Source organism: Shimwellia pseudoproteus (assembly GCF_016415625.1).
In the GTDB taxonomy this organism is placed as follows: domain Bacteria; phylum Pseudomonadota; class Gammaproteobacteria; order Enterobacterales; family Enterobacteriaceae; genus Shimwellia; species Shimwellia pseudoproteus.
In genome coordinates this window covers 1-57671 of the sequence record NZ_WBXP01000020.1, presented here as the reverse complement: position 1 = coordinate 57671, position 57671 = coordinate 1, and the positions used below count along the sequence as shown (strand labels likewise).

Sequence of the window (57671 nt, the reverse complement as noted above, 5' to 3'; positions counted from 1 at the left end):
GCGCTGGGCAAGGCGCAGAGAAAGGATAGAGATCATATCGCTGCTTTGCAGCATATTCACTGTGACATTCATCGAGGCGGATTCAATGGTGTTTTCCGGCATCATCACCCCGTTATCCACCAGGGCACTGTCGATACTGATACGAATTGGGGTACTGGCGGGCCAGACAATCCAGCGCCAGGGGGCGAGGGCTTCCCAGTTGATTTGCGGCTGGTGGGTGAGGGGGTGGTCATTACGGGCCACAAAGCACACCGGTTCGGTATACAGCACCCGGTAGTTCAGCGGCAAATTCAGGGCCTTACCGCCCACCCGGCCCACCACCACATCCAGATTGCCGGTTAGCAGATCCTGCAACAGCGGTGTCATGACCATTTCGGCGATGTGCAAATGCAAACCGGGCAGCTCGTCCAGCAGGCTGAGGATAGCCTGGGCGACACAGTCGGTGGCCACCGGCGAACAGCCCACTTTCAGGCTGCCGACCATACCGCCCCGCCGGAAACGCTCCAGCTCATTGCGGGAACGCTCGACATCATTAATCACCCGCCGGGCGTGCTCCAGCAGTAATTTGCCGCCGTCCGTTGGCCGTAAGCCTTTACGGTGGCGCTCGAACAGGGCAAAGCCGACGTCTTCTTCCAGCGAGAGTAACCACTTGGATAGCGCTGGCTGGGTGATATTCATCATCCGCGCCACCTGGGTCAGGTTGCCCTGTTCGGCAATCGCCACCAGCATTTGCCAGTGGTGTAAGCGTAATTTCTGCGTCCAGTCTGCCATCCATAACCTCCAGATTATGCCTCTGCCCGAAATACCATTGTACTTTGCATTCCTTAAGTTACAACATCGCAACATAAGTAAAACAAACACAACATCTACCCTATATTATCGAGGCACATATTATGACCCTGCGACGCGATCTCCAGACGCTGATCGACAGCGCCCCGGTTAGCGCCATCCAGTGGCGTGTCATCATCTGCTGTTTTCTGGTGGTGATGATGGATGGTTTTGATACTGCCGCCATTGGCTTTATTGCCCCTGATATTCGCCAGCAGTGGCAGTTGACCACGGCCGATCTGGCCCCGCTGTTCGGTGCGGGGTTGTTAGGGCTTACCGCTGGCGCCCTGTTATGTGGCCCGTTATCTGACCGTTTCGGCCGCAAACGGGTCATTGAATGGTGTGTCATTTTCTTTGGGGTACTGAGTTTAGCCTCTGCATTCTCCCCTGACCTGCACACCCTGATTGTGCTGCGTTTCCTGACGGGCCTGGGGCTGGGAGGAGCAATGCCGAACACCATCACCATGACCTCTGAATATTTACCGGCCCGCCGTCGCGGCGCGCTGGTCACCCTGATGTTTTGCGGCTTCACCCTTGGCTCGGCGGCGGGGGGCTTATTCAGTGCCCTGCTGGTGTCGGTGATTGGCTGGCACGGCATCCTGATTGTGGGCGGTGTATTGCCGATAGCCCTCGCCATCGCGCTGTTTTTTGTCCTGCCGGAATCCCCGCGCTGGCAGGTCCGCCGCCAGGTAGACCCACAGATTATCGCCCGCACCATGCGCCGCATCACCGGGGAAGACTACCCGGGGGTGACGTTCTACCTCGATGAGCCGGTACAAACCAAAAGCAGCGCCGCCGCGCTGTTCCAGGGCAAATCCGCAGTGATAACCCTGATGTTATGGGCCGCCTTTTTTATGAGCCTGCTGATAATCTATCTGCTGAGTAGCTGGATGCCAACACTGCTAAACCAGCGGGGCATTGATTTGCAGCACGCCTCGTGGATCACCGCCGCGTTCCAGGTGGGGGGCACCCTGGGTGCCGTACTGATCGGCGTATTGATGGATCGCTACAACCCCTATTGGGTGCTGGCAAGCAGCTATCTGCTCGGGGCGTTGTGTATCGTGATGATTGGTCTGTCGGAAAATGCCCTGTGGCTGATGGCGCTGGCGATTTTCGGTACCGGCGTCGGGGTGAGCGGTTCCCAGGTGGGGATCAATGCCCTGAGCGCCATGCTCTATCCCACCCAGTGCCGGGCCACCGGAGTGAGCTGGGCCAATGCCGCAGGCCGCTGTGGGGCGATTGTCGGCTCCCTGAGCGGTGGCCTGATGATGGCGATGAATTTAGCCTTTGACACGCTGTTCTTAGTGATTGCTGTCCCCGCGCTGATTGCTGCCGCGATGCTGATGTTACTGACCCTGGTAAAACGCCAGCGCCTGGCCGGAACCCCGGCAGGTGTAGCGATTACCCGGCCCAGCTCCGTGAGCGAATAAGTCAGCCAACAATGAGGAAAATAATAATGTCTGAAACCACTACATTTACCCCTGACACCCTACAAGATCGCCGCCAGCAGTATTATCAGCGCATCTCGGACATGAATCTGACCCCGCTGTGGGAGTCCCTGCACAGCCTGGTACCCAAGACCCCGAATGCCAACTGCGCTCCGGCTCTGTGGCACTACGACGCTATCCGCCCGCTGTTAATGGAAAGCGGCAAACTGATCGGCGCCAAAGAAGCGGTACGCCGGGTGCTGGTGCTGGAAAACCCGCAATTGCGCGGTGAGTCATCGATTACCAAATCCCTGTATGCCGGGCTGCAACTGATCCTGCCCGGGGAGGTGGCCCCCAGCCATCGCCATAACCAGTCGGCACTGCGCTTTATTATTGAAGGGAGCGGGGCGTTTACCGCGGTTGATGGCGAACGCACCCAAATGCACCCGGGGGATTTTATTCTCACTCCGCAGTGGCGCTGGCATGATCACGGAAACCCCGGCAATGAACCGGTGGTCTGGCTGGATGGCCTTGATCTGCCGCTGGTGAACTATCTGGGCTGCGGGTTTGAAGAGGACTACCCGGAAGATCAACAGCCGGTTACCCGCCAGGAAGGGGACTATGTTCCGCGCTATACCGCCAATATGCTGCCGCTGCGCCACCAGAAAGGGAACTCGTCGCCAATCTTTAATTACCGCTACGAGCGCAGCCGCGAAGCGTTACAAGATCTGAGCCGCTTTGGTGAGCCGGACCCCTGGGAAGGCTACAAACTGCGCTATGTGAACCCGGAAAACGGCGGTTACCCGATGCCGTCCATTGGCGCCTTCCTGCAACTGTTACCGAAAGGCTTCCGTTCCCAGGCGGCCCGCAGCACCGACAGCACCATCTACCACGTGGTGGAAGGGTGCGGTGAGGTGCGGGTTGGCAATCAGACCTTCCACTACCGGGCAAAAGATATTTTTGTCGTGCCGACCTGGCACGCCGTCTCTTTCGACAGCACCGAAGAGACCGTTCTGTTCAGCTTCTCTGACCGTCCGGTCCAGGAAGCACTTGGTTTATTTCGCGAATCACGTAACTAATTTTGGGAGCCCAAACAATGACTAACTATGTATTCCAGCCACAGCCTGCGGTTACCGTCCCCGTTATTGACAGTGATGCCCAGTTCCCGGTTCACCGTATTTATTGTGTCGGCCGTAACTATGCGGCTCACGCCCGCGAGATGGGTTTTGACCCGGATCGCGAGCCACCATTCTTTTTCTGTAAACCGGCAGATGCCATTGTCCCGGTGCCCGCGGGCACCACGCTGGAGCTGCCGTACCCGGCCCAGACCGACAACTACCACTATGAAATTGAGCTGGTGGTGGCTATCGGTAAACAGGGGCGCGATATTCCCCCGGAACAGGCCCATGAATATGTCTGGGGCTACGCCACCGGGCTGGATATGACCCGCCGGGATCGCCAGATGGAAATGCGCCAGATGGGCCGCCCGTGGGAGATTGGTAAAGCCTTTGATTTGTCTGCCCCGATTGCGCCGCTGCACCCGGCCAGCCAGAGCGCCAGCATTGATAACGCGCCTATCTGGTTACAGGTCAACGGCGACGATCACCAGCGCAGCGATATCCGCCATCTGATCTGGTCGGTAAACGAGACCATCAGCTACCTGTCCGGCTTCTTTGAGCTGCAACCGGGGGACCTGATTTTCACCGGCACCCCGGAAGGTGTGGGTCCGGTGGTGAAAGGGGATGTGATAACCGGGAATGTCGACGGTCTGACGCCGATAGCAGTAAAAGTGGTGTAACGGCGGAGGCAATCATGAAGCTATTAAGTTTTTTTAACAGTTCGGCGTCGTACCGGGTGCGTATTGCCCTGGGGCTGAAAGGCATTACCTACCAGACCGAAGGGGTCAACATCCGCATTGGTGAGCAAAACCAGCTTGCCTACCGGCGGCTTAACCCGGTGGGCCTGGTGCCGACCCTGATTGGCGATCGCGGCGACGCGCACGGCCAGTCACTGGCGATTATTGACTGGCTGGATCGCGCATACCCGGATAGCGCGCTGATCCCCGCCAGCGGTGATGCCCGGGATCGGGTGCTGGAAATTGCCTGTGTGATTGCCTGCGATATTCACCCAATAAACAATATGCGAGTACTGCGTTACCTCACCGATGAGCTGAAAATCAGCGATGAGCAGAAAAACAACTGGTATGCCCACTGGGTCAAGCAGGGGATGAGTGCGGTAGAGCAGTTACTCAAACGTAATAGCGGGCGTTTTTGCGTGGGGGATTCCCCCACCCTGGCAGATTGCTGCCTGATCCCGCAAATGGCTAACGCTCTGCGCATGAACTGCAATCTGAGTGGCTACCCGCGCTGCCTGGCAGTATGGGAAGCCTGCCAGGGGCTACCGGCGTTTATCGCCGCCGCCCCGGAGAACCAGATTGACAAGATCTCTGCCTGAGAAAGGAGCATAAAAATGGCGAAAGTAAAAAGTGCAATCATTGTTGGCGGCGGCATTGGCGGGGCGGCGACGGCGCTCTCCCTGGCCCGTAAAGGCATTGATGTCATGCTGCTGGAAAAAGCCCACGAGATTGGCGAAATCGGTGCCGGGATCCAGCTTGGCCCGAACGCCTTCTCCGCCCTTGATAGCCTCGGAGTGGGGGATGTCGCCCGCCAGCGCGCGGTATTTACTGACCATATTTCGATGATGGATGCGGTCAATGCGGAGCAGGTGGTGCGCATTGAAACCGGGCAGGCGTTTCGCGACCATTTCGGCGGCCCTTATGCGGTTATTCACCGGGTGGATATTCACGCCACAGTGTGGGAAGCGGCATTACAGCACCCCCATGTTCAGTACCGCACCGCCACCCAGGTGGTGGATATCCGCCAGACCGATGACAACGTGACGGTCTGGGACGATAAAGGCAACAGCTGGACCGCGGATATTCTGTTGGGCTGCGACGGGGTGAAATCCGTGGTGCGCCAGTCCCTGATTGGCGATACCCCCCGGGTCACCGGCCACGTGGTCTACCGGGCGGTGATTGACTGTGCGGATATGCCGGACGATCTGCGTATCAACGCACCGGTGCTGTGGGCTGGCCCCCATTGCCACCTGGTGCACTACCCGCTGCGCGGCGGCAAACAGTACAACCTGGTGGTAACTTTCCACAGCCGCCAGCAGGAAGAGTGGGGCGTGCGCGACGGCAGCAAAGAAGAAGTGATGTCTTACTTCCAGGGGATCCACCCGCGCCCGCGTCAGATGCTGGACAAACCAACCAGCTGGCGGCGCTGGTCCACGGCGGATCGTGAACCGGTTGAAAAGTGGGGCAATGCGCGCATTACCCTGCTGGGTGACGCCGCGCACCCGGTGGCCCAGTACATGGCCCAGGGGGCCTGTATGGCGCTGGAAGATGCCGTGACCATTGGTAAGGCGCTGGAGCAGTGTGATTTCGACGCCGCCCGCGCCTTTGAACTGTACGAGTCAGTACGTATTCCGCGTACTGCGCGTATTGTCTGGTCCACCCGGGAGATGGGGCGGATTTACCATGCCGCCGGGGTTGAGCGCCAGGTGCGTAACCTGCTGTGGAAAGGTAAATCCCAGGCCGAGTTCTACCGCGGTATCGAATGGCTGTATGGCTGGAAAGAAGAGAATTGCCTGACCCCCCGTTAAGGCCATTTCGCAAACCACACAGAGGCGCTACTATAGCGCCTCTTTTTTTTACCACCGCTTTTACCACGGGCCGATCATGCGTGTATTACTGGCACCAATGGAAGGGGTTCTCGACCCTCTGGTGCGCCACCTCCTGACCGACATCAACGATTACGATCTGTGCATCACCGAATTTGTCCGGGTGGTGGACCAACTGCTGCCCGCCAAAGTGTTTACCCGGTTATGCCCGGAGCTGAATAACCAGAGCCGCACTGCTGCGGGCACGCCGGTGCGTATTCAGTTACTGGGCCAGCATCCCCAGTGGCTGGCAGAAAACGCCTTCCGGGCGGTGACGCTGGGCTCCTGGGGGGTGGATCTTAATTGTGGTTGTCCGTCAAAACTGGTTAACGGCAGCGGCGGCGGGGCGATGTTGCTCAAAGACCCTGAGCTTATTTACCGCGGGGCAAAAGCCATGCGTGAGGCGGTGCCGGGACATTTGCCGGTGACCGTCAAAGTCCGGCTTGGCTGGGACAGCGGGGCGCGCAAGTTTGAAATTGCCGATGCGGTCCAGCAGGCCGGGGCAACGGAGCTGGTGGTCCACGGGCGTACCAAAGAGGATGGCTACAGCGCCGAGGCCATCGACTGGCCGGCCATCGGCGAGATCCGCCAGCGGCTGACCATTCCGGTGATTGCCAACGGCGAAATCCGCGACTGGCAGTCAGCCCGGGATTGTATGGCGCTAACCGGCTGCGACGCGGTGATGGTGGGCCGCTGGGCCCTGAACGTGCCGAACCTCAGCCGGGTGATTAAATATAACCATGCGCCGATGCCCTGGCCAGACGTGGTGGCACTGCTGCAACGGTACAGCCAGCTGGAAAAGGCCGGGGATACCGGCCTGTATCACGTGGCGCGTATTAAGCAGTGGCTCGGCTATTTGCGTAAATCCTACCCGGACGCCACGGCACTGTTCAGCGAGGTGCGGGCGTTAAAAACCGCCGGGGAGATTGCCCGGGTGATCCTCGCCCGGTAAGCGCCGGCGACGGCCGGGTTATTGATTATCCGGCGTGTTGTCGGTGTCGTTATCGGTGGCCGCGTCCCGGCGTTTGCGGCGCTGGCGCAGCCACAGGCGCAGGGCGATAACCAGGGCCACCGCCACCACCAGCCAGATCCAGTGTTTAATATGCTGGTCCAGATCATGCAGCCACGGGGCAATTAACTCGCCCCCCAGGTAGCCCACCGAGGTAAAAATCAGCCCCCACAGCAGGGCGCCGAGGATATTCAGCGGCAGAAATACCTTAGGCGGCAAATGGCTGGCGCCAATCAGGATAGGCCCGACAATACGGAAGCCATACATAAACCGGGTGCCAATCACAAACAGCCGGGGATGGCCATTAATCAGGCGCTGGGCCTGGCCTATTTTTTTTTGATAGCGGGTGAAGCGATTAAGTATCCGGGCGCCAAATTTCCGGCCAATCAAATACAGCACCTGATCACCAATCATGCCCCCCAGGGCCACGGACAGCGCCACCAGAAAGAAGTGTAATAGCCCCTGGTGTGCCGCAACGCCACCCAGAATTGCTACCGTTTCCCCTTCTGCCATACAGCCAAAAATCAGGGCCGCATATCCCCAGTGTTCAATTAACGAATTGAAATCCATAAGAAATAAAACCAATTTGTGGTGAACGTTATCACGTTAAAGCATACACCGGAATAACGCCGGGCGGGGAATAAACCCTGCTGGACGAGATTATTGCGCACAAGTGGTAAGAAATTATGTGCGCAAAAAGTAAACGAAAGGGGATGCGTTATACTTGCTGATGATGCTTTTTATTGGCGAGACCACCAGGAGGCTTGTATGAACCATGTCTGGGGACTTATCTCTCATCCCACCCGTGAGATACAGGATATTAAGCGTGAAAATGAAAGCGTCAGCCACCACTATATGCACCATGTGCTGGTGATGGCGGCAATCCCGGTTATTTGTGCGTTTATTGGTACAACACAATTGGGCTGGAGTTTTGGCGGCGGTGCCACGGTGCGGTTGTCAATCACCACCGGATTTGTGCTGGGGGTTGTCTTCTATGCCTTAATGCTGGCCGGGGTGGCGGTCATGGGGCGGGTTATCTGGTGGATGGCCAGGGATTATCCGCGTCGGCCCTCGCTGGGGCGCTGTATGGTGTTTGCCGGTTATGTGGCAACGCCGTTATTCCTGAGCGGGATTGTGGCGCTGTATCCGCTGGTCTGGCTGTGCGCGCTGGTGGGTGCCCTGGCGCTGGTCTATACCGGCTACCTGCTGTATGTGGGGATTCCAACATTCCTGAATATCAGTCGTGAAGAGAGTATTAACTTCTCCAGCTCCACCCTCGCCATTGGGGTACTGGTGCTGGAATGTCTGCTGGCCATCACGGTGATTTTGTGGGGCTACGGCTACCGGTTGTTCTGAATGTGATGCAAAGCCGTGCGATTGTACGGCTTTGCCGCATTTTGCAAAGATTCTGATCTGGCGACGATTATCGCTGGCAGAGTATGATAGGCCGCCAGCTTCGTGGACCTGTCCGGCCCGGGGCGGTGTACGTGAACGTACAACAATAAACATCACTAATAAAAAGTCGCCATGCCGAGAAAAATCCGCCATTCCCTATTCAGCCTTATGCTGGTGGCCGCCGTTCCATTTGCGCCACATACCGCCATTGCCCAAACGACCGCCGCGACAGCACTGACCAGCCAGCCGCAAATTGCTTCAGGTAGCGCGATGGTGGTCGATTTACAAACCAATAAAGTGCTCTATGCCAGCCACCCGGATCGGGTGCGCCCGATGGCGTCAATTACCAAACTGATGACGGCGATGGTCACCCTCGATGCCGGGTTGCCGCTTAACGAAATGCTGAAAGTAGATATCAGCCATACGCCGGAAATGAAAGGGGTCTACTCCCGGGTGCGGTTAAACAGCCAGATCAGCCGCCGTAATATGATCCTGCTGGCGCTGATGTCGTCAGAAAACCGCGCGGCAGCCAGCCTGGCCCACCACTATCCCGGCGGGTACGATGCCTTTATTCGCGCGATGAATGCCAAAGCAAAAGCGCTGGGCATGGCCCACACCCACTATGTGGAGCCTACCGGGTTATCTATCAAGAACGTTTCTACCGCCCGGGACCTGACTAAACTGCTGATGGCCACCCGCAACTACCCGCTGATAGGCCAGTTGAGTACCACCCGCGAGGATATGGCGACGTTTGCCAACCCGGCCTACACGCTGCCGTTTCGCAATACCAACCATCTGGTCTACCGGGATAACTGGAATATCCAGTTGACCAAAACCGGGTTTACCAATGCCGCCGGCCATTGCCTGGTGATGCGCACGACCATCAATAACCGCCCGGTCTCCCTGGTGGTGATGGATGCCTTCGGTAAATACACCCACTTCGCCGATGCCAGCCGCCTGCGGACCTGGCTGGAAACCGGCAAAGCCTCAAAAGTGCCGATGGAAGCGTTACAGTATAAAAACCAGAAGTCTGCCCAGATCGCCAAAAACGGCGACTAACCGGCCAATAATAAACAGGCCCGGCAGTGCGCCGGGCCTGGAATACTGCCGAAAGCCGATGACGATTACGAATGCGGCTGGCCGTCGCAGCAGCCCGCGTAATGTTTTTGCTTACTGGTTTTACCGATCCCCGGGTTCATGCTGTTGGTCGGATCGTTCTGATGGTAAAAATTCACCAGGGTTTCCGGGGCCTCATATAAGTGCCCAACATTATGCTCCGCCGGATATTGAGCCCCGCGCTCCCGCAGTAACGCCAGCATTTGCTCCTTCACCTCATGGGGATCAACCCCTTTTTTGACAATGTAATCCTGGTGGAAGACATGGCACAGGAAGTGACCATAATAGAGTTTGTACACCAGTTTGCTGTCGATCTCGGGGGGCAACTGCTCAAACCAGTCCTCATCGTTACGCCGCAGGGCGATATCCAGCGCTAAAATATCTTCGACTTCATCGGTATGCACCGCGTGGTAGCGGATGGCGGCCCCGGCGGCGGCGAAGCGGTGCAGGAACGCTTTGGCCCCTTCGGTGGCGGTACAGGCGAAGAAATCCCCCTCGGCCTGTTTAAAGAACTCGGTAAGCCAGCTTTGGGCTTCGCTTATCCCGTCACCGGACATTTTCAGCAGCAGGTGGTGTTCGTAGTTATCGCGCCAGGTTTTCATCCGCTCCGGCAAATGGCGGGGAAATAGCTTACCCACCCGCTGCATAAAACGGTCGGTAAAATAGGGCTTAAACAGCGGTACTTTAGCCAGTAATGCATCAGTACGGCCTTTCATGCTGAAGAAGAACGGCATTTTATCGGTGCCGAGTTTATCAATCATCAGGAAGGTGTCTTTACCGTAGGTTTCGGCGATATCGTAAATATCCCGGTGCATATATTCCCCGGCCACCGGCAGGTTTTTAAAATTGGCCAGAATATGGCGACGGATCTGGCTCAGTACTTCGGGCTGGTTGGTGCCGATGTAAAATACCTGCTGGCGTTTTTCCGCCGGGAAGGTGTCGAGGCGCACCGCAAAGACCGCCAGCTTCCCGGCACAGCCGGACGCTTCAAACAGATGGCTGGGATCGGCATTGAAACGGGCCGGGGTATCGGCGTCGACATCGCGCACCCGCGCTTCATAATGGCGATCTGATCCCTGGCGCTCATCGTGGATAACATCTTCCGGCTGAATTTGCCCGTCATCCAGCTTGCCGAGGATCTGTTCCGGCGTGCTGCCGAGGTTGATCCCCAGATGGTTAACCAGCTGCAATTTGCCGTTTTCGTCGATGCGGGCATAAAGGGCCATTTCGGTATAGGCCGGGCCACGGTGGACCAGCGCACCGCCGGAGTTATTACAGATCCCGCCAATCACCGAGGCACCAATACAGGAGGAGCCGATCACCGAGTGGGGCTCCCGGCCCAGTGGTTTCAGGGCTTTTCCCAGGGAGTAGAGGGTAGAGCCCGGCCAGGCAAGGATCTGCTCGCCTTGATCCAGTAGCTGTAAATGGTCGAGGCGCAGGGTACTGATAATCACAATATCCCGGTCATAGTCATTACCGTTCGGGGTGGACCCTTCGGTAAGGCCGGTATTGGCCGCCTGCATCAGGATAATTTTGTCTGCCCCGACACAGGCGCTGAGCACGCGCCACATCTCCAGCAGGCTGCCGGGGAAGACCACCGCAAGGGCATCCCCCTGGCCGGAACGAAAGCCTTTACGGTAGCGGGCGGTTTTTTCCGGATCGGTTAAAACATGGCTGCTTCCCACCAGGCGCGATAATTCAGAGATGAGCGTCTTGTTGTCTGTCGTTGTATTCGCTGTCATTGTCCACTCCTTGTGGTGATATTGGGCACGCCCCTAAGCATAGCCCTGCGAAATAAAATAATGCTATTAAATTGATTGGATCATCAGCAACTAAGCAGCATAACGTGCTTTTTGACATTATCAGGCTGTGGCACACTGCCCGGGTGTGTTTCAGTGTGCCCCTTTGCGCCCCGATAACAGGAGAATCAGTACATGAAATGGCGTTTAGCCGTCAGTGTGGCGGTCAGTATGGCCCTTAGCCCGGCCCTGGCAGAGACCCAAAGCCCGTTTGGCCACCACCCGCTGACCCCGCAAGCGCGGGACGCGTTTGTTTCCAGCCTGTTGACCAAAATGACCAACGACGAAAAGATTGGCCAGTTACGGCTGATAAGCGTTGGCCCGGATAACCCGAAAGAAGCAATCCGCGAGATGATCAAAGAGGGCCAGGTGGGGGCTATCTTTAATACCGTTACCCGGAAAGATATCCGGGCGATGCAGGATCAGGTGATGGCGCTCAGCCGCCTGAAAATTCCGCTGTTTTTTGCCTACGATGTAGTACACGGCCAGCGGACCATTTTCCCAATAAACCTGGGGCTGGCCTCAACCTTTAACCTCGATAGCGCGCGAGTGGTTGGCGAAGTGTCCGCCCGGGAAGCCGCAGACGACGGCCTGAACATGACCTGGGCGCCGATGGTGGACGTCTCCCGTGATCCGCGCTGGGGCCGGGTTTCAGAAGGGTTTGGTGAAGATACCTACCTGACCGCTATTATGGGCCGCACCCTGGTGGAGTCCATGCAGGGCAAAAGCCCGGCAGACCGCTACTCGCTGATGACCAGCGTCAAGCATTTTGCCGCCTATGGCGCCGTCGAGGGCGGTAAAGAATACAACACCGTCGATATGAGCCCCCAGCGGCTATTTAATGACTATATGCCCCCGTACAAAGCCGCCCTGGATGCGGGCAGCGGCGGGGTGATGGTGGCGCTGAACTCCGTGAACGGCACGCCGTCTACCGCAGACAGTTGGCTGTTAAAAGATCTGCTGCGCGACCAGTGGGGCTTCAAAGGGATAACCATTTCCGACCACGGCGCCATTAAAGAGCTTATCAAGCACGGGGTCGCCAGTGACCCTAAAGACGCGGTGCGGGTGGCGATTAATGCCGGTATTAACATGAGCATGAGCGATGAGTATTACAGCAAATACTTACCGGAATTGCTGAAAAGCGGCGCGGTCAGCCAGCAGGAACTGGATGATGCCACCCGCCATGTCCTCAATGTGAAATACGATATGGGGCTGTTTAACGATCCCTACAGTCATCTGGGGCCAAAAGAGAGTGACCCGGCAGACACCAACGCCGAAAGCCGCCTGCACCGGGATGCCGCCCGCCAGGTCGCCCGGGAGAGTCTGGTGCTGTTGAAAAACCGTCTCAATACGCTGCCGCTCAGTAAATCTGGCACCATTGCGGTGGTAGGGCCGCTGGCGGACAGCAAGCGCGATATTATGGGCAGCTGGTCTGCCGCCGGGGTTGCTGACCAGTCGGTCACCGTGCTCCAGGGCATTAAAAACGTCGTCGGGGATAAGGCGACGGTCCATTATGCCAAAGGGGCTAACGTCACGGATGATAAAGGCGCCGTGGCTTTCCTCAATGAGTATGAACCGGCGGTCACCCTCGATAAACGTTCCCCTCAGGCAATGCTTGACGACGCGGTAAAAACCGCCAGCCAGTCGGACGTGATTGTGGCGGTAGTGGGAGAATCCCAGGGGATGGCTCATGAAGCCTCCAGCCGGACAGATATATCAATCCCGGCCAGCCAGCAGGCGCTGCTCGCCGCCCTGAAAAAAACCGGTAAACCGCTGGTGGTGGTGCTGATGAATGGCCGCCCGCTGACCCTGGTAAAAGAAGACCAACTGGCGGATGCGTTGCTGGAAACCTGGTTTGCCGGTACGGAAGGGGGGAACGCCATTGCCGATGTGCTGTTCGGGGATGATAACCCGTCCGGTAAACTGCCGATGTCGTTCCCGCGCTCAGTGGGGCAGATTCCGGTGTACTACAGCCACCTCAATACCGGCCGCCCCTACAATGCGGATAAACCGGATAAATACACCTCGCGCTACTTTGATGAGGTCAACGCGCCGCTCTATCCCTTTGGCTATGGGCTGAGCTATACCACCTTCAGCGTGTCGCCGGTGACCATGTCGGCCCCGACCATGGACAAAAAAGGGCAGGTGACCGCCAGCGTGACGGTCACCAATACCGGCAAACGCCAGGGGGCAACGGCGGTGCAGCTCTATTTACAGGATGTGACCGCCAGTATGAGCCGTCCGGTGAAAATGCTGCGCGGGTTCCGTAAAGTGAACCTTAAACCCGGCCAGAGCACCACGGTGAACTTCCCAATCGATGTCCATGCCCTGACATTCTGGAATGCCCGGATGCAGCAAGTGGCTGAGCCCGGTAAATTTAATGTCTTTATCGGTCTGGATTCCGCCCGGGTCCAGTAGGGGTCATTCGAACTGCGCTAACCCCGCCAGGGCCGGCAACGCTGGCCCTGTTTTCTTCCCGCCTGGTTGTGCCGCCCGGGATGACGGCTATCCCCGTGAACCTTGCCTGTTGCTGATGATTAACGGTCTGCCCGCTTTTCGGCTACGCTTTTATAACCGCATGAAAGCGGAGATAAAAAAGCGAGGGCAGGACAATGCAGCGGATAATTTCAGGTTTGGCAGGGTTGCTGGCGCTGGTTGCGGTAAACGCCCAGGCCGCAGAGCCGGTAAAAGTCGCCTCTAAGATCGATACCGAAGGCGCGCTGTTGGGGAATATGATAATCCAGGTGCTGGAAAGCCACGGGGTAAAAACCGTTAATCGCCTGCAGCTTGGGCCAACCACGGTGGTTCGCAGTGCGCTGATTTCCGGCAATATTGATATCTACCCGGAGTACACCGGTAATGGCGGGGTGTTTTTTAACGATCCCACCGATCAAGTATGGAAAGATCCGCGCATGGGGTATGAGCGGATCAAAGCCCGGGATCTCCAGGAGCACCAGCTGGTGTGGCTGACCCCGGCACCGGCCAATAATACCTGGACCATTGCGGTGCGCCAGGATGTGGCCCGCCAGAATAATCTGGTCTCCCTTGCGGATCTCAGCCGCTACCTGAAGCAGGGCGGCAAATTTAAACTGGCGGCCTCGGCGGAGTTTATCCAGCGCCCGGACACGCTACCGGCATTCCAGCAGGCTTATGACTTCGAACTTAAACCCGACCAGCTGTTGTCCCTCGCCGGTGGGGATACCTCAGTTACCCTGAAAGCGGCCGCCCAGCAGACCTCCGGGGTGAATGCGGCCATGGCCTATGGCACAGATGGCCCGGTGGCCGCACTGGGGTTACAAACCCTGACCGACCCGCGCCATGTGCAGCCCGCCTATGCCCCGGCCCCGGTTATCCGCCAGGCGACACTGAAAAACTACCCGCAGATTGAGACCTGGCTTAAACCGGTATTTGCCGCCCTTGATCAACAGACCCTGCAACAACTCAATGCGCGTATTGCTGTTGACGGGCAAGACGCCAAAAGTGTGGCAACGGCGTGGCTGAAAAGTCGCAAATTTATTCACTAGCGCCGGTGAAGCCTGAGCACACACGCCGGCGGGCTATCCCCGGTAACCGGGTCTTAGGGGTATTGCTGGCCCTGGGGGGCGGCGCCCTTGGCCTGTTGCCGTTTATCAGCGTGGCGCCTAACCGGCTGGTCTCCGGCCAGCCGGTGATGCTGGCGGCGCTGGCCGGGGAGGACGGGTGGCTGGCGGCCCCGTTACTGGTACCGCTGGTGGGGCTGCTGTGCTGCGCGCTGGTGGCTCCCCGCCGCCCGGTACTGGTGGCGACCCTGCTTGGCTGGCTGCTGCTGTTCAGCGGCGCACTGTGGGGGCTGGGCGAGGCGGCGACCCGCCAGGGGGCTATCAGTGGTTTAGTTGCCCGGATAGCCCCCGGCAGCGGACTGTGGCTGCTGCTGGCCTGTAGCCTGCTGGGGGCCACCGACACCGTGAACCGGCTCACCGGGCGGCCATTATGGCGCATCCTGCTTAATCTGCCTATCTGGCTCCTGCCGCTGGCGATGCTGGCCAGTGGGCACTTTGCTGCCACCTCTCTGCTGCGCGAGTATGACAACCGGGCGGACGTTTTTCATGATGCCCTGGTGCAGCATCTGCTCTTCCTGCCCGGTACGCTGCTTCCTGCGCTGGTGATTGCGCTGCCCCTGGGCTGGCTGTGCCACCGTTCGCCCCGGGCCCGCCGCGGGGTATTGCCGATACTGAATATTATCCAGACCGTGCCCTCCGTGGCGCTGTTTGGGCTGTTGATTGCCCCATTAACCAGCCTGGTCGGCTATTTCCCGTGGCTGGGGCGCTGGGGGGTCAGCGGTATCGGTACCGCCCCGGCATTGATTGCGCTGGTGCTGTATGCCCTGATGCCCCTGGTGCGGGGCGTGGTATCTGGCCTGGGATCCGTCCCCGGGGCCGTCAAAGAGAGCGCCCGGGGGATGGGAATGTCCACTGTACAACTGGCCTGGCAGGTGGAGATACCGCTGGCGCTGCCGGTGCTGTTGCGCAGCCTGCGGGTGGTGGCGGTACAAACCGTCGGCCTGGCGGTGGTGGCGGCACTGATCGGGGCCGGGGGGCTGGGGGCCCTGGTATTTCAGGGGCTGCTGAGCAGCGCACTGGATTTGGTGCTGCTGGGGGTGATCCCGACAGTGGCCCTGGCGGTGGTGGTCGACGCCGGATTTACGCTGTTGCTCGCGCTACTGGAGGAGCGCATATGATTGAATTTAATCAGGTGAGTAAATATTTCCACGGTCAGCCCGCGGTCGAGAATATCAGCTTTTGTTGCCGGGAAGGGGCGCTGACGGTGTTGGTGGGCACCTCGGGATCGGGGAAGTCCACCACCCTGAAAATGATTAACCGGCTGATCGAGTATGATCGGGGGTCTATCTATTTTGGCGGTGAACCGCTGCGCCAGCAGGATGCGCTATACCTGCGCCGCCATATTGGTTATGCCATCCAGTCTATTGGCCTGTTTCCGCACTGGACCGTGGCGCGCAATATTGCCACCGTTCCCCGGTTGCTTAACTGGCCCGGGGCGAAGATTGACCAGCGGGTCGATGAACTACTGGCCCTGCTCGGGCTTAACCCGGCGGTGTATCGCCAGCGTTACCCGCACCAGTTATCCGGGGGCCAGCAGCAGCGGGTGGGGGTCGCCAGAGCGCTGGCGGCAGATCCCCAGGTGCTGTTAATGGACGAGCCATTTGGCGCCCTGGACCCGGTAACCCGCAGTGCGCTACAGCAGGAGGTGCGGCGTATCCAGCGCCAGACCCGGCGCACCCTGGTGATGGTCACCCATGATATTGATGAGGCGCTAACCCTGGCGGACCATCTGGTGTTGATGGACAACGGCGCGATTATTCAGCAGGGCAGCGCCGGGCAGTTACTGACCCAGCCGGCCAGTGATTTTGTGCGCGATTTTTTTGCCGGTTCGGATTACGGCATCCGCCTGATGGGCCTGTGTCAGGTGGCCCATTATGTGCGCCCCGGGGAGTGGTGCGCCGGTGACCCTCTGGCCGGGGATCTGTCATTGCGTCAGGCGCTCTCTTGTTTTGTGGCGGCCCGGGCCCTGAAACTGCCGGTGGTCGACAGTGATGGTCAGCCCCTTGGGGTGCTGTGGTTTGAAGACGTGGTAACCAAAGCGGGGGCCGATGCGCTATCTTCGTGAACCCTTACTCTGGCTGGTGGCGCTATATATTGCGCTGCTGATCGGGCTGCCGCACAGCGGGCCGCTGTTCGGCTGGCTGTTTCCCGACCAGCCCAATCCACTATGGAACCAGCAAAGTTTTGCCAGCCTGACTCTTGATCATATGACCCTGGTACTGGTGTCCAGCCTGGTGGCGGTTGTGCTGGGGGGCGGGCTGGGGATCGTGATTACCCGCGGGGCAGGGCGTGAGTTTCGTGGCCTGGTTGAAACCCTGGTGGCTGCCGGGCAGACCTTTCCGCCGGTGGCGGTGCTGGCCATTGCGGTGCCGGTCATGGGGTTTGGCCGGGATCCGGCGATTGTGGCGCTGATCCTCTACGGGCTGTTGCCGGTATTACAGGGGACCCTGGCCGGGCTGTCATCGGTGCCGGAGGCAGTAAAAGAGGTGGCCCGCGGGGCCGGGATGAGTGCTTTTCAGCGCTTGTGGTGGGTCGAGCTGCCCCTGGCGATGCCGGTGGTGCTGGCGGGGATCCGTATTTCAGTAATGATCAATATCGGCACCGCATCCATTGCGTCTACCGTTGGGGCAAACACCCTCGGTTCACCAATTATTATCGGCCTGAGCGGTTTTAATACCCCGTGGGTATTGCAGGGGGCGATACTGGTGGCCCTGGCAGCGATTATTGTTGATCGCGGGTTTGAACGGCTCCAGCAGGCGCTTAGCCAGCGTGGAGAATAAAGGTGTATCCCACCAGCATGACACCGCCAATACCCCCGAGGGCCAGGAATGCCATACCGGCGATGATGGCTATTTTGCTTAAACGCATGTGTTGCTCCTTATGTTAACCGGGTGATTATACGGTGAAGCGATAGGGTTAATAAAACATTACGTGCGCGTGACGGGAAGAAAAACGGGCCGGGCGCAGGGCCAGACCCGTGGATGACATCAGAACTGGGTGTTAATGCTCATATACCAGGTACGGCCAGATTCGTTATAGGTATTGGCGCCGGCGCCATACATATAATTGGTAGTGCCGTTGCTGGTGGTCTGGGCGTTCCCTTCGCGCCAGTGGCGTTTGTCGAACAGGTTGTCGATACCCGCCGTCAGGCTGAGGTTTTTGGTGGCGTCCCAGGTGGCGCTGGCCCCGACGATGCTGTACGGGCTGACCTGGTCTTTTTCGCTGCCGGTGGTCGGCTCGCCTTTATAGTTGTATTTCTTCGGTTTCTGCTTGCCGTACCAGGTAAAGGTACTCTGGACCGAGAGATCTTCCCGCACCTGATAGCTCAGGATGGAGTTCAGGGTGTACTTCGGAATGATTGACAGGCGGTCACCGGTTTCTTTGTTTTTGCTCTTCAGCATATAGGTGATGTTGTTGGTCCACATCACCGCATCGGTCAGCGGCAGGTTCAGGGTGCCTTCCAGGCCCTCTACCACGGCCTTCGGTACGTTCTCCCACTTATAGATATTGGTGGTACCGTTGGAATATTCCGGGGAGTAACCGGCTTCAATCTTATCGCGGTAGTCGTTACGGAACCAGGTGGCGCCAGCCTGATAACCATCACGCTTCCACTCCAGACCAATTTCTTTATTGATGCTGGTTTCGGCCTTCAGGTCATCATTCCCCTGCAGGTAGCAGCCGTTGGTCCCGGCGGAGTAGCAGCCCTGGCCTTTACTGTACAGCAGGTAGTTGGAGTTGGTCTGGAACAGGCTCGGGGCTTTATAAGCCCGGGCGATGCCCATTTTCAGGGTGAGGTCGTCGGTCAACCCCTGGGAGAGGTTAAGTGACGGGCTCCAGTTGGTGCCGACCACGCTGTGGTGGTCAAAACGCAGGGCCGGGGTCAGCATGGTGCTGTCCGTCAGCTCAATATTATCCTCCGCAAACAGTGAGAATATCTGCGCCTGGCTGTACGGGCTGCGGTTAGTGCCGCTGATGCCGTTTACGTTACCGCCCATAAAGGTTTGGGTATTGGACGAGTTATCCTTCATTTTCTGCTGGTTCCACTCGGTACCGAGGGTCAGATTCTGGTTAAACAGCAGATCGAACGGCAGGCTTACTTCACTGTGCAGCATCACATCGCTGAGATCGATTTGGCTATAGCTGTCGCTGGAGAATATCCCCTCGGTGCCCCCGGCCAGACCTTCGTTCATCCGTGAGTTACGGGTGTGTTCGTACTGGCCCCAGGTGTTGGTAGAGATACCGTTATCCCAGGCGCCGGTCCAGGTCAGTGAGTAGGTCTGGCGGTACATCCGGTTGGTTTCGTCGCCGTATTTCTTTTTCACCAGATCGTTGGTGTTGGTGTTTTGGGTATCCCCGGCATACAGGTTGCCCTGGCGGCTGTAACCCGTCTCAAAGGCCAGGGACTGCATTGGCGCGAAGTCCCAGCGGATTTGGCCATTAATGTTTTTATTGATAACCCCTTCGCGGCCGGCGGGCATGGTATCGGCATAGATCCCGGTGCGTTCGGAACGATGATTGGCGTTAATGTCCCGGGCATCGGCCTGGGTTTTGTCCAGATCCCCCCACAGGCGGAAGCTGAAATCGCCGCCCAGCGGGCCAGTCAGGCTGAAGTTAGTCCGTTTGGTGGCGCCTTCAGACTTGTGCTCCGGGGCGTTGAAATAGGTATTCCAGGAGCCGTGCCACTGCTGGCTGCTGCGTTTGGTGATGATATTGACTACCCCACCTGCGGCACCGTTACCGTAGCGGGCGGCGGCCGGGCCGCGAATAACCTCAATACGTTCGATCATTTCCGGCGGTACCCAGTTAGAGTCCCCGCGGGTGTCGCGCTCGCCGCGCCAGCCCTGGCGCACAGAGTTGCGGCTGGTTACCGGTTTCCCGTCTACGAGGATCAGGGTGTTTTCCGGGCCCATCCCGCGAATATCTATCTGGCGGTTGTTACCGCGCTGGCCGGAGGTGGAGTTCCCGGTCAGGTTGACACCGGGCATGGTGCGGATAATTTCTGAAACGTCCCTCGCCGGCGGGCGTTTTTTAATTTCCTCAGCGGTGATGGTGGATACCCCCGGTGCCTGTAAGTTTTGCTGGGCAGCGGTTACTACCAGGGTGTCCTCGTGATGTTCTGTTTTTTTATCCTCAGGAGAGGCGGCTGCGGTGCTGGCGCTGGACTCTGCCGCGAAGGTGGGCAAAGCGGTGCCATAAAGCGCCAGTTGAATCAACATGGCGAGCGTATAGTGTTTTTTTTCATTATCGGTGTGCCCTGCTTTCGGCTGCGCCTCTGTAACTCCGTCCCACAGGGAAGAGGGCAGCGATGATAGTTATAACCAAAACGTCACCGGGTAACCGCCTGAGCTTGCGCAAAAGCCGCCCCGGAATGGCCAGATACTGAATTTTTCAGCGGTGGTTATTGGTGCGGGCCATACTCTATTGCAAATGCAAATTATTATCAATACTATTGCTGTTAATTTTTTACAATTATAATTATTATCACACTTTACATGGGGTTAGTTTGTGGCGTGTATTCCCGGAAGTGGTACCTGGTGGCAGAGCACTCTGGCGCAGGGGGTACCCTGTATTACCCGGCTTGATAATGACACCTGTCGGGTTGAATTTTTCTGGCGCGATCCCGCCGGGGATGCCAGCCATTCCGCCACCCGGCGGGTATGGGTGTGTATTACCGGGATAACCGACCATCACGCCCATAGCGGCCCGCAATCCATGCGCCGGGTTGGCGACAGCGCATATTGGCACTGGGCAACCACGCTCAACAGCCACTGGCGCGGCAGCTATTGTTTTATTCCCTCTGAACGGGAGGACGATTTCCCCCCGGCGGCTTTTGAGCCTGAGCCCGATCGTCAGGCGCTGCGCGAGGGCTGGCGCAAGCTGTTTCCCCGCGCCATAGCCGATCCGCTTAATCCGGACAGCTGGCGGGGAGGGCGGGGGCATCCTACCTCGGCGCTGCAACTGCCCGATGCCCCTATTCAGCCGGGCTGGGACAGGCCAGATACGCCGTTTCATCCCCCTCAGCATATTGAATGGCACAGCACGCGGCTGGGAAATTGCCGCCGGGTGTGGCTCTTTGCCACCGGTGATGACGCCCCGGCACAGCGGCCGCTGGCCATTCTGCTGGACGGTCAGTTCTGGGCGGAAAGCATGCCGGTGTGGCCGGCACTGCAACAGCAAACCAATAGCGGCGCGCTGCCGCAGGCAGTCTATTTGCTGATTGATAACATTGATTTAGCGCACCGCAGCACCGAGCTGCCCTGTAATCCAGAATTCTGGCTGGCGGTGCAGGAGGAGTTACTGCCCCTGGTGCGGCAGCACCAGGCGTGGTCCCCGGCCCCGCAAACGACCGTGGTAGCCGGGCAAAGTTTTGGCGGGTTGTCCGCGCTGTATGCGGCCCTGTTCTGGCCACAGGTCTTTGGCTGCGCCCTGAGCCAGTCAGGCTCGTTCTGGTGGCCGCACCGGCAACGCAATGGCGAGCCAGGCTGGCTGGTGGCGCAGTTGTCCGCAGGGCGGGTGAGCGCTGCCGGATTAGCGATTTATCTTGAAGCGGGCCTGCGAGAGCCGCTCATTCTCCAGGCCCATCAGCGCCTGGTTCCCTTATTACAACCTACTGGACGCGCGGTAATCTACCATCAGGTTGATGGTGGGCATGATGCGCTCTGCTGGCGCGGCGGACTGATGAATGGCCTGATGGCGCTCTGGTCAGTCCACCAGCAAGGGCTTTAATTTTTTCAGGAGCTTGGCATGGAATACAGTAACCCCTTTGACGATCCCCAGGGGCAGTTCTACATCCTTGAAAACGCGACCCGTGAATATAGCCTGTGGCCTGCCCATTGCCCGATCCCTGCCGGATGGCAGATGGTCCGGCCCCCGGAGGCCCAGGCCCAGTGTGTAGCCTGGCTGGCAGATAACTGGCAAACCCTCGCCCCCCAGGCATGGATCGCACGAGGAGAACATCACTGATGCAACAGATAACCGCATTTCCCCTCGTGGCTGCCCAGACCGGGATCTGGATGGCCGATAAACTCTCCCTGCTGCCGAATAGCTGGAGTGTGGCGCATTTTGTCGAGCTTAACGGTGAACTGGACGCGCCGCATTTTGCCCGGGCCATTGTGCTGGGCATGATGGAGGCCGACACGCTGCGTATGCGCTTTGAGGACAGGCAAGGTGAGGTCTGGCAGTGGTTTGACGCGAGTCTGGAGATAACGGCCCCGCAGGTGCTGGATCTGCGCCATGAGCAGCATCCTCAGGCCGCAGCCCGGGCCTGGATGGCGCGGGATATGGACCGCGATTTACGCCTCGACAGCGGTGAGCCGCTCTACCATCACAGCCTGATTCAGGTGGCGGACCAGCAGTGGTTCTGGTACCAGCGTTATCATCATTTGGTGGTCGATGGCTTTAGTTTCACCGCCATTACCCGGCGTATCGCCGAGATTTACACCGCGTTGTGCCGTAATACGCCGCTGGCTGACTCGCCGTTTACCGCCTTCGCCGAGGTCGCACAGGAGTACCGACAGTATCGTGCCTCCCCGGCCTGGGCGAAAGATGCGGCATTCTGGCGCGAGAAAGTGGCAACCATGGCCCCACCGGTAACGCTATCGGCGCTTTCACCGGCGGATCAGCCCTCTGCCTTGCCGATTATTCGCCAGAAAATAGCTTTGAATACTGCCGATTTCGCCGCAGTTACCGACACGATGCGGCAACATGGCCTATCGGCCGCCGATGGGTTACTGGCGCTTATCTCCCTGTGGCTGGGCCGCCTGAGCGGCCGCCAGGCATTTTCCGCAGGCTTTATTTTTATGCGCCGGATTGGCTCCGCGGCCTTGTGTGCCACCGGACCGGTGCTGAATGTGTTGCCCTATGATGTGCGGATTATGCCCGGGCAAACGCTGGCGGCGCTGGCCCATGCGCTGGCGGCCGAAATGAAAACGTGCCGTCGCCACCAGCGCTATGATGCCGAACAGGTCCAGCGCGATCGGGGTGCGGCTGCCCAGGGCTCGCCGCTGTACAGCACCGTAGTGAACCTGAAAATGTTTGACTACCGGCTGGATGTTGACGGTATTGACGGGATAACCCATCAACTGGCCTCGGGGCCGGTGCGGGACCTCGAAATCGCCCTGTATCTGGATGAACAGGGGCAGGGCATTGTCGAGTTGCTGGCTAACCCGGATCGCTACGCGGCTGACAGCCTGCGGCGCCATCTGGAACGCCTGCAATTGCTGGTGCGCCAGTTTGCTGAGCAGCCTGATTTAGCCTGCGATCGGGCCGGGATGTTGCACCCCGGCGAACAGCAGCGGCTGGCGAGGGTTAATGATACCGGGCGGCATATTGCGGCCCTGACCCTGAGTGAGATTATCCACCGCCAGGCGGGGCTGACCCCGGCGGCACCGGCGCTGGCGGATGCCGCCCACCAACTGAATTATCGCCAGATGCGCAGCCAGGTTGTGGCACTGGCCCGGCAGTTGCAGGCCAGGGGCGTACAGCCCGGGGATATTGTCGCGGTGGCCTTGCCCCGGTCGGTCTTTTTATCCCTCGCGCTACAGGCCATTGTGGAGTGCGGCGCCGCCTGGCTGCCGCTGGATACCGGTTATCCCGATGAACGGCTGCATATGATGCTGGAAGATGCCCGTCCCCGGTTACTGATTGCCGATGACACCCAACTGGCGCGCTTTGCGGATTTGCCGGCACTGGCCACCATGACGCTGACGGCGTTGCTGCCCGTGGAGGAAGCGGATGCCGCCCTCGGGGTCTCCCGCCCGGCGCATACGGCTTATGTGATCTTTACCTCCGGTTCCACCGGCCGCCCGAAAGGGGTGATGGTCGATCAGCGGGCGATTGTTAACCGCCTGCTGTGGATGCAGGACCACTACCCGCTGGGGGATCAGGATGTGGTGCTGCAGAAAACCCCCAGCAGTTTTGATGTCTCAGTATGGGAATTTTTCTGGCCGCTGATGGTGGGGGCGCGCCTGGTGATGGCGCCGCCGGATGCCCACCGGGATCCGCGCCTGCTGCGGGAGTTATTCAGCCAGTGGCAGGTTACTACCACCCACTTTGTTCCCTCGATGCTGGCGGCATTTGTCAGCGCCCTGGAGGGGGAGGCCTGTGCGGCCCAGTGCCGCAGCCTGCGCCGGGTGTTCTGTAGCGGCGAAGCATTACCCGTGACCCTGTGCCGGGAGTGGGAACAGCACACCGGGGTGCCGCTGCACAATCTGTATGGGCCGACAGAAGCGGCAGTGGATGTCAGCTGGTATCCGGCCTTTGGCCAGGCCCTGGCCCAGGTGAAGGGCAACAGTGTGCCCATCGGCTGGCCGGTATGGAATACCGGGTTACGCATTCTGGATGCCAGTATGCAGCCGGTGCCGCCCGGGGTGGCGGGGGACTTGTATTTGACCGGTATCCAGCTGGCCCAGGGTTATCTGGGCCGGGCGGATCTGACCGCCAGCCGCTTTGTGGCGGACCCGCAGCAACCGGGGCAGCGGATGTACCGCACCGGTGATGTGGCCCGCTGGCTGGATAACGGCGCCGTGGAATACCTCGGGCGTAGTGACGATCAGCTAAAAATTCGCGGCCAGCGTATTGAGTTGGGGGATATTGATCGGGCGCTGTTACAGTTGCCCGGTGTTGCCCAGGGGGTGGCGAACGCCTGTGTGCTCAATGATAACCTGTCCGGCAGCGGCGATGCCCGCCAGCTGGTGGGCTACCTGGTGGCTGAGGCCAATCAGCAAGGGCTGGATTGCACCGCGCTGCGGGAGCAACTGGCAGAGGCCCTGCCGCCGCATATGGTGCCGGTTATCCTTGTGGAGCTGGGGCAATTACCGCTCAGCGCTAACGGTAAACTGGATCGTAAAGCATTACCGCGGCCGGTACTGGCCCGGGCGGCGGGCCGGGCACCACTGCCGGGTCTGGAAACCAGTGTGGCGCAGGCGTTTGCGGCGCTGCTTGGCTGTGAGGTCGAACGCGCCAGCGATGATTTCTTCGCCCTCGGGGGCCATTCGCTGCTGGCGATGCGGCTCGCGGCGCAACTGCGGGAGCAACTGCACCAGCCGGTGAGCGTCGGGCAGGTGATTATCGCGTCCACGGTAGAAGCGCTGGCCGCGACCCTGGCACAGGGGCAGAGCGAGGACGATGCGCAGCAGGCCGGTTTTGATGCGATATTGCCGTTGCGCCGCGCCGCCGGGCCAACGTTGTTCTGCTTCCACCCGGCCTCTGGCCTCGCCTGGCAGTTCAGCGTGCTACAGCGCTATTTGCCGGGCAACTGGTCGGTTACCGGTATCCAGTCACCGCGCCCGGATGGCCCGATGCAGCAGTGCGCGACACTGGATGAGGTGGTGGATAGCCATCTGGTGACGCTGCGCCAGCAGCAGCCCCGGGGGCCGTATTATCTGCTGGGGTATTCCCTGGGGGGCACCCTGGCTCAGGCACTGGCGGCCAGGCTGGAACAGGCCGGTGAGTCGGTGGCGTTCCTCGGCCTGCTGGACACCTGGCCGCCGGAAAGCCAGAACTGGGCGGATAAAGCCGCCGGGGAGCTGGATCCGGCGGTGCTGGCGGAGATTGAGCGTGAGCGTGATGCCTTCCTCGCCGCCCAGCGCGGGCAGCCGTCGGCGCATCTGTTCAATACGATTTCCGGTAACTACCGGGATGCGGTGCGCTTGCTGACCACCGCCCATACCCACCGGTTTGGCGGTAAAACCACACTGTTCGTGGCCAGCCAGACCCAGGCGCTGGGGATGGACGCCCGCCACAACTGGGGGCCGTGGCTGGGAGAGATGGCTATCTACCCGGTGGACTGTGCCCACGTGGATATTATCTCCCCGGCGCAGTTGGCCCATATTGGCCCGCTGTTGTGTGAGTTGCTGGGTGAACGGCTGACTGAGGCGTAACGCCAGTGATTTACCCCCGAGGCACCCGGGTAGTGGGGTGCCTCTGCTGGGGGGCTGTTAACCTGGCGGCCCGGGGGGCGTGATGTTACCCCGGGCCACTACCGCCCATGGCGCCCCAGGGGCACCACCAGCGGCGTACCGGCCACCGGGTCGGTAATAATCAGGCACTGCATGCCGTAGATGGCTTCAATTAATTCGGCGGTGACGATGTCCCGCGGATCCCCCTCGGCAACAATCTTCCCGTCCCGCAAGGCAATCAAATGGCTGGCATAGCGGCAGGCCTGGTTCAGATCGTGCAGTACCGCCGCCAGGGTATAGCCCTTCTCCTGGTTCAGCTGGCTTAACAGCTCCATCAGATCGATCTGGTGGCTGATGTCCAGCCAGGTGGTGGGCTCATCAAGCAGCAGAATATCGGTTTGCTGGGCCAGCACCATGGCAATCCACACCCGCTGGCGCTGGCCACCGGAGAGATTATCCACCGGGCGATCCGCCAGATCACGGATTCCGGTCGCCTGCATGGCCTTCTGGACCTGCTGTTCATCTTCCGGGCGCCAGCGGCTAAACAGCGGCTGGTGCGGGTAACGCCCGCGCATCACCAGTTCCCGCACGCTGATATCTTCCGGGGTACGGGCATTCTGGGCCAGCAGGCCAATTTTGCGCGCCACACTTTTGGTGGGCAACCCGGCAATGGCTTCCCCGTCCAGCAATACCTCACCGGCCAGGGGCTTCATCAGACGGCTCAGGGTGCGCAGTAAGGTGGATTTCCCGCAGCCATTGGGGCCGATAATCGCGGTAAATTTGCCCTCCGGGATGGCGACAGTCAGCCCGTCTGCCACAATATGTTTCCCGTAGCCGAGGGTTAAGGCATTGCCGCTTAAGCGGGGCTCGACAATCTGGCTCATCGTTTACGGGACTCCTGAATCAGTAACACAATAAGGTAGATACCGCCGATGCTGACGGTAATCACGCCAACCGGCAGTTGGTAGGGTAAAAACAGGCGCTGGGCACACAGGTCCGCCCCCAGCAACAGCACCGCGCCACACAGCGCCGCCTGGGCCAGACCATAACGCACGCTGCCGGACAGGCGGCGGGCAATATGCGGGGCCACCAGGGCCACAAATGAAATGGGCCCGGCCAGCGCGGTGGCGGCGGCGGTCAGGATAACTGCCGCCAGCATCAGCAACAGGCGCGAGCGCTCAACAGGCACCCCGAGGGCGCAGGCGCTGTCATCCCCCATTTCCAGCATCCGCAGGCGGCGGGCCAGCAGCGCCACCGCCAGCAGTGCGATTAGCAACAGCGGGGCAGAGGGAAATGATTTACTCCAGGTCAGGCCATTCAGGGAGCCGGCATTCCACAGTCCGGCAGATATGGCGGTATCCAGTGAGGCGTGCAGTAACAACCAGGTATTGATCCCCAGCAGCATCGCCCGCACCCCAATACCGATAATAATCAGCCGGAAGGTATCAATACCGCCGCGCCAGGCGAATGACCAGACCACCAGGGCGCTGATAATCCCGCCCGCCATGGCCGCCATCGCCACTGCGGTACTCTGCTGGCCAAAAAAGACCATTGCCACCAGCACCCCGCTCCAGGCTCCGGCGTTAAAGCCCATCACATCCGGGCTGCCCAGCGGGTTGCGCAGTAACGACTGGAAAATTGCGCCGCTGACCCCTAACGCCGCGCCAATTAACAGGGCGAGGAGAATCCGCGGCAGGCGCCACTCCACCACGATCAGTTGCAGATTGCGCGGTGCGCTGCCGGTGAGCACGCTATACAGTTGTTGCCCGGACAGCGCAATGGTCCCCCCGGCCAGGCTCCACCAGACCAGCGCCAGCGCCCCAAGGCACAGGGCGGCCACGGCCACGGCGAGCCGGGATACAGGCATCTTCATGACCACCCCCCGCTGCGGCGACGGCGCACCAGATAGATCAACACCGGGGCGCCAATAAAGGCGCTGACAATGGCCACCCGCAGTTCACCGGGCACAATCACCCGGCCAATAACGTCTGCCAGTAATAGCAGTGATGGGGTCGCCAGCAGTGTGGTGGGTAAGATCCAGCGGTGGTCCGGCCCCACCAGCCAGCGGGCCAGATGCGGCATCATCAGGCCGATAAACGCAATCGGTCCGGTAATGGCGGTGGCACTGCCACACAGTAGAGTGACCGCTACCAGCCCCGCGACCTGGGTACCTACCACCCGGTTACCGAGGGCGGTGGCGGTATCGGTGCCCATACTCAGGCTGTTCAGGGCCCGGCTGGCCAGCAGGGCAATCCCACAGCCGGACAGCATCGGGATCAGGGCGGCTTTGAGGGTGATAAGGGTGCGGATATCCAGGGAGCCCGCCTGCCAGAAGCGCAGCTGATCGTAGACGTCGGGATTCAGCAGGGCGATACCGTTACTCAGCCCCTCCAGCACCGCCGCCAGGGCTACACCGGCCAGGGTCAGGCGTACCGGGCTGAGTTGCCCGCCCCCCTGGCTGCCGGTAAGGGCCACCGTGAGTGAGGCCACCAGTGCCCCGGCAAAGGCCATCGCCATCATTGACAGCGGTGACGTAAAGCCCCAGAACGCGGCCCCCAGCACAATGGCAAAACTGGCCCCCGAGTTAACCCCCAGCAGACCGGGGTCCGCCAGCGGGTTGCGGGTAAGGGTTTGCATTAATGCCCCCGCGAGGCCGAGGGCGGCACCGGCCACCATCCCCGCCAGGGTTCGGGGGACGCGGGCGTCCAGAACGATGGTGCATTCGGGTGTCTGGCAGGTAGTAAACAGGGCATCCCTGACGATGGCGGCGGGTATCGACTGGGCGCCGGTGGTCAGGCTGACCACCGACATCACCACCAGTAGTACCAGTAAGCCGGCCAGAATCGCTGCCCGGGGCACTGGCTGAAAACGGCGCATAAGACTCATCCTGATAATTAATAATGATATTTATTATCGTTATCACTTCGGTTTGTTATGGTAGCATGAGCGACCACGTTGATGGTAAGGAAAATTTTGCTAAGGCCATGTAATGAACCAACATTCTTTATTGATTAATCTCAGCCTGTTAAAGACCCATCCTGCCTTCCGGGCGGTGTTTATTGCCCGTTTTATTTCCATTTTATCGCTGGGGTTGTTAGGCGTGGGGATCCCGGTACAAATCCAGGCGATGACCGGTTCCCCGTTCCAGGTGGGGCTGGCGGTGACCCTTACCGGCAGCACGATGTTTATCGGCCTGATGATGGGCGGGGTACTGGCGGATCGTTACGAGCGCCGCCGCCTTATCCTGCTGGCCAGAGGGGCGTGTGGGCTGGGCTTTGTTGGTCTGGCGGTCAACGCCATGTTGCCCGCTCCCTCCCTGGTGGTGATTTATCTGCTGGGGATCTGGGACGGGTTATTTGCCTCCATCGGGGTGACTGCGCTGCTGGCGGCCACTCCGGCCCTGGTAGGGCGTGAGAATCTGATGCAGGCCGGGGCGATAACCATGCTGACCGTTCGCCTGGGATCGGTTATTTCCCCCCTGTGCGGCGGGCTGCTGCTGGCCTGGGGTGGCCCGGCCTGGAACTATGGCTTAGCCGCTTTTGGCACGTTAATTACCTGTGTAACCCTGCTCAGGCTGCCGACGCTACTGCCGCCGGAGATGCCCCGCATCCATCCACTGCGTGCCCTGGGGAGCGGTATTGCGTTTTTGCTCCGCCATCCGCTGGTGGGGGGGATTGCGCTGACTGGCGCGCTGCTGACTATGGCGACGGCGGTGCGGGTGCTGTACCCGGCCCTGGCGCAGGGCTGGCAGATGACCACCGCGCAAATCGGCCTATTGTATGCCGCCGTGCCGCTGGGGGCCGCCACCGGGGCCCTGACCAGTGGCCGTCTGGCGCTATACAGCCGCCCGGGGCTACTGCTGCTGTTGAGCAGTATCGGTGCATTTGTCGCCATCGGGCTATTTAGCGTGATGCCGGTGTGGGTGGCCGGGGCGGTATTGCTGGCGGTGTTTGGTTATCTGAGCGGGATAAGCTCCCTGTTGCAGTACACCCTGATTCAGCGCCATACCCCGGATGAGATGCTGGGGCGAATCAACGGATTGTGGACTGCCCAGAATGTCACCGGGGATGCGATTGGGGCGGTATTATTGGGGAGCCTCGCCAGCCTGGTGACCCCTCAGTGGGCGGCCAGCATGTCCGGCACGGCGCTGGCTATTGTGGCGATTGTGCTGACCCTGCTGTTTGTGCAGTTACGCGGGTTACGTCAGCAACCGCCAGCAGCGGATGCCGCTGGCGGTAAGTCATCACGAGCCGAACAGGGTGGTTAACCGTTCCAGAATCAGCGTGGCGCTGTAGTAATCGAGGCGGAACGTTTCGGTGCCCAGCGCCCATACCTGGTGGTGTTGTACCGCCGGAATATGGGCCAGCAGCGGATCGTGGCTCAGGGCCGTCGCGTCCTGGTCATTATTCGCAAACAGCAGCAGAGACTGGCCGTTCAGGCCGCTGGCCAGATTTTCCCCTCCCAGTTGCACGATGTCATGGCGTTTACCCATGCTGGTACTGGGTTTGAGCGTCTCCGGCAGGCTGGCTAACTGAAACCCTAACTGATGCAGCATCTGGCCCTGGGCGGACTCGCTGGTCCACAGGTTGGCGCTGTGTGCGGCGGGGGTATAAACCAGGGCGCTCACTGGCTGGGGGGGCAGGGTGATGTGCTGGCGGGCTTTCGCCAGTTGTGCATTGAACTCGGCAATTCGCGCGGCGGCCTGTTTTTCATGGCCGGTAATGGTACCCAGTTGGGTCAGTAACTGCTGCCAGCTTTTGTCGTCATAGTTAATGACCAGGGTCGGGGCGATGGCCGAGAGCTGATCATACAGCGGCAGCGCCGAATCCCCCCCGGTGGCGCTGATCAGGATAAGATCCGGCATTTGGGCGGCTATCGCCTCGGCGTTGGCTTCCCCAATGTACAACCGGGTCAGATGACGCTGTTTGGCAATCTTCCCCCACTGGCGCAGGAACCCCTGGCTATCCGCCACCCGGTTATTGGGTGTGGTCGCGCCGCTGGCGATCACCGGCGCATCCAGCGCCAGCAGGGAGCCGGTCAGGGTGACACTGGTAGAGACAATACGCACCGGCGCCTGGGCCAGAACGTGGCTGCCTTTGATGTCGGTAACGGTACGCGGCCAGTCGCTATCGGCGTGGGATGGCGTGATAAACGAACAGAAAAAGAGCGTGGCGGCAGTCATTGCCGCACGCAGAATCATCGGCGGAGTCACGGGTGTTATCTCTCTTATTTGGCTGGGAATACGTCTCATTTTCATCGCTGAGCCGGTAAAGCACAAGGGGCAATTCAGGGAAATCTGCGGTGCAGTGGTTGACACCAGGCAACGTAACACTTACGTTACGCTCCAAAATACAAATGATAATTATTATTAATCACCTTATCGTTTACGTTGGAGGGTGCATGGATACACTTTTAAAGGAAGAACGGTCAGAGGGGGCGACAATGCCCGCACAAGACAGTTTTGGCTTTATCTCACCGTTGCGCAGTTTTATTACATCAGGGTGTTTCCGGCGCATTGCGACGCCAGCCCAGGCCGGGGCCGATCCCCGTAGCCCGTTTAGCCAGCAACTGGCCCGTGCGTTTGGTGACGCCCGCGCCGCAGGTATTGACCATCCGCTGGTGGTGGGGGCGATTCCGTTTGATACCCGTCAGCCCAGTGAATTGTTTATTCCCGCGTCCTATCAGGACATGACTCCCCGACAGGCGGCCCAGCGCTTTGCGGCCGCTAGTGGCTGGCCCTTGCCGGCACCGGTCTTGCGGGTGGAGATCCCCGGTCATGATGTTTTTACGCATATGGTGGCGCGGGGGGCCAGCGCCACCCGCCAGCCGGGTATTGACAAGGTGGTGCTCTCCCGGCTGATTGATATTCGCTGCACGGCGGCGCCGGACAGCCGCACTATCATGGGCCGCCTGATGGCCCAGAACCCCACCAGTTTTAATTTCCACGTGCCGCTGGCGGATGGCGGCGTATTGCTGGGGGCCAGCCCGGAACTGTTAGTGCGTAAAACCGGCCGCGTGTTCAGCTCGCTGCCGCTGGCGGGGACCGCCCGTCGTGATCGGGATGATCCGGTGCGCGATGCGCAGATCGGGGACGCTTTGATGCAGTCCGCTAAAGACCGTCATGAACACGCGCTGGTTATTGACGCCATGCGCCAGCAGTTACAGCCCCTGGCGCAGTGTCTGGCCGTACCTGCCCAGCCCTCCCTGATCACCACGCCAACCTTATGGCATCTGGCCTCGGCGATTGAAGGCGAGAGTGCGGCCAGCGTGCTGGCTCTGGCCTGTCTGCTGCATCCGACCCCCGCCCTGAGCGGTTTCCCACACCAGCAGGCGATGCAACTGATTGCCGAGCTGGAGCCGTTTGATCGCGGCCTGTTTGGCGGCATTGTTGGCTGGTGTGACGAACAGGGCAACGGTGAATGGGCGGTCACCATTCGCAGCGCTCACCTGCGTGGTGAGCACATTCGCCTGTTTGCCGGGGCCGGGATCGTGCCGGACTCTTCCCCCGAATCAGAATGGCGGGAGACCGGGGCAAAACTGGGCACCATGTTAAATGTATTAGGGCTTAAGTAAGGACAACCGTCATGGCGATTGAATTTAACCACTGGCCGGAAGATTTAGCCCGGCATTACCGGGCCCGGGGCTACTGGGTGGATTTGCCCCTCGGGGATATTCTTGACCGGCATCAGCACAGTGATGCCGTTGCACTGATTGATGGCGAACGCCAGTACCGCTATCGGGAACTGCATCAGGCAGTAAACCGTCTCGCCGGGGCATTCCAGCGGCGCGGGCTGACCACCGGTGACACCGCCCTGGTGCAGTTGGGTAATAACGCGGAATTGTGCATTACCCTGTTTGCGCTGTTGCGGATAGGCGTGGCGCCGGTCAATGCGCTATTCAGCCACCAGCGGACCGAGCTGGACGCCTATGCGGGCCAGATTGAGCCGGTACTGCTGGTGGCGGATCGTCAACATGCCCTGTTCCGGGATGACCACTATATTACGGCGCTACAATCCCGCCTGCCGGGGCTGGCCACCGTGGCGCTGCTCAACGACGGCGGTGAACGCGATCTGAGTGGCTGGATTGATGAACCCCAGCAGACCCCGGTGAACGGCGCCAGCCAGCCCGGGGAAGTGGCGTTCTTCCAGTTGTCCGGCGGCAGCACCGGGACACCGAAACTGATCCCCCGTACCCACAATGATTACTACTACAGTATTCGCCGCAGCGTTGAAATCTGCGGCTTTAACGCCGCGACCCGTTTCCTGTGTGCTATTCCGGCGGCCCATAACTATGCCATGAGCTCCCCGGGTTGGCTGGGGGTCTTTTATGGCGGTGGCACTCTGGTCCTGGCGGCGGACCCCAGCCCGACTCGCTGCTTCCCGATAATCGAACAGCAGCAGATCACCCATACGGCTCTGGTTCCCCCGGCGGTGAGCCTGTGGCTCCAGGCCCTGCGAGACGGCGTACAGGCCAACTTATCCACCCTGACCTTATTGCAGGTGGGCGGGGCGCGGTTATCGGAAGCGCTCGCCCGGCGGATCCCGGCGGAGATTGGCTGCCAGTTACAGCAGGTCTTTGGTATGGCGGAAGGGCTGGTGAACTACACCCGGCTGGACGACAGCGATGAGGTGATTTTCACCACGCAGGGGCGGCCAATGTGCCCGGATGATGAAGTTCGGGTGGTGGATGAGGACGGTAATATTTTACCGCCAGGCACTGAAGGGCGGCTGATGACCCGTGGCCCCTATACCTTCCGTGGTTACTATCGCAGCCCGGAACACAATGCCCGGGCCTTTGACCGCGAAGGATTTTACGGTTCCGGGGATCTGATTGTCGTCGGTGAGGACGGCAATATCCGCGTGGTTGGCCGGGAAAAAGATCAGATCAACCGCGGGGGCGAGAAGATCGCCGCCGAAGAAGTCGAAAACTTGCTGCTGCGCCATGAGGCTATCCTGCATGCGGCGCTGGTCTCAATGGAAGACGAACTGATGGGGGAGAAGAGCTGCGCATTTATTGTCGGCCACCGCCCGCTGCGGGCCGTTGAGATCCGTCGTTATTTGCGTGAGCTGGGCGTGGCGGAATTTAAATTGCCGGACCGGGTAGAAATGGTGCCGGATCTGCCGCTGACCGCGGTGGGTAAAGTCGATAAAAAACGCCTGCGCCAGATCATCGCTGACCATCAACTGGCCCGGTAATAGAGGAGAAGATAATGGCAATTCCAAAACTGACCGGCTATGCGCTGCCGGTAGCGGCTGATATTCCTGACGGCAAAGTGACGTGGGGGTTTGACCCGTCCCGGGCGGCGCTGTTGATCCACGATATGCAGGATTACTTTATTAATTTCTGGGCCCCGGAAGACCCAATGATTGCCCAGATGGTGGCGAATATCGTCGCCCTGCGCCAGTTCTGCAAACAGCAGGGGATCCCGGTGTATTACACCGCCCAGCCGGATAACCAGAGCGATGCCGATCGCGCCCTGCTGAACGATATGTGGGGGCCAGGTATCAACCAGCACCCGGCGCAGAAAACCATTATTGCTGCCCTGGCCCCGGAGGCCGACGACACGGTGCTGGTGAAGTGGCGTTACAGCGCGTTTATCCGCTCCCCGCTGGAGCAGGCGCTGAAAGAGAGTGGCCGGGACCAGTTGCTGATTTGCGGGGTGTATGCCCATATCGGCTGCATGACTACCGCCACCGACGCGTTTATGCGCGACATTCAGCCGTTTATGGTGGCGGATGCGCTGGGTGACTTCAGCCGCGACGAGCATCTGATGGCCCTGAAATATACCGCCGGGCGCAGTGGCCGGGTGGTGCTGACCCGCGAGCTGTTATCCGCGGCTGATGCGTTGCCCGCCACGCAGGAGGCGTTACGCGCCATGATCCTGCCGTTGCTGGATGAAGACGAACAACCGGAAAATGACGAGAACCTCATCGACTACGGGCTGGATTCGGTACGCATGATGTCCCTGGCGGCTAAATGGCGCAAAGCCCACGGCGATATTGATTTTGTGATGCTGGCGAAGACACCGACCCTCGATGCCTGGTGGGCGCTGTTGTCACGGGAGCCACAGCCATGAGCGGGGAATTCAGCGGCCAGTATGTCTGGGTAACCGGGGCCGGGAAGGGGATTGGCTACCAGACGGCACTGGCTTTTCAGCAAGCCGGGGCGCAGGTTACCGGGTTTGATCTCGCCTTCCCGCAGGCGGACTACCCGTTCAGCACCGTGGTGCTGGATGTGGCGAATGCCGGCCAGGTAGCGGCAGTATGCCAACAGCAACTGGCAGAGCAGCCGCGGCTGGATGTGCTGGTCAATGCCGCCGGGATTTTGCGCATGGGGGCCACCGACAGCTTAAGCGATGCAGACTGGAACGACACCTTCGCCATTAATGTCGGCGGCGCGTTTAACCTGTTCCGCAACACCATGGCTTGCTTTCGCGCCCAGGGCAAGGGGGCGATTGTCACCGTCGCCTCTGACGCCGCCCATACACCGCGCATCGGGATGTCGGCGTATGGTGCCTCCAAAGCCGCCCTGAAAAGCCTGACGCTGACGGTGGGGCTGGAGCTGGCACAGCACGGCGTGCGCTGTAATCTGGTGTCGCCTGGCTCCACGGATACCGATATGCAGCGCGGGATGTGGGCCTCTGCGGATGCGGAGCAACAGCGGATTCGCGGCTACGCCGGGCAGTTTAAACTGGGGATCCCGCTGGGGAAAATCGCCAAACCCCGGGAGATTGCCGACACCGTACTGTTCCTCGCGTCACCCCGCGCCAGCCATATCACGCTACAGGATATCGTGATTGACGGCGGCTCTACCCTGGGGGCCTGAGATGATCTGGAAACGTCCGTTAACCCTCGATGCCCTGAACGAGATGAACGCCGGTACCCTGGTGGAAAACCTCGGGATCCGTTATACCCGCCTGACGGATAACAGCCTGGAGGCGGAGATGCCGGTGGATATCCGCACGGTGCAGCCGTTTGGTCTGTTACACGGCGGCGCCTCTGCGGCCCTGGCCGAAACCCTCGGCTCGATGGCCGGTTTTCTCACCAGCCAGCCGGGGCAGTGTGTGGTGGGCACGGAGATAAGCGCCACCCATCACCGGGCGGTGACCGGCGGTGTGGTGCGCGGGGTTTGTACGCCGCTGCATCTGGGCAAAAACAGCCAGACCTGGGATATTGCCATTTACGATGAACGCGACCGGCGCTGCTGTACCAGCCGCTTGTCCACCGCCATCCTGGGTTAATAACCGCGCCAGCATCACCCGCATGATGCTGGCGCGATATGTGGCTTTCCGCGCTGCCGGCGCATGATTTGCCCCCTCTCAAGAACGCTTGTTTTCCAGTAAGTTATTTAGCACGCTCTGCCGGTAACTCCCTTCTTTTGCTAAGCACAGCAAGTGATCCCCGTAACAAGTCTCACCAAAAAGCCCCCTGAAAAGCCGTTTTGTTGTGTTTCGATATTGTTAATTTTCGGCAAATGCTTTAGATCACTTTGTAACTTTGTATTACAGGCTATTGGGAAAAACATGGGCGACAGATATGAATAAATCAGGGAAATACCTTATCTGGGTGGTGCTCTCATTGCTGGGAGCATTCTCACTCGGGTACATCGCGCTAAACCGCGGTGAACAGATCAATGCGTTATGGATTGTCGTGGCCTCGGTATGCGTCTATTTGATTGCCTACCGCTATTACGGGCTGTTTATTGCCAAACGGGTGTTGTCTGTTGACGCCACCCGCATGACACCGGCGGTACGCCATAATGATGGCCTCGATTATGTGCCAACCGATAAGAAAGTGCTGTTCGGTCACCATTTTGCCGCCATTGCCGGGGCAGGGCCACTGGTAGGGCCGGTGCTGGCGGCGCAGATGGGCTACCTGCCGGGCATGCTCTGGCTGCTGGCCGGGGTGGTACTGGCCGGGGCGGTGCAGGATTTTATGGTGCTGTTTGTCTCTACCCGCCGGGATGGCCGTTCCCTGGGAGAGCTGGTCAAAGAAGAGATGGGCAACACCGCCGGGGTGATTGCCCTGGTGGCCTGCTTTATGATCATGGTGATTATCCTTGCGGTACTGGCGATGATCGTGGTGAAAGCGCTCACCCACAGCCCCTGGGGGACGTACACCGTCGCCTTTACCATTCCGCTGGCGCTGTTTATGGGGGTCTACACCCGCTATATTCGCCCGGGGCGGATTGGCGAAGTGTCAATCATCGGCCTGGTGATGCTGGTTTTTGCCATTATTTCCGGTGGCTGGGTCGCAGAGAACCCGGCATGGGCGCCGTATTTTGACTATACCGGCGTGCAGCTGACCTGGATCCTGGTAGGTTATGGGTTTGTGGCGGCGGTTCTGCCGGTGTGGCTGCTGCTGGCCCCCCGGGACTATTTGTCTACCTTCCTCAAAATCGGCACCATTGTTGGCCTGGCCATCGGTATTCTTATCATGCGCCCGACCCTGCAAATGCCGTCGCTGACCCGGTTTATTGATGGTACTGGCCCGGTGTGGGCGGGGGATCTGTTCCCGTTCCTGTTTATCACCATCGCCTGTGGCGCGGTGTCCGGCTTCCACGCGCTGATAGCCTCCGGGACGACGCCGAAAATGCTGGCCAACGAAAATCAGGCGTGCCTGATTGGCTATGGCGGTATGTTGATGGAGTCCTTCGTGGCAATCATGGCGCTGGTGGCGGCCTGTGTGATTGACCCGGGCGTCTACTTCGCCATGAACAGCCCAATGGCGGTGCTGGCACCGGCAGGCACTGCCGATGTGGTGGCGTCGGCGGCCCAGGTGGTGAGTGGCTGGGGCTTCCAGATAACCCCGGATGTGCTGCACCAGATTGCCAGCGATGTCGGCGAACAGAGCATTATCTCCCGCGCGGGCGGTGCGCCGACCCTGGCGGTGGGGATGGCTTATATCCTGCACGGTGCCCTGGGCGGCCTGATGGATGTCTCTTTCTGGTATCACTTTGCCATCCTGTTTGAAGCGCTGTTTATTCTGACGGCGGTGGATGCCGGTACCCGTTCGGCGCGCTTTATGCTCCAGGATCTGCTGGGTGTGGTTTCCCCGGGCCTGAAACGCACCGATTCGTTACCGGCTAACCTGCTGGCAACCGGGCTCTGTGTACTGGCGTGGGGTTACTTCCTCCATCAGGGGGTGGTGGACCCACTGGGCGGTATTAACACCCTGTGGCCGCTGTTCGGTATTGCCAACCAGATGCTGGCCGCCATGGCGCTGATGTTGTGTGCGGTTGTCCTGTTCAAGATGAAACGCCAGCGGTATGCCTGGGTGGCGTTAGTGCCGACCGCCTGGCTGCTGATCTGTACCCTGACGGCGGGCTGGCAGAAAGCCTTCAGCCCGGATGCGCGGGTCGGTTTCCTGGCGGTGGCCAATAAGTTCCAGGGGATGATCGACAGCGGCAATATTCCGGCGCAGTATACCCAGTCACAACTGGCGCAACTGGTGTTTAACAACCGTCTTGATGCCGGGCTGACCATCTTCTTTATGGTGGTTGTGGTGGTTCTGGGGCTGTTCTCGATTAAAACAGCACTGAAAGCGCTGAGAAACGACCAGCCGACGGCACGGGAAACGCCGTACCAGCCAATGCCGGAAAATTATCAGCAAATTGTTGATGAGGCGAAAGGCGTCCATTAATCTGTCAGTCAGGCCGGGAAACCGGCCTGACTTTCATCCACCGGAGGAGCCATAATGTTTGATACGCTGGCGAAAGCAGGACGTTACCTTGGGCAAACTGCCCGGCTGATGGTTGGGGTGCCGGATTACGATAATTATGTGGAACATATGCGGGTTAACCACCCTGATCAGGCGCCAATGACCTATGAGGACTTTTTTCGTGAGCGCCAGGATGCCCGCTACGGCGGCAAAAATGGCGGCCGCTGTTGCTGAGTGCTGGCGCGGCAGATGATGTTTTTTCAAGACGTATAGACGTCTGTGGTGAGGGGCCTTCCCCCGTGTTAAGGTGGTGAAATAACAATTAATTCACCGTGAAGGCCACCTGCTATGAGCGATATCCCCCTGATCCCGCAAAGTAAACTTCCCCACCTCGGTACCACTATTTTTACCCAGATGAGCGCCCTGGCCCAGCAACACCAGGCGATCAATCTTTCTCAGGGGTTCCCTGATTTTGACGGCCCGCAGTATCTTCAGGAGCGCCTGGCCTGGCATGTGGCGGCGGGGCACAACCAGTACGCGCCAATGACCGGGGTGCCTGGGTTACGCCAGGCCATTGCCGACAAAACCGCCCGGTTATATGACCACCGGCCAGATGCCGACGCTGAGGTGACGGTAACCGCGGGGGCCACGGAGGCGCTGTTCGCCGCGATCACGGCGCTGGTGCGCCCCGGTGATGAGGTTATCTGCTTTGATCCCAGTTATGACAGTTACGCTCCGGCGGTTGCGCTGGCGGGTGGGGTAGTGCAGCGGATAGCGTTGCAGCCACCGGCTTTTCGCTTCGATGCCCGGGCGCTGGCGGCGCGGATATCGGACCGCACCCGGCTGGTGATTATCAACACCCCGCATAACCCCACCGCCACCACCTGGCCGGCGGAGGACTTTGCCGCCCTGTGGCAGGTGATCCGCGAGCGTGAAATCTACCTACTCAGTGATGAAGTCTACGAACATATTTGTTTCGCCCCTCAGGGCCATTGCAGTGCGTTATCCCATCCGGGGCTGCGCCAGCGCAGTGTGGTGGTGTCATCGTTTGGTAAAACCTACCATATGACCGGCTGGAAAGTGGGCTACTGCATTGCACCGGCGGCCATCAGCGCCGAGCTGCGTAAGGTACACCAGTATCTCACTTTCGCGGTCAATACCCCGGCTCAGCTGGCGCTGGCGGATATGCTGGCGGCGGCCCCGGAGCACTATCTCGATTTGCCGGCGTTTTACCAGGCAAAGCGCGACCATTTTATTCGCGCCCTGGCGGGCAGCCGGTTAACACTGTTGCCCTGTGAGGGGACCTATTTTCTGCTGGCGGATTACGCCGCCATCGCCGATAGCGATGATGTCACTTTCTGCCGCTGGCTGACCACAGAGGTGGGCGTGGCGGCAATCCCCCTTTCGGTATTCTGTGACGGCCCCTTTCCACACCGCATGATTCGCCTGTGTTTTGCTAAGCAAAATGCCACCCTGGACGCTGCCGCCAGTAAGCTTTGCGCGCTGTGATTTCCCGCCGGCCCGGGCGGTTTTCCTCCGCGGGCCGTGCCTCTTTGTTGTGTGTTACCCACCGTATTTTCCCGCCTGTCATCCGGTTTTTTTCATCGCTATAACCCGCGTGAAAACTAAAAATGTGATTTGCACAATAAAACATAAAACAATGTTTCGTTTTATGTTGATCATTGTTTTGTTCTGGAACAGAATCATTAACAGATAATTAAAATGGTTCGTGAGGTTTGCGGAAAACAGGTAATCATTTTTAAATTATTAAATAACTGAGTTAATTATTTGACGCTGCTGTTTTTAATGGTGGCACGGTTTTCTGTAACCTTTAAATAATTATAACTTATTGAATTTATTGAAAATAAATCTTGTTGGCATCTCTGGTGACTCAGCCACGCAACATTTTCTGGAGTTTTTTATGAAAATCAAAGCGACGATGGAAAAAATGCCCGGCGGAATGATGTTGATTCCTTTATTACTGGGCGCAATGGTTAATACCTTCGCGCCGGACGCGGGTAATTATTTTGGTTCCTTCACGAAAGGCATGATTTCTGGCACGGTACCGATTCTGGCGGTATGGTTCTTTTGTATCGGTGCCTCTATTGATTTACGGGCCACCGGGACAGTATTGCGTAAGTCCGGCACCCTGGTGCTGACCAAGATCCTGACCGCCTGGGTGGTGGCAATGATTGCGGCGGCGTTTATTCCCGAGCACGGTGTTGAAGCTGGCCTGTTCGCGGGCTTGTCCACCCTGGCCATTGTCTCCGCGATGGATATGACCAACGGCGGGCTCTATGCCAGCCTGATGAACCAATATGGTTCGAAAGAAGAAGCGGGGGCGTTTGTTTTAATGTCCCTGGAGTCTGGCCCGCTGATGACCATGGTTATCCTCGGTTCTGCCGGGCTGGCTACCTTTGAACCGCATCACTTTATCGGCGCGGTGCTGCCATTCCTGGTCGGTTTTGCGCTCGGTAACCTGGACCACGATCTGCGTGAGTTCTTTGGCAAGGCAACCTCAACGCTTATTCCGTTCTTCGGTTTCGCGCTGGGTAACACTATTAACCTCGGCGTGATCCTTGATACCGGCCTGTTGGGTATTCTGCTGGGGGTTGGGGTGATTATTGTGACCGGTATTCCGCTGATTCTGGCTGACCGTCTGATAGGCGGTGGTAACGGTACTGCCGGGATTGCCGCCTCTTCGGCAGCGGGGGCTGCGGTGGCTAACCCGGTGATTATTGCCCAGATTAACCCGGCGTTTGAACCGGTAGCGGCCTCGGCAACGGCGCTGGTAGCGACCAGTGTTATCGTTACCGCGATTCTGGTGCCGATTATCACCGCGCTGTACTCACGCCGCTTTAGTAAGGCCAAAGACAATAAAGTGAGTGCCGGGGCCAGTGTAACCGGCACCGCTAGCGGGCCGGGGAAAAAATCGGCCTTTACCGGGCACTAAGCACAACAGGCAGTCTTGCTCACAGGCCGGGTGCACCCCCGGCCTGTTGGTGTATGCACGGTTATTTATCCCCCATGATCACCGGCATTTTTTCCGCCTCCGGTAACCCCACTTCCTGCTGCAGTACCTGATCCTTAGTCATATAGTAGATAGCCGGGGTGCCGCTGGCGCCCAGCGCATCCATCAGTGCGGTATTCCCCTTAATGGCGTCAGCCTGGGCGGCGGATGCCTGCGCGCTGGGGGCGATTTTCAGTTTTCCGTTGCTGCTTTCAAGATCATGCCAGGCTTTGGCCGGATCTTTACTGGCCAGGATGGCGGCGGCATAACCGGCGCTTTCAGGTTTAATCACACCCACCAGCAGTGTGCGGATCTGCACTTTGCCGGACTCCACCCAGGGGCGGGCCTGCTGCCAGAATTGATGGCAATAGGGGCAGAAGGGGTCGGCAAAAACATAAATAATGTGCGGGGCGCTGGCTTTGCCATCGGCAATCCAGGGGGCGCTGGCCATCTTCTGCCACATTTCCCGGCCCGCTGGGGTGTAGAGCTCATCGCTGATCAACTGCTCGCTGAGGTTTTTGCCATTCGCGTCATACAGATAGCCGGATACCGCATGTTTGCCGTCCGGCGTAACGTAAATGGTTACCCCCATATCCTGATACTTGCCGAGATAACCTGTCATCCCGCCCGGTGCATTAAATTTTTTAATGATAGTGATGCCCTGTTTGGCAATGCCCTGAACCGGGGCCGGTAGGGTGGCGGGATCGAGGGTCTGGGCCACAGTAGCCCCGGATGACAGCAGTAAAAGACTGAGCAAAAACATTTTTTTCATAAAGTACATCCATGAGATTTCTAAAGATGGATATCCGCCTTCGAGTGTAACAGGATATCTGGCAGGTGTTGTGATACTTAAAAAACTGGGTGAGAATGGTAAAGTAATACCGCATGATATGTGTGCTTCACTTACATATCACTAACGGTATTAATGGATATATCACATTACCGGCGGTCATAAAGGCATGCCGGTAATGGTCATCTGCACCGTACCGGAGCATAACGCATTCGTTACACAGGGAGTGTGAAAGTGGTGTGTTATGGTTTCGGTACGTAACAATACTGCCCGGGTAGATGGCAGTGTTTGTTAGCCTGCGCTTATCGATTCGATACGGCAAACACATTGGCGCAAATGCGATAAATCCATTACTTTACATCCCAACGAAACATATAGAGGAAGTTACAGATGTCTTTGATTAATACTAAAATTAAACCGTTCAAAAACGACGCATTCAAAAACGGCGAATTCGTACAGGTTACAGAAAAAGAGACTGAAGGCCGCTGGAGCGTGTTTTTCTTCTATCCGGCTGACTTTACCTTCGTTTGCCCCACCGAGCTGGGCGACCTGGCTGACCATTATGCCGAGTTCGAAAAACTGGGCGTAGACATCTACTCCGTTTCTACCGATACCCACTTTACCCATAAAGCATGGCACGGCAGCTCCGATACCATCGGCAAAATCAAATATGCGATGATCGGCGACCCGACCGGTACCCTGTGCCGTAACTTTGAAATCCTGCGTGAAGATGAAGGTCTGGCTAACCGCGGTACTTTCCTGGTCGACCCTCAGGGCATCATTCAGGCAACCGAAGTCACCGCTGAAGGTATCGGCCGCGACGCGACTGACCTGCTGCGTAAAGTGAAAGCGGCGCAGTATGTTGCGGCTCACCCAGGTGAAGTTTGCCCGGCTAAATGGAAAGAAGGCGAAGCAACACTGGCTCCATCACTGGACCTGGTTGGTAAAATCTAAGTTATCCACCCTCCGCATGCCACATGATGGCAGCGCCGTGACCGCCCCGGCACATTCGTCGCCGGGGATTTTGGTTCGTTGTCCACTTGCTGCATGCCCATCTGGATAACCTGATGTTTTAACCGGGTGCTTGTCACCCGTTTTTTTTTGCCAGGGAGATATTATGCTCGACACCACTATGAAGACCCAACTCAAAGCCTATCTTGAGAGATTAACCAAACCTGTTGAGTTGGTCGCTACGCTGGACGATGGTCAAAAATCAGCGGAAATCAGGGAGCTTCTGGCAGAAATCGCCGAATTATCAGATAAAGTCACCTTCCGTGAAGACAACACGCTGGCGGTTCGCAAACCTTCATTCTTGATAACTAACCCAGGCTCCCAGCACGGCCCGCGCTTTGCCGGTTCGCCACTGGGCCACGAATTTACCTCACTGGTTCTTGCCCTGTTGCAGACCGGTGGGCACCCGTCAAAAGAGGCGCAGGATCTGCTGGAGCAGGTGCGTCATCTGGATGGGGATTTTCATTTTGAAACCTACTATTCACTGTCGTGCCATAACTGCCCGGATGTTGTTCAGGCCCTTAACCTGATGGCTATCCTCAACCCGCGGGTGAGCCATACCGCCATTGACGGTGGCGTGTATCAGAACGAAATCACCGAGCGGAATATCATGGGGGTACCGGCGGTATTCCTGAACGGCAACGAATTTGGCCAGGGCCGCATGACGCTGGCAGAGATAGTCAGCAAGGTGGATACCGGGGCGGCAAAACGGACTGCCAGTGAACTGAGCAGCCGCGAGCCCTACGAAGTGCTGATCGTTGGTAGCGGCCCGTCCGGGGTTGCTGCATCGGTTTACTCTGCCCGTAAAGGGATCCGTACCGGTCTGATGGGCGAACGCTTTGGCGGCCAGATCCTCGATACCGTGGACATTGAAAACTACATTTCCGTGCCGAAAACCCAGGGTGAAAAACTGGCCGGGGCGCTGAAATCTCACGTTAATGATTACGATATTGACGTTATCGACAGCCAGAGTGCGGCGCGTTTTGTTCCCGCCAGTACCGCAGGCGGCCTGCACCAGATTGAAACCGAATCCGGCGCGGTGCTCAAAGCACGCAGCGTTATCATTGCCACCGGGGCAAAATGGCGCAATATGAACGTGCCGGGCGAAGATCAATACCGTACCAAAGGCGTAACCTATTGCCCGCACTGCGATGGCCCGCTGTTTAAAGGCAAACGCGTGGCGGTGATCGGCGGCGGTAACTCCGGCGTTGAAGCTGCTATCGATCTGGCCGGTATCGTTGAACATGTGACCCTGCTCGAATTTGCGCCGGAAATGAAAGCGGACCAGGTGCTGCAGGAAAAAGTCCGCAGCCTGGGCAATGTTGATATTGTGCTGAATGCCCAGACCACCGAAGTGAAAGGCGACGGCACCCGGGTGACCGGGCTGGAATATCGCGATCGGGTCAGCGGTGATGTGCATAACATTGCGCTGGCGGGGATCTTCGTACAGATTGGTCTGCTGCCGAACACCGGCTGGCTGGGCGAAGCGGTAGAGCGTAACAAGATGGGCGAGATAATCATTGATGCTAAGTGTGAAACCAGCGTCAAAGGTGTTTTCGCCGCCGGGGACTGCACCACCGTACCGTACAAACAGATCATTATCGCTGCCGGTGAAGGGGCAAAAGCGTCACTGAGCGCGTTTGATTACCTGATCCGTACTAGCCGCACATAATAAAAAGAAGTAAGGCAGCACCTGCACACAACGCCCCGGCCACTGGCCGGGGCGTTGCTTTATTTGCCCCACGCTACGCCACCGCCCCTTTTTCTGCCCGCGCCTACCCCAAACTTGATTAAGGGGTATATTGATAGAGTGCCCATACGCATTACGCCTATGAGATGATCAATCGGTTCACTTTTTATGTATACAAATGATGGGTAAGTCTATGAAAAAGATACTTACAGCGTTATTCGTCGCCATGATGACGCTCTGCGCGTCGCCCGCCGTTTTGGCCCATAAAGCCGGTACTGATGAATCCCCCGATACCCTGAATAGTGCCGGGGTGCAGGAGAAGGAAGCCGGTATGGATCAGCAGCAGGCTAACCAGGACCGGGCGGCCTCTTCTGCGTCGGGTAATACGACGGAATCTTATCTGCTGCAACAACAGGCCGATCAGGAGCAGAAAAAGGCCGATTCCCTGAAAGAGTCCGCCAGGGATGAGCAAAATTTGTCTGATGATGTGAATAGCGATCAGTAAGCCTGTGCTGGTGGCCTGCTACTATCTCGCCACAGCCCCCCAGGGGCTGTGGGGGGCTGGTTAGCGGACGGTGAATACCGGTTTTTTGGCGTGGCGCACAATGGTGGCCGCGTTAGAACCCAGCAGGTGGGTGGTAATACTGGGGTTTTTAGAGCCGATGACGATAACATCGGCATCCAGATCTTCCGCTGCCTGGTTTACCTCATCACGCACATTGCCGAAACGAACCAGCGGGATCACGCGCTCCGGCGGGAAAGAGAAGTGTTCACGCATCTGCTCAAGCCGGGTTTCCGCTTCTTTTTCCAGGTGCTCTTCAAAGCGGCGTAAATCCCGGGTAAAACCGTGCATGATCAATCTGGATGACTGCGGCAGGACGTGCAGCAGATAGATAATACCGTCGCCCTGGGCCAGAAACTCAGCGTGTTTTACCGCCTTGTCACTCAGATCCATTTCAAAGACATCAACGGGCATTAAGACTTTACTGTACATAAAACTCCTCCTTGCGTGTTTTATCTACTTATAGAAAGCCATAACCCGGCGGGTAATGTTTTGCGGTAGATTACATTTTTGCAATTTTTACAGTGCTTTTTTAACCTTCACTGGCGGAGCGAAAAATGGCTAACCGGCATGCAGGGCAGGTGCTGGGGGGAGGGGGAACAAAAAAGGCCCGCAGTGCGGGCCTTGATAGTGTGAGGCAAAGGGTGCAGCCGGTTATTTCACCTGCTGGCCAGGCTGGGCGCCGCTGTCCGGGCTGAGCAGGAAAATATCTTTCCCGCCAGGGCCGGCGGCCATCACCATCCCTTCCGAGATACCGAAACGCATTTTACGCGGGGCGAGGTTTGCCACCATCGCGGTCAGGCGGCCAACCAGCGCCTGGGGATCCGGGTAAGCAGAACGGATACCGGAGAAGACATTGCGCTTCTCACCGCCGAGATCCAGCGTCAGACGCAGCAGCTTGTCAGAGCCGTCAACAAATTCTGCATTCTCGATCAGCGCAACCCGCATATCCACTTTCGCGAAATCATCAAAAGTAATAGTTTCCTGGATAGGATCGTCCGCTAGCGGGCCCGTCACCGGTGCCGCGGCCGCTTTGACTTCTTCTTTCGATGCCTCAACCAGCGCCTCGACCTGTTTCATGTCGATGCGGTTATACAGTGCTTTAAAGGTATTCACCTTGTGGCTGCGCAGCGGTTGGTTGATACCGTCCCAGGTCAGTTCGGTATTGAGGAATGCTTCTGAACGGGTCGCTAAACCAGGCAGAACCGGCTTCAGATAGGTCATCAGCACCCGGAACAGGTTGATACCCATTGAACAGATGGACTGCAAATCCGCATCGCGACCTTCTTGTTTCGCCACGACCCAGGGGGCCTGCTCATCCACATAGCGGTTTGCCAGATCTGCCAGGGCCATGATTTCACGCACTGCGCGGCCAAATTCACGGCTCTCCCAGGCTTCACCAATAGTGGCTGCGGCATCGGTAAAGGTCTGGTACAGCGCCGGATCGGCAATGTCGGCCGCCAGTTCGCCACCAAAGCGCTTCGCGATAAAACCGGCATTACGGGACGCCAGGTTAACCACTTTGTTGACGATATCGGCATTCACCCGCTGGATAAAATCTTCCAGGTTCAGGTCAATATCATCAATGCGCGGGGAGAGTTTGGCCGTGTAGTAGTAACGCAGGCTATCCGCATCGAAATGTTTCAGCCAGGTACTGGCCTTAATAAAGGTGCCCCGGGACTTAGACATCTTGGCGCCGTTAACGGTGACATAACCGTGGACGAATAAGTTAGTCGGCTTGCGGAAACCGCTGCCTTCCAGCATGGCTGGCCAGAACAGACTGTGGAAATAGACGATATCTTTACCGATAAAGTGATACAGCTCAGCGTCAGAATCTTTCTTCCACCAGTCGTCAAAGTGCAGATCGTCGCGCTTATCGCACAGATTTTTGAATGACCCCATGTAGCCAATCGGCGCATCCAGCCAGACATAAAAATATTTGCCCGGCGCATCGGGAATTTCAAAGCCAAAATACGGCGCATCGCGGGAGATATCCCACTGTTGCAGGCCGGAGTCGAACCACTCCTGCATTTTATTGGCCACTTGTTCCTGCAGTGCCCCGGAACGGGTCCAGGCCTGGAGCATTTCGCTGAATGACGGCAGATCAAAGAAGAAGTGTTCTGATTCGCGCATGACCGGCGTAGCGCCAGACACCACAGACTTCGGCTCAATAAGCTCTGTCGGGCTATAAGTTGCGCCGCAGACTTCGCAGTTATCACCGTACTGATCCGGGGCTTTACATTTCGGGCAGGTGCCTTTTACGAAACGGTCTGGCAAGAACATGCCTTTTTCCGGGTCATACAGCTGGGAGATAGTGCGGTTTTTAATAAAACCATTTTCTTTCAGACGGCCATAGATCAGCGTCGACAGCTCGCGGTTTTCTTCACTGTGGGTCGAGTGATAGTTGTCATAGCTGATGTCAAAACCAGCGAAATCCGTCTGATGTTCCTGACTCATTTCCGCGATCATCTGCTCCGGCGTGATCCCCAATTGCTGGGCTTTCAGCATAATTGGCGTGCCGTGCGCATCGTCGGCGCAGATGAAATTCACCTGGTGGCCGCGCATTCGCTGATAACGGACCCAGACGTCAGCCTGGATATGCTCCAGCATATGGCCAAGGTGGATAGAGCCGTTTGCGTACGGAAGCGCGCACGTTACCAGAATTTTTTTCGCGACTTGAGTCATAGTGACAATGATTTCTTCAGTTGTAAAAAGGGCTTTTGATGTTACCTGAAAAGCACAGTCTTTGGTAAGCCTAAAGCTAATTGTGGGGGAATTATTCCCTTTCGGGTACACTTAGCAGACACGCTTTTTAAGCACAAAAAAAGGAGTCGGGATGAGTTCGCAATCCCCGGCCAAATCTCCGGAAGCCTTGCGTGCAATGGTTGCCGGAACCCTGGCCAATTTTCAACATCCTACATTGCGCCACAATCTGACAGCGCTGAAAGCGTTGCACCATGTGGCGTGGATGGACGGGCGGTTACATATTGAACTGCAAATGCCTTTTGCCTGGCGCAGCGGTTTTGAGGTGCTGAAAGAGCAAGTGAGCGCGGAACTGCTGCGCATCACTGGCGCATCGGCCATTGACTGGAAGCTAAGCCACAACATCGCCACCCTGAAGCGGGTAAAAAACCAGCCGGGCATTAACGGGGTGAAAAACATTATCGCCATCAGTTCCGGTAAAGGCGGGGTAGGGAAGTCCTCGACGGCGGTGAACCTCGCGCTGGCGCTGGCGGCGGAAGGGGCGAAAGTCGGGATTCTGGACGCCGATATCTATGGCCCGTCAATCCCGATGATGCTGGGCGCCGAACATGAGCGTCCCACCTCACCGGACGGTACCCATATGGCGCCGATCATCGCCTATGGCCTGGCAACCAACTCTATCGGTTACCTGGTTACCGATGATAACGCCATGGTGTGGCGCGGCCCGATGGCCAGCAAGGCCCTGATGCAGATGTTGCAGGAGACGCTGTGGCCGGACCTGGATTATCTGGTGCTGGATATGCCGCCGGGGACCGGGGACATTCAGCTTACCCTGGCCCAGAACGTGCCGGTGACCGGGGCGGTAGTGGTGACCACACCGCAGGATATCGCGCTGATCGATGCCAAAAAAGGGATCGTGATGTTCGAGAAAGTAGAGGTGCCGGTGCTGGGTATTGTTGAGAATATGAGCGTTCATATTTGCAGCAATTGCGGCCATCATGAGCCTATCTTTGGTACCGGTGGGGCCCAGAAACTGGCTGAGAAATACCACACCCAGCTGTTAGGCCAGATGCCGCTGCATATTTCACTGCGTGAAGATTTGGATCGCGGTGAACCGACGGTGGCCAGCCGGCCAGACAGCGAATTTACGACGCTATATCGCCAGTTAGCGGGCCAGGTTGCTGCCCAGCTTTACTGGCAGGGTGAGGTTATCCCCGGGGACATTGCGTTCCGCGCGGTATAACTCACCTGATGACGACTGCAGCCCCGCCCGGGGCTGCAGCTATTTGCGGTCCTGTCTGGCAATCAGTGCTGATAGAAAATATCGCCGGACATGATACGTAACACTTTCTTATCCGTGCGCGACACCTGCACATAATCCCCGCCCATATAGGTCCAGAAACTGTCTGCATCCGGTACCGGAAGATGACGCTGGCTCCAGTTGGTGATTTCATAGGGCTTAGTCAGATAGAGATCCGGCACCACATCCCCGATTTTGAATACGCGAAAATCTTCGGTGGTTTCTTTAAGATCGAAAGAGCTTGCGTCGCCAGCGGCATGGCTCAGACCACTAAATGTGAAACCACTCAGTGCCACCATGGCAGATAAAATGACTGCTTTAGATTTACCCATAATAACTCCGATACCGGCGGATGGCTGCAGGTATGAAATGCATCCGCTACGTAAATAGTACAACCCAATCGGGCGATTTTTCCTCTCGTTCAGCGCCGGAGGCAATCCCAATAATGTGAAAAACAGTGTCAACAGCCGCGGCTGTTACCCGTGGTTCTGACTCAGGATGGCGGAATTGTACGCTGAATTGCTCATAATGTGGTACACCCCGCTGCATTGTTCCTGACCAGACGCGTTTTTTTACAGCGCGGGCCGCATTATCTGACCGTTGCGCTGGTGTCGAAAACCGGCCTAAGCATAGCATGGCCCGGTGTAAGCTGCTGGGGGAGGCGCGATGACGGAACTGGTGATAATGGCCTGCGGTGCCGGGGGCGGTGCGCTGGCCTATCTGCTGGCCGGGGCTATCCCCAGGGTGCTGCAAGCTGACGACCAGGCGGAGGTTTACCGCTGCCTGCCGCCGTTAGCCCACTGGCCCCGGGCCGGGTGGCTCCGGCTGCTGTCGCGGGCCGCACTGGGCCTGGTAGACAGGGGCGCAGGATTCTGGGCCGCGGTGTGCTGTGGTGGCCTGATGGCATTGCCGGTGGTCTGGCTATTTTCTGGTCTATCTTCCGTAGAATGCATCGCGGGCTGGGTGCTGGGGGTGATACTGCTTTGCGCTGCGCTGGTGGATCTGCGCCACGGGCTACTGCCGGATCGGCTGACATTCCCGCTGCTGTGGGGGGGATTATTGCTGGCGCTGGCGGGGCACGGACCCGCGCTGCATAGCGCAGTGGCCGGTGCGGCGGTGGGGTATATCTTGCTCTGGGGAACCGGCTGGGGGTTTTATTTACTGACCGGCCGGGAAGGGCTCGGCTACGGGGATGCGAAACTGGCCGCCGCACTGGGGGGCTGGTTGGGGGCCGCTGCGCTTCCGGGGTGCTTGCTGGCGGCATCGTTACTGGGGCTGATATATGTCGCGGGCTTGCGGGTTATGGGCCAGCGGCCGGCCTCGATCCCCTTTGGCCCGGGGCTGGCGCTGGCGGGCTGGGGGTGCTGGCTCTACCAGTCCGCTACTCTCTGGTGACCGCCTGGCCGGGCAACGCGTCCGGGGCAGGGTAGCGCGGGCGCGGTTCGTGGCGCTGGTAATGCTGTGCGAAATACTGGCGCAAGAACTCCACGCTGACCCGTACCCGGGCGGACATGGCCAGCCGGGTGACGTACACCGCCCAGATATTGGCCGGCTGATAGTAGTCCGGCAGAATGTGCACCAGCTTACCGGCGGCAATGTTGTCTTTGACATCCCACCAGGAGCGCAGTGCGACCCCCATACCGTCCAGACACCACTGGTGAACTATCTCCCCGTGGTTAGAGGCCAGGGCGCCGGTCACTTTCAGGCTGTGTTCCGCACCATCGGGCCCCTGCATTGACCAGACCCCAAACGGGTGATCGCGCTCTTTAATGACCAGACAAGGCATACCGCTTAACTCGTTTAGCGAGCGGGGGACCCCTTCCCGGTGCAGAAAATCCGGGGCGGCGCACAGAATACGGTAATTGGTGCCCAGTTTGCGGGCAATAAGGTTGGGGTCGATGTCATCCCCTACCCGGATGTCGAGATCCACCCCTTCATTGACCAGATCGACAATCTTATCCTGGACGTCAAAACGCACTTCAAGGTTCGGATACTCCCGGGAGAGTGCCGAGAGCGCCGGGGCCACAAAGCGGCGACCAAAGCCGAAGCTGCTGACCACCCGCAAGGTGCCCTGGGGATCCTGGCGGATATCCGACAGCTCATCCATCATCTGATCCACATCATGCAGAATGCGCTGGGCCCATTCATAAATACGCTCGCCGTCTTCGGTGATGGTTACCCGGCGGGTAGTGCGGTGCAGAAGTGTCACATTCAGGGTATTTTCCAGCAGCGCAATACGTTTACTGATAAACGCCGGTGAGACCCCCATCTCTTCCGCAGCCGCCGCGAATCCTGCCCGGCGGGCCACAATAATAAAGACGCGCAGGTCGCTCAGTATCGGCAGATTATTCATGATCTGTGTTTTATGTTTCACTGGTTTGGGTATTGGATATAAATCAGTCAATTATAGGATAGAGGGGAAGTCAATTTTCACCGTCCATAAGTGAGATCTCCGATGAAGAAAACCTACCGTATTGCGGCCATCCCGGGTGATGGCATTGGCCAGGAAGTGATCCCGGAAGGGATCCGCGTATTACAGGCGGCGGCCAGCCAGTGGGATTTATCCCTGGATTTTGAACATATTGAATGGGCCAGCTGCGAATACTACCAGCACCACGGCAAGATGATGCCGGACGGCTGGTTTGACCAACTCAGCACCTTTGATGCCATCTATTTTGGGGCCGTGGGCTGGCCGGATACGGTGCCGGACCATATTTCGTTATGGGGATCGCTGCTTAAATTCCGTCAGGATTTCCAGCAGTACGTTAACCTGCGCCCGGTGCGTTTGTTCCCCGGGGTGCCGTGCCCGCTGGCGGGTAAGCGTCCCGGCGATATCGATTTTTATGTGGTGCGGGAAAATACCGAAGGGGAGTATTCGTCGGTTGGCGGGCGCCTGTACGAAGGGACCGATCGCGAAGTGGTGATTCAGGAGTCGGTATTTACCCGCCAGGGGGTGGATCGCATTCTGAAATATGCCTTCGAACTGGCCCGCAGCCGTCCGCGTAAGCGGCTCACCTCGGCCACCAAATCCAACGGCCTTGCCATTAGCATGCCTTACTGGGATGAGCGTCTGGCGGCGATGGCCAGTGACTATCCGGATATCAGTTGGGATAAGCAGCACATTGATATTCTTTGCGCCCGCTTTGTGCTGAACCCGGAGCGTTTTGATGTGGTGGTGGCGTCAAATCTCTTTGGCGATATCCTCTCGGATTTGGGGCCAGCCTGCGCCGGTACTATCGGTATTGCGCCATCGGCCAACCTTAACCCGGAGCGTAACTTCCCGTCCCTGTTTGAACCGGTTCACGGTTCCGCGCCGGATATCTTTGGCAAAAATGTCGCTAACCCCATCGCCACCATTTGGGCCGGGGCGATGATGCTGGAATTCCTCGGTGAGGGGCAGGCCAACTACCAGGCGGCCAGCCAGGGCATTATGAAGGCTATCGAGCAGGTGATTGCCAGCGGCCCGCGCACCCCGGATATGCAGGGGCAGGCCTCTACCCAGCAAGTGGGGGCGGCGATTGCCGCACGGCTTCTCGCGGATTGATTAACAGGGTTTATCGGTTATCACCACGCCTCCGGGCGTGGTTTTTTATGACCTGGAAATAATCACCGGCAAAACAGCGGATTAAAAAAACGCGTGCCGTCCTGACTTACGGTGATTATCTGCGTCAGCTCACAAGACATTATTTCCGCTACGTGATTTATCCCTTCACAGATTACTGGATTGTATTAGCCCGGTGATTTCACGACACTTGTATTTGTTAATGAAGGGTGAACACAAAGTGACATTAATGTGCAAGTGTGACCCCTGCGTGGTGTAACACAACAACACACCTAAAAAGGTTCCGGTCGCGATACCGGTAAACCACCTGCAGGAGAAAACCCATGTTGAGCAAGTCGAAAAAAGATGTGCCGCTGATTGCGGCGAGTCTGCTGGCAATAGGCGCGATAGCAGTGTCACTGAGCCTGTTTCCCGATCAGACTGCGGTAATAGCGAATACCATTTTTAACGGCGTCACCCGCATGCTGGGCTCTACTATCCAGGTTATCGTACTGGCGGCGTTAGCGCTGGTGGTATACCTGGCCGTCAGTAAATACGGCAACATTCGCCTGGGCGAGGGCAAGCCGCAATATCGCACCGCCTCCTGGCTGTTTATGTTTATCTGCGCCGGGCTGGGATCCTCCACCCTGTACTGGGGGGTGATGGAGTGGGCCTATTACTACCAGACCCCGGGGCTGAATATCCCCCCGAAAACGCCCCAGGCCCTGGAGTACAGCATCAGTTACTCCTTTTTCCACTGGGGAGTGAGTGCCTGGGCCACTTATGCGCTGGCATCCCTGATCATGGCCTACCATTTCCACGTGCGGAAAAATAAAGGGCTCAGCCTGTCAGGCATTATCTCCGCTATTCTCGGCATCAAACCTCAGGGGGTGTGGGGCCGTCTGGTGGATCTTATTTTTCTGATTGCCACCGTTGGCGCGCTGACGATTTCGCTGGTGGTGACCGCCGCTACCTTTACGCGGGGCTTCACGGCGTTAACTGGCGTCCCGGATACTTTTATGGTCCAGGCTTGTGTGATCCTGCTGGCGGCGGTGATTTTTTGCCTGAGCTCATACATCGGCATTGATAACGGCATGCAGCAGCTCAGCAAGCTGGTGGGCTGGGGGGCGGTGGGCTTTGCCCTGCTGGTATTGCTGATGGGCCCGACTGAATTCACCATCAATAACACCATTAACGCCATCGGCCTGACTACCCAACACTTTCTGCAAATGAGCCTGTTTACCGACCCGTTAGGGGATGGTGCCTTCACGCGTAACTGGACGGTGTTTTACTGGCTGTGGTGGATCTCCTATACCCCGGGGGTGGCGATGTTCGTCACCCGGGTCTCCCGCGGGCGCAAGATAAAAGAGGTTATCTGGGCGCTGTTACTGGGGAGCACGCTGGGCTGCTGGTTCTTCTTCGGGGTGCTGGAAAGCTACGCCATGCACCAGTTTATTACCGGGGTAATTAACGTGCCCGAGGTACTGAATACTCAGGGCGGAGAGAGTGCCGTACAGATGCTGCTGATGGCGCTACCGGCGGGTAAGCTGTTCCTGGCCGGCTACCTGTTTATCATGATTATTTTCCTTGCCTCCCATATGGATGCGGTGGCTTACACCATGGCGGCTACCAGCACCCGGGGGCTGCAGGAGGGGGAAGATCCCAGCCGCAGTATGCGCCTGTTCTGGTGTGTGGTTATTACCCTGATCCCGCTTTCTATCCTGTTTACCGGCGCCTCACTGGAAACCATGAAAACCACCGTGGTACTGACTGCGCTGCCCTTCCTGGTGGTGCTGATGATCAAAACCTGGGGACTGGTGCGCTGGCTGAAGCAAGACTACGCCGATATCCCCGCTCACCTGATTGAGCACAGTCTTCCCCGGCTGGCGGAACCGGCCCCGACAACACCAACCCTTTCTGTACCTGAAAACCAAAAACAGCCTGGATGATAATAAAAGAGGAACTGACGATGAGCCATGTAACACCGATTAAACCTGACTTCACCTTACCGAAAAACTTTTGTGCCGATCCGGCGAATGCCTGGACTATTCCGGCCCGGTTTTACACCAGCCCAGAGGTGTTTGAGCAAGAAAAAGAACTGATCTTTGCCCGCAGCTGGCTGTGTGTTGGCCACGTGAGTGAGGTTGCCGAACCGAATGCCTACATCACCCGGGAGGTGATTGGCGAAAGTATTTTGGTGGTGCGCGGCCGCGACCGGGTACTGCGCGCGTTTTATAATGTTTGCCCCCACCGGGGCCACCAGTTGCTGAGCGGTGACGGTAAGGCACGTAATGTCATCACCTGCCCGTATCACGCCTGGGCGTTTAAGCTGGACGGCGAACTCGCCCATGCCCGTAACTGTGAAAATGTCGCTAATTTCGATAAAACCAAAGCCGATCTGGTGCCGGTGCAGGTCGAAGAGTACGGCGGGTTTGTCTTTATCAATATGGACCCGGCAGCGGGCAGCGTGGAGCAGCAGCTCCCCGGATTGCAAAGTAAGCTGCTGGAAGCGCGCCCCAATGCCGGGTCGTTAAAGCTGGCGGCCCGGTTTGTGACCCGCACCCCGGCGAACTGGAAGAATATCGTCGACAACTATCTGGAATGTTACCACTGTGGCCCGGCCCACCCTGGCTTTGCTGACTCGGTGCAGGTGGATCGCTACTGGCATACGCTACACGGCAACTGGACCCTGCAATTTGGTTACGCCCGGCCTTCTGAGCAGTCCTTCAACTTTGAGGCGAGCGATGACGCGGCATTCCACGGCTTCTGGTTATGGCCGTGCACCATGTTTAACGTGACCCCGATGCCGGACATGATGACAGTGATTTATGAATTCCCGGTGGATGCGGACACCACCCTGCAACACTACGATATCTACTTTGCCAATGAGGAACTTACCCCGGAGCAGGAGCAACTGATCGCCTGGTACCGGGATGTGTTCCGCCCGGAAGATTTACGGCTGGTGGAAAGTGTCCAGAAAGGGCTTAAGTCCCGGGGGTATCGCGGCCAGGGGCGGATCATGGCCGACAGTACCGGCAGCGGTATCAGCGAGCACGGCATTGCCCATTTCCACAATCTGGTGGCCGGGGTCTTTGCGCAACCGCGTCCCGACGATTGTTGATCTCCGGTGGGGCATTAACTGACTGGTGACTATCCTGGCCTGCCCCCCGGGGGCGGGCTAGCCCGCACTGCACTGCGGGATGATAATGGAGATGTTGTGATGGCTGATTATCAAATGCTTACTGTTGTGGTAAGCGAGATTGAGCGTGTTACCCCTGAAATAGTCTGTTTTACCTTGATTCGCCCGGACGGTGGCCCCTTGCCGCCCTTTACCGGCGGCAGCCATATTATCGTACAGATGACGCAAGGTGAGCGGCAGTACAGTAATGCGTATTCGTTAATGAATGATCCGGCCGATCGCCGCTGCTACCAGATTGGCGTGCGTCTTGAGGCGGATTCCCGGGGCGGATCGCGGTTTATGCATCAGCAGGTGGCGGTGGGGGATCGTTTGCTTATCTCTGCTCCGCAGAATATGTTCGCCCTGGCGGATGCTCCCGGGCACCTGATGATTGCCGGGGGGATTGGGATAACGCCCTTTATTGCTCAGGGTTATGAGCTGGCCCGACGCGGCCAGGAATTTAGCCTGCATTATTGCTACCGCAACGACGACAGCGGCGCATTTCGCGATAGCCTGGGCCAGCCGCCGTTTGCTGGCAGGGTCCATGAGCACTGCTCTTCCCGGGGGCAGCGCCTTGATGTCCCGCGCCTGCTGGCCGATGTTGACCCGCACACCCATATTTACTGTTGTGGTCCGGCCTCCCTGAACACGGAAGTGCAGCAGGTGGCGGCGGCGCTCGGCATTCAGCGGGAGCGTATTCATGTTGAACAGTTTGCCATTGAGAATAAATCCGGGGCGGCCTTTACACTGGCGCTGGCCCGGTCCGGCACCACGCTGACGGTAGGGCCGGATATGACGATTATCCAGGCCATCGAAAACAGCAAGGCGGCCAAGGTTGAATGCCTGTGTCGTGAGGGGATTTGCGGTACCTGTGAAACTACTATTCTGGAGGGCGAAGCGGACCACCGTGACCAGTATCTGAGTGAGGAAGAACGGGCCGCCCAGAAAAGCCTGCTGATCTGTTGCTCACGGGCGAGGGGCAATAAGCTGGTGCTTGATCTCTAATTATCTGCCGGGCTTGTCCGGCAGTCTGCTTACTGCCAGAAGGCTGGATGCCCATATTATTTATGGGCAATGCGCTGCCGCTGAATTGTAGCGGGAAAATAAAAAAGTTCATGTAAACTGTTATTCGTTTATTAATTATTAATAAATAAACGTCAGTTAATTGATTACTGATGCTAACGTCTTGTCCACTATCCCTATTTTTTATTTTTTCCCTCTTAATCTTTTCCTCATGTTTCCCCGCTATTTTATACACTAGCGATCAACCTGATCGTCAGTCCTTATTTAATGGCAGATATTTATTTGTGGTTTATATCGGCGGGTAGAGGATAGCACTGGCTTTGTTGAATAAATCGAACTTTTAGCCGAAATTAGGATCAGATCACCACACTCCTGACCCTGTAGCGACATCCTGTGACAAAGCAAAAGTTCAA

Annotated in this window: 49 protein-coding genes (1 of these 49 running past the window's edge); 35 read left to right on the top strand and 14 right to left on the bottom strand. The window is 58.2% G+C overall.

Annotation, left to right across the window (positions count from 1 at the left end; genetic code table 11):
* A protein-coding gene (locus F9C28_RS10870) for a LysR substrate-binding domain-containing protein (protein ID WP_199015328.1) crosses the window boundary here: on the bottom strand, nt 1–771 show its 5' portion. 147 nt of this gene lie to the left of the window's left edge; the window shows 771 of its 918 coding nt (coding positions 1–771); its start codon is at nt 769–771; its stop codon lies beyond the left edge, outside the window.
* Nucleotides 772–893: 122 nt separating this feature from the next.
* Between F9C28_RS10870 and mhbT the strand changes: the two genes are divergently transcribed.
* From mhbT to dusC, 6 genes are all read left to right on the top strand, one after another.
* Complete coding sequence (mhbT, locus tag F9C28_RS10865; protein ID WP_199015327.1) at nt 894–2258, top strand: 3-hydroxybenzoate transporter MhbT; 1365 nt, start codon at nt 894–896, stop codon at nt 2256–2258.
* A gap of 26 nt (nt 2259–2284) precedes the next feature.
* Complete coding sequence (gtdA, locus tag F9C28_RS10860; protein WP_199015326.1) at nt 2285–3334, top strand: gentisate 1,2-dioxygenase; 1050 nt, start codon at nt 2285–2287, stop codon at nt 3332–3334.
* Nucleotides 3335–3351: 17 nt separating this feature from the next.
* A complete protein-coding gene (locus F9C28_RS10855; protein ID WP_199015325.1) occupies nt 3352–4053 on the top strand; it encodes a fumarylacetoacetate hydrolase family protein in 702 nt (233 codons plus the stop codon).
* 14 nt (nt 4054–4067) lie between these two features.
* Entirely contained in the window at nt 4068–4709 is a 642-nt protein-coding gene (maiA, locus tag F9C28_RS10850; RefSeq protein WP_199015324.1) for a maleylacetoacetate isomerase, read from the top strand.
* A 15-nt stretch (nt 4710–4724) separates the two neighbouring features.
* Nucleotides 4725–5918 (top strand): 3-hydroxybenzoate 6-monooxygenase, encoded by a 1194-nt coding sequence (locus F9C28_RS10845; protein ID WP_199015323.1) that lies wholly within the window; start codon nt 4725–4727, stop codon nt 5916–5918.
* A gap of 76 nt (nt 5919–5994) precedes the next feature.
* Nucleotides 5995–6927 carry a tRNA dihydrouridine(16) synthase DusC gene (gene dusC / locus F9C28_RS10840; RefSeq protein WP_199015322.1) on the top strand — a complete coding sequence of 311 codons (933 nt, stop codon included), beginning with the start codon at nt 5995–5997 and terminating at the stop codon, nt 6925–6927.
* Nucleotides 6928–6945: 18 nt separating this feature from the next.
* Here dusC and F9C28_RS10835 read toward each other — a convergent pair whose 3' ends face one another.
* On the bottom strand, nt 6946–7554 hold the full coding sequence (locus tag F9C28_RS10835) for a DedA family protein (RefSeq protein WP_199015321.1): 609 nt from the start codon (nt 7552–7554) through the stop codon (nt 6946–6948).
* Nucleotides 7555–7752: 198 nt separating this feature from the next.
* Here F9C28_RS10835 and F9C28_RS10830 point away from each other — a divergent pair, with 198 nt between their 5' ends.
* Nucleotides 7753–8340 carry a Yip1 family protein gene (locus F9C28_RS10830; protein WP_199015320.1) on the top strand — a complete coding sequence of 196 codons (588 nt, stop codon included), beginning with the start codon at nt 7753–7755 and terminating at the stop codon, nt 8338–8340.
* A 171-nt stretch (nt 8341–8511) separates the two neighbouring features.
* Entirely contained in the window at nt 8512–9438 is a 927-nt protein-coding gene (pbpG, locus tag F9C28_RS10825) for a D-alanyl-D-alanine endopeptidase (protein ID WP_199015319.1), read from the top strand.
* Between the two features lie 65 nt (nt 9439–9503).
* Here pbpG and dld read toward each other — a convergent pair whose 3' ends face one another.
* A complete protein-coding gene (gene dld, locus F9C28_RS10820; RefSeq protein ID WP_199015318.1) occupies nt 9504–11237 on the bottom strand; it encodes a D-lactate dehydrogenase in 1734 nt (577 codons plus the stop codon).
* Nucleotides 11238–11429: 192 nt separating this feature from the next.
* On the opposite strand from dld, the gene bglX reads away from it, so the two are divergent.
* The 5 genes from bglX (at nt 11430) to F9C28_RS10795 (ending at nt 17673) form a co-directional block, all read left to right on the top strand.
* Nucleotides 11430–13712, top strand: a complete 2283-nt coding sequence (gene bglX / locus F9C28_RS10815) for a beta-glucosidase BglX (RefSeq protein ID WP_199015317.1) — start codon at nt 11430–11432, stop codon at nt 13710–13712.
* 194 nt (nt 13713–13906) lie between these two features.
* Nucleotides 13907–14818, top strand: a complete 912-nt coding sequence (gene osmF, locus F9C28_RS10810) for a glycine betaine ABC transporter substrate-binding protein OsmF (RefSeq protein WP_199015316.1) — start codon at nt 13907–13909, stop codon at nt 14816–14818.
* Between the two features lie 35 nt (nt 14819–14853).
* Nucleotides 14854–16011, top strand: coding sequence for an ABC transporter permease (locus tag F9C28_RS10805; protein ID WP_199015347.1), 1158 nt, complete (start codon nt 14854–14856; stop codon nt 16009–16011).
* Nucleotides 16008–16958, top strand: coding sequence for an ABC transporter ATP-binding protein (locus F9C28_RS10800; RefSeq protein ID WP_199015315.1), 951 nt, complete (start codon nt 16008–16010; stop codon nt 16956–16958). The genes F9C28_RS10805 and F9C28_RS10800 overlap by 4 nt, the downstream gene beginning before the upstream one ends.
* The gene (locus F9C28_RS10795; protein ID WP_199015314.1) at nt 16942–17673 is read left to right on the top strand and encodes an ABC transporter permease; all 732 of its coding nucleotides are present in this window, start codon (nt 16942–16944) and stop codon (nt 17671–17673) included. The genes F9C28_RS10800 and F9C28_RS10795 overlap by 17 nt, the downstream gene beginning before the upstream one ends.
* On the opposite strand, the gene F9C28_RS10790 is transcribed toward F9C28_RS10795, so the two are convergent.
* Nucleotides 17654–17761 (bottom strand): protein YohO, encoded by a 108-nt coding sequence (locus tag F9C28_RS10790; protein ID WP_199015313.1) that lies wholly within the window; start codon nt 17759–17761, stop codon nt 17654–17656. The two genes, F9C28_RS10795 and F9C28_RS10790, sit on opposite strands and share 20 nt — an antisense overlap.
* Nucleotides 17762–17880: 119 nt before the next feature.
* Complete coding sequence (locus F9C28_RS10785) at nt 17881–20109, bottom strand: TonB-dependent siderophore receptor (RefSeq protein ID WP_199015312.1); 2229 nt, start codon at nt 20107–20109, stop codon at nt 17881–17883.
* Between the two features lie 289 nt (nt 20110–20398).
* Here F9C28_RS10785 and fes point away from each other — a divergent pair, with 289 nt between their 5' ends.
* The 3 genes from fes to F9C28_RS10770 are packed head-to-tail and all read left to right on the top strand — an operon-like array spanning nt 20399 to nt 25773.
* Complete coding sequence (gene fes, locus F9C28_RS10780; RefSeq protein WP_332909412.1) at nt 20399–21619, top strand: enterochelin esterase; 1221 nt, start codon at nt 20399–20401, stop codon at nt 21617–21619.
* Nucleotides 21620–21637: 18 nt separating this feature from the next.
* Entirely contained in the window at nt 21638–21856 is a 219-nt protein-coding gene (locus tag F9C28_RS10775; protein ID WP_199015311.1) for an MbtH family protein, read from the top strand.
* Nucleotides 21856–25773, top strand: coding sequence for an enterobactin synthase subunit F (locus F9C28_RS10770; RefSeq protein ID WP_199015310.1), 3918 nt, complete (start codon nt 21856–21858; stop codon nt 25771–25773). The genes F9C28_RS10775 and F9C28_RS10770 overlap by 1 nt, the downstream gene beginning before the upstream one ends.
* Nucleotides 25774–25871: 98 nt before the next feature.
* On the opposite strand, the gene F9C28_RS10765 is transcribed toward F9C28_RS10770, so the two are convergent.
* From F9C28_RS10765 to fepD, 3 genes are read right to left on the bottom strand one after another with little or no spacing between them, the layout of a single operon-like run.
* Nucleotides 25872–26675, bottom strand: coding sequence for an ATP-binding cassette domain-containing protein (locus F9C28_RS10765; RefSeq protein WP_199015309.1), 804 nt, complete (start codon nt 26673–26675; stop codon nt 25872–25874).
* Entirely contained in the window at nt 26672–27658 is a 987-nt protein-coding gene (gene fepG, locus F9C28_RS10760) for an iron-enterobactin ABC transporter permease (RefSeq protein ID WP_199015345.1), read from the bottom strand. Before fepG ends, F9C28_RS10765 begins: the two co-directional genes overlap by 4 nt.
* A 2-nt stretch (nt 27659–27660) precedes the next feature.
* The gene (gene fepD / locus F9C28_RS10755; RefSeq protein WP_199015308.1) at nt 27661–28668 is read right to left on the bottom strand and encodes a Fe(3+)-siderophore ABC transporter permease; all 1008 of its coding nucleotides are present in this window, start codon (nt 28666–28668) and stop codon (nt 27661–27663) included.
* Nucleotides 28669–28780: 112 nt separating this feature from the next.
* Between fepD and entS the strand changes: the two genes are divergently transcribed.
* On the top strand, nt 28781–30058 hold the full coding sequence (gene entS, locus F9C28_RS10750) for an enterobactin transporter EntS (RefSeq protein WP_199015307.1): 1278 nt from the start codon (nt 28781–28783) through the stop codon (nt 30056–30058).
* Here entS and fepB read toward each other — a convergent pair.
* Nucleotides 30035–30973: a Fe2+-enterobactin ABC transporter substrate-binding protein gene (gene fepB / locus F9C28_RS10745; protein ID WP_233149027.1), complete on the bottom strand. Its 939-nt coding sequence runs from the start codon at nt 30971–30973 to the stop codon at nt 30035–30037. The genes entS and fepB overlap by 24 nt on opposite strands.
* Nucleotides 30974–31191: 218 nt before the next feature.
* Between fepB and F9C28_RS10740 the strand changes: the two genes are divergently transcribed.
* The 9 genes from F9C28_RS10740 to kdgT all read left to right on the top strand — a co-directional run bounded on the left by F9C28_RS10740 (nt 31192) and on the right by kdgT (nt 41403).
* A complete protein-coding gene (locus F9C28_RS10740) occupies nt 31192–32364 on the top strand; it encodes an isochorismate synthase (RefSeq protein WP_199015306.1) in 1173 nt (390 codons plus the stop codon).
* Nucleotides 32365–32375: 11 nt separating this feature from the next.
* Entirely contained in the window at nt 32376–33986 is a 1611-nt protein-coding gene (locus F9C28_RS10735) for a (2,3-dihydroxybenzoyl)adenylate synthase (protein WP_199015305.1), read from the top strand.
* A gap of 14 nt (nt 33987–34000) precedes the next feature.
* The gene (locus tag F9C28_RS10730; RefSeq protein ID WP_199015304.1) at nt 34001–34867 is read left to right on the top strand and encodes an isochorismatase family protein; all 867 of its coding nucleotides are present in this window, start codon (nt 34001–34003) and stop codon (nt 34865–34867) included.
* A complete protein-coding gene (gene dhbA, locus F9C28_RS10725; RefSeq protein ID WP_199015303.1) occupies nt 34864–35616 on the top strand; it encodes a 2,3-dihydro-2,3-dihydroxybenzoate dehydrogenase in 753 nt (250 codons plus the stop codon). The genes F9C28_RS10730 and dhbA overlap by 4 nt, the downstream gene beginning before the upstream one ends.
* 1 nt (nt 35617) lies before the next feature.
* Nucleotides 35618–36031 (top strand): hotdog fold thioesterase, encoded by a 414-nt coding sequence (locus tag F9C28_RS10720; RefSeq protein WP_199015302.1) that lies wholly within the window; start codon nt 35618–35620, stop codon nt 36029–36031.
* A 295-nt stretch (nt 36032–36326) separates the two neighbouring features.
* Complete coding sequence (gene cstA / locus F9C28_RS10715; RefSeq protein ID WP_199015301.1) at nt 36327–38432, top strand: pyruvate/proton symporter CstA; 2106 nt, start codon at nt 36327–36329, stop codon at nt 38430–38432.
* 54 nt (nt 38433–38486) lie between these two features.
* Nucleotides 38487–38684: a YbdD/YjiX family protein gene (locus F9C28_RS10710; RefSeq protein WP_199015300.1), complete on the top strand. Its 198-nt coding sequence runs from the start codon at nt 38487–38489 to the stop codon at nt 38682–38684.
* A 129-nt stretch (nt 38685–38813) separates the two neighbouring features.
* Nucleotides 38814–39959, top strand: a complete 1146-nt coding sequence (locus tag F9C28_RS10705; RefSeq protein ID WP_199015343.1) for a pyridoxal phosphate-dependent aminotransferase — start codon at nt 38814–38816, stop codon at nt 39957–39959.
* 412 nt (nt 39960–40371) lie between these two features.
* On the top strand, nt 40372–41403 hold the full coding sequence (gene kdgT / locus F9C28_RS10700) for a 2-keto-3-deoxygluconate transporter (RefSeq protein ID WP_199015299.1): 1032 nt from the start codon (nt 40372–40374) through the stop codon (nt 41401–41403).
* A 61-nt stretch (nt 41404–41464) separates the two neighbouring features.
* Here kdgT and dsbG read toward each other — a convergent pair whose 3' ends face one another.
* Nucleotides 41465–42232, bottom strand: a complete 768-nt coding sequence (dsbG, locus tag F9C28_RS10695; RefSeq protein WP_199015298.1) for a thiol:disulfide interchange protein DsbG — start codon at nt 42230–42232, stop codon at nt 41465–41467.
* 408 nt (nt 42233–42640) lie between these two features.
* Between dsbG and ahpC the strand changes: the two genes are divergently transcribed.
* From ahpC to F9C28_RS10680, 3 genes are all read left to right on the top strand, one after another.
* Complete coding sequence (gene ahpC / locus F9C28_RS10690) at nt 42641–43204, top strand: alkyl hydroperoxide reductase subunit C (RefSeq protein WP_199015297.1); 564 nt, start codon at nt 42641–42643, stop codon at nt 43202–43204.
* A 163-nt stretch (nt 43205–43367) separates the two neighbouring features.
* Complete coding sequence (gene ahpF, locus F9C28_RS10685) at nt 43368–44933, top strand: alkyl hydroperoxide reductase subunit F (RefSeq protein ID WP_199015295.1); 1566 nt, start codon at nt 43368–43370, stop codon at nt 44931–44933.
* A gap of 211 nt (nt 44934–45144) precedes the next feature.
* Nucleotides 45145–45456, top strand: a complete 312-nt coding sequence (locus F9C28_RS10680; protein ID WP_199015293.1) for a hypothetical protein — start codon at nt 45145–45147, stop codon at nt 45454–45456.
* Nucleotides 45457–45516: 60 nt separating this feature from the next.
* Here F9C28_RS10680 and uspG read toward each other — a convergent pair whose 3' ends face one another.
* Together uspG and metG are read right to left on the bottom strand one after the other, a co-directional pair.
* Entirely contained in the window at nt 45517–45945 is a 429-nt protein-coding gene (uspG, locus tag F9C28_RS10675; RefSeq protein WP_199015291.1) for a universal stress protein UspG, read from the bottom strand.
* Nucleotides 45946–46167: 222 nt separating this feature from the next.
* Complete coding sequence (gene metG, locus F9C28_RS10670) at nt 46168–48198, bottom strand: methionine--tRNA ligase (protein WP_199015289.1); 2031 nt, start codon at nt 48196–48198, stop codon at nt 46168–46170.
* Between the two features lie 151 nt (nt 48199–48349).
* Between metG and apbC the strand changes: the two genes are divergently transcribed.
* Nucleotides 48350–49459, top strand: coding sequence for an iron-sulfur cluster carrier protein ApbC (apbC, locus tag F9C28_RS10665; RefSeq protein WP_199015287.1), 1110 nt, complete (start codon nt 48350–48352; stop codon nt 49457–49459).
* A 62-nt stretch (nt 49460–49521) separates the two neighbouring features.
* On the opposite strand, the gene F9C28_RS10660 is transcribed toward apbC, so the two are convergent.
* The gene (locus F9C28_RS10660) at nt 49522–49848 is read right to left on the bottom strand and encodes an RcnB family protein (RefSeq protein ID WP_199015285.1); all 327 of its coding nucleotides are present in this window, start codon (nt 49846–49848) and stop codon (nt 49522–49524) included.
* Nucleotides 49849–50182: 334 nt separating this feature from the next.
* On the opposite strand from F9C28_RS10660, the gene F9C28_RS10655 reads away from it, so the two are divergent.
* Nucleotides 50183–50911 carry a prepilin peptidase gene (locus tag F9C28_RS10655; protein ID WP_233149026.1) on the top strand — a complete coding sequence of 243 codons (729 nt, stop codon included), beginning with the start codon at nt 50183–50185 and terminating at the stop codon, nt 50909–50911.
* Here the strand turns inward: F9C28_RS10655 and F9C28_RS10650 are convergent.
* Nucleotides 50898–51890, bottom strand: a complete 993-nt coding sequence (locus tag F9C28_RS10650; protein WP_199015283.1) for a LysR substrate-binding domain-containing protein — start codon at nt 51888–51890, stop codon at nt 50898–50900. The genes F9C28_RS10655 and F9C28_RS10650 overlap by 14 nt on opposite strands.
* 81 nt (nt 51891–51971) lie before the next feature.
* Here F9C28_RS10650 and F9C28_RS10645 point away from each other — a divergent pair, with 81 nt between their 5' ends.
* From F9C28_RS10645 to F9C28_RS10630, 4 genes are all read left to right on the top strand, one after another.
* A complete protein-coding gene (locus tag F9C28_RS10645; protein ID WP_199015281.1) occupies nt 51972–53060 on the top strand; it encodes a tartrate dehydrogenase in 1089 nt (362 codons plus the stop codon).
* Between the two features lie 341 nt (nt 53061–53401).
* Complete coding sequence (locus F9C28_RS10640; protein ID WP_199015279.1) at nt 53402–55006, top strand: BCCT family transporter; 1605 nt, start codon at nt 53402–53404, stop codon at nt 55004–55006.
* Between the two features lie 20 nt (nt 55007–55026).
* Complete coding sequence (locus tag F9C28_RS10635; protein WP_199015277.1) at nt 55027–56178, top strand: aromatic ring-hydroxylating oxygenase subunit alpha; 1152 nt, start codon at nt 55027–55029, stop codon at nt 56176–56178.
* Nucleotides 56179–56277: 99 nt separating this feature from the next.
* Nucleotides 56278–57240 carry a PDR/VanB family oxidoreductase gene (locus F9C28_RS10630; RefSeq protein WP_199015275.1) on the top strand — a complete coding sequence of 321 codons (963 nt, stop codon included), beginning with the start codon at nt 56278–56280 and terminating at the stop codon, nt 57238–57240.
* Nucleotides 57241–57671 lie beyond the last annotated feature (431 nt).

Coding starts and splice junctions, on each gene's coding strand:
- gtdA (WP_199015326.1), top strand. CDS start 2,285: ATGTCTGAAACCACTACATTTACCCCTGACACCCTACAAGATCGCCGC.
- F9C28_RS10730 (WP_199015304.1), top strand. CDS start 34,001: ATGGCAATTCCAAAACTGACCGGCTATGCGCTGCCGGTAGCGGCTGAT.
- entS (WP_199015307.1), top strand. CDS start 28,781: ATGAACCAACATTCTTTATTGATTAATCTCAGCCTGTTAAAGACCCAT.
- cstA (WP_199015301.1), top strand. CDS start 36,327: ATGAATAAATCAGGGAAATACCTTATCTGGGTGGTGCTCTCATTGCTG.
- F9C28_RS10655 (WP_233149026.1), top strand. CDS start 50,183: ATGACGGAACTGGTGATAATGGCCTGCGGTGCCGGGGGCGGTGCGCTG.
- pbpG (WP_199015319.1), top strand. CDS start 8,512: ATGCCGAGAAAAATCCGCCATTCCCTATTCAGCCTTATGCTGGTGGCC.
- osmF (WP_199015316.1), top strand. CDS start 13,907: ATGCAGCGGATAATTTCAGGTTTGGCAGGGTTGCTGGCGCTGGTTGCG.
- F9C28_RS10800 (WP_199015315.1), top strand. CDS start 16,008: ATGATTGAATTTAATCAGGTGAGTAAATATTTCCACGGTCAGCCCGCG.
- dsbG (WP_199015298.1), bottom strand. CDS start 42,232: ATGAAAAAAATGTTTTTGCTCAGTCTTTTACTGCTGTCATCCGGGGCT.
- fepD (WP_199015308.1), bottom strand. CDS start 28,668: ATGCGCCGTTTTCAGCCAGTGCCCCGGGCAGCGATTCTGGCCGGCTTA.
- kdgT (WP_199015299.1), top strand. CDS start 40,372: ATGAAAATCAAAGCGACGATGGAAAAAATGCCCGGCGGAATGATGTTG.
- F9C28_RS10630 (WP_199015275.1), top strand. CDS start 56,278: ATGGCTGATTATCAAATGCTTACTGTTGTGGTAAGCGAGATTGAGCGT.
- fepG (WP_199015345.1), bottom strand. CDS start 27,658: ATGCCTGTATCCCGGCTCGCCGTGGCCGTGGCCGCCCTGTGCCTTGGG.
- F9C28_RS10645 (WP_199015281.1), top strand. CDS start 51,972: ATGAAGAAAACCTACCGTATTGCGGCCATCCCGGGTGATGGCATTGGC.
- F9C28_RS10640 (WP_199015279.1), top strand. CDS start 53,402: ATGTTGAGCAAGTCGAAAAAAGATGTGCCGCTGATTGCGGCGAGTCTG.
- fepB (WP_233149027.1), bottom strand. CDS start 30,973: ATGACTGCCGCCACGCTCTTTTTCTGTTCGTTTATCACGCCATCCCAC.
- F9C28_RS10790 (WP_199015313.1), bottom strand. CDS start 17,761: ATGCGTTTAAGCAAAATAGCCATCATCGCCGGTATGGCATTCCTGGCC.
- F9C28_RS10765 (WP_199015309.1), bottom strand. CDS start 26,675: ATGAGCCAGATTGTCGAGCCCCGCTTAAGCGGCAATGCCTTAACCCTC.
- F9C28_RS10855 (WP_199015325.1), top strand. CDS start 3,352: ATGACTAACTATGTATTCCAGCCACAGCCTGCGGTTACCGTCCCCGTT.
- dld (WP_199015318.1), bottom strand. CDS start 11,237: ATGACAGCGAATACAACGACAGACAACAAGACGCTCATCTCTGAATTA.
- F9C28_RS10830 (WP_199015320.1), top strand. CDS start 7,753: ATGAACCATGTCTGGGGACTTATCTCTCATCCCACCCGTGAGATACAG.
- F9C28_RS10680 (WP_199015293.1), top strand. CDS start 45,145: ATGAAAAAGATACTTACAGCGTTATTCGTCGCCATGATGACGCTCTGC.
- apbC (WP_199015287.1), top strand. CDS start 48,350: ATGAGTTCGCAATCCCCGGCCAAATCTCCGGAAGCCTTGCGTGCAATG.
- F9C28_RS10710 (WP_199015300.1), top strand. CDS start 38,487: ATGTTTGATACGCTGGCGAAAGCAGGACGTTACCTTGGGCAAACTGCC.
- dhbA (WP_199015303.1), top strand. CDS start 34,864: ATGAGCGGGGAATTCAGCGGCCAGTATGTCTGGGTAACCGGGGCCGGG.
- F9C28_RS10660 (WP_199015285.1), bottom strand. CDS start 49,848: ATGGGTAAATCTAAAGCAGTCATTTTATCTGCCATGGTGGCACTGAGT.
- F9C28_RS10735 (WP_199015305.1), top strand. CDS start 32,376: ATGGCGATTGAATTTAACCACTGGCCGGAAGATTTAGCCCGGCATTAC.
- ahpC (WP_199015297.1), top strand. CDS start 42,641: ATGTCTTTGATTAATACTAAAATTAAACCGTTCAAAAACGACGCATTC.
- F9C28_RS10775 (WP_199015311.1), top strand. CDS start 21,638: ATGGAATACAGTAACCCCTTTGACGATCCCCAGGGGCAGTTCTACATC.
- F9C28_RS10635 (WP_199015277.1), top strand. CDS start 55,027: ATGAGCCATGTAACACCGATTAAACCTGACTTCACCTTACCGAAAAAC.
- dusC (WP_199015322.1), top strand. CDS start 5,995: ATGCGTGTATTACTGGCACCAATGGAAGGGGTTCTCGACCCTCTGGTG.
- mhbT (WP_199015327.1), top strand. CDS start 894: ATGACCCTGCGACGCGATCTCCAGACGCTGATCGACAGCGCCCCGGTT.
- F9C28_RS10795 (WP_199015314.1), top strand. CDS start 16,942: ATGCGCTATCTTCGTGAACCCTTACTCTGGCTGGTGGCGCTATATATT.
- metG (WP_199015289.1), bottom strand. CDS start 48,198: ATGACTCAAGTCGCGAAAAAAATTCTGGTAACGTGCGCGCTTCCGTAC.
- uspG (WP_199015291.1), bottom strand. CDS start 45,945: ATGTACAGTAAAGTCTTAATGCCCGTTGATGTCTTTGAAATGGATCTG.
- maiA (WP_199015324.1), top strand. CDS start 4,068: ATGAAGCTATTAAGTTTTTTTAACAGTTCGGCGTCGTACCGGGTGCGT.
- F9C28_RS10770 (WP_199015310.1), top strand. CDS start 21,856: ATGCAACAGATAACCGCATTTCCCCTCGTGGCTGCCCAGACCGGGATC.
- ahpF (WP_199015295.1), top strand. CDS start 43,368: ATGCTCGACACCACTATGAAGACCCAACTCAAAGCCTATCTTGAGAGA.
- F9C28_RS10740 (WP_199015306.1), top strand. CDS start 31,192: ATGGATACACTTTTAAAGGAAGAACGGTCAGAGGGGGCGACAATGCCC.
- F9C28_RS10835 (WP_199015321.1), bottom strand. CDS start 7,554: ATGGATTTCAATTCGTTAATTGAACACTGGGGATATGCGGCCCTGATT.
- F9C28_RS10720 (WP_199015302.1), top strand. CDS start 35,618: ATGATCTGGAAACGTCCGTTAACCCTCGATGCCCTGAACGAGATGAAC.
- F9C28_RS10785 (WP_199015312.1), bottom strand. CDS start 20,109: ATGTTGATTCAACTGGCGCTTTATGGCACCGCTTTGCCCACCTTCGCG.
- F9C28_RS10845 (WP_199015323.1), top strand. CDS start 4,725: ATGGCGAAAGTAAAAAGTGCAATCATTGTTGGCGGCGGCATTGGCGGG.
- bglX (WP_199015317.1), top strand. CDS start 11,430: ATGAAATGGCGTTTAGCCGTCAGTGTGGCGGTCAGTATGGCCCTTAGC.